Here is a 55,596-nt window from a genome sequence, read left to right as displayed (position 1 = left end):
GCTTTTACGGTTAGAGCTGGCAAAGAATGTTGATTTATCGCATGAATAATCCTCAAACGAACGGTGAACGAAGGGGAGCGGAGGGTTTATGTATATTGCTGTTTAACAGGTAGATAGCTTTGTCTTATGCCTATTTAACTGTATCTTTATAATGTTCCTATTGCGCGGCACCGACGTGTTACTTCGGGCAAAGACAATGCAAGCGTTAGCGAATCTCTCTGTTGTCGGGTCGCCGGTCGGTCCCTTTCAGATTGTAGATACTGAAACGGGTGAAGTTGTAGACAAGTACCTGTACATTCCAGGTAACCCCAAACAGTACCGTTTCGATGCCAAAGAGGGCAAGTTCTCCATTCATTATGATGAGAACAATATTGAAAAGTTGGGTTCATCGCTGTCGTTTCAGCCCATCGCCTGGCGTATCTTTTCGGATGACATTTTGGGTCAGGGGCTGAAAATATGGGCTGAATTATTCTTCATTGACGAGGCCGATTGCGTTTCGGAAATTTTGTTTCACGGTTACAGTGTGGCTAACCTGAAGCGACTTATAACCCCCTTGGTCTATAACCGTATCAAACTCAATGAAGTGGTACTGACGGTGAATGCGGATAAGCGGGAGAATAACAAAATACAGCCCAAAGGCATATACTACATAGCGTCATTTACCTACAAACCCGCTGATAAAGATATTACCCTGGAAATGACCAATTACGTGCAGACAATCAACCTGTACCGTCGTGAGACGCTCACCGAGACGGGGAAAACGCAGGTAGCTAAAAACGTATTCAACCCGTTTGTGGATATGCTTCCCGAACCCGAGCCAGGAGAGTTTCAGGAAGGGGTAAATGAACAGACTATATTGGCCTAATGCGATTTGAGCTGGACAACTGTGTCCAGCTCCTCTTTACTCTGTATTTTTTTGTGCGGCTCCGTCATGTTATTGCGGGCGCTACTAATGGCAACGAAACCTGTTCCCTCTCCTCAGCAATCTGTACCGGTATTTCTGATCGACGCTACAAATAAGCAGGTACGTTCGGTTTTACATGATGGCTCATTGGAGCAGTTGTATGAGTGGATTGATTGTGACACCATAGATTATATGGCCCGCCAACCTGATGGCGACGGAGTTTTCTGCAATGACCTTCTCCCTGATGATCCTTACCTAGTAGCGTTCAGGCTGCGTTCTACTGGGCAGATTATTTACGGTAATGGCGTATGGACGGGTAGTAATGGGGAGGGTGATACAGTAACTCCCGAAGCAACTCTCGTGGAGGTAACTGGCGAAATTGAGTTTCTAGGCCCAATAGCCTATAAGCCTGCGCCAATTTATGTGTTTTCATGGTAAATGAACACGGCCGTCTTTGCAAGAAGACGGCCGCAATTTTAACTCCTTATCAACGATGACTGAGCTGTTGAAAATTGACCCTTATCTAGAAAAGGTATATCCCGTTGACATAAACGATTCACTGGTCGATGTTTGCCGACAAATTGGGGCTCGTCGGCTTACCATTGCCGGACAACAACCAATCAGTATAGACGATTGTCCTGATGCTGCCTATTGCGATGATGAAGCGCTTTACATGGAACCACTACCACCTGCCTTTCGCCTACGGACGACTGGCCACATTATATATGGGTGTGCCCTCTGGCATCGGGTAACGCAGGAGGGGAGGCTGCAGGCACCGGCCTGGACCCAATCGGAATTAACTGACCAGGTGGAATTTATAGGATTTACTTCTCTTGCATCTGCGCAGACTAATCGGTCTATGCTTGATGATGAAAGCTTGCCTTTAGAGGAACCTGATGAGGACTAACCGACAGGTACAGATTTTGGCTTATGTAATATGTATTTTATATTATTGGTGTTAAGTTTAATGTGAAATACATATTTTTGAAAATTAATTAGTCGTTATCCTCAATATGAAAAACATGAAATCAGACGAAAAAACAGTCCAGGCTAACCAAGTTGGTGATATAGTTCGGACAACTGAATCATTCGGCCCTAATCCCGCAGGCAGTATAGGTATTGTTTACGAAACATATCCTGATAACGGGGTGCCTGCGTCTGAAATAGTCAGCATCTTATTGATAAACGGGCATGACATTGGCAGCTTCAATCAAGCAGAGCAGACAGAAAGTCTAACGTGGTTGGCTCATGTGGACATTGCATATGCTTACAGTAGCCCAAGTCGACTCATGAAAGATTTTCGGGACGGCTATTTTAATCAGGCTTTTGCTAAAGCACGAGCCGTTGCCGATCAGGTTGGTGTGAGAAGCTTGGCTTAAACATGAAATGGTGGTTAGTGTACTGCAACCAGTTGAATAAACCCGATGAAGATTATTCTAGCAGAGTTCATTAGTCGTCCTTACTTCTTAATCAATTATCAGCTTGCTGACTTGTATGGCCGGATCATAAAAAGAACTTATTTGCTTGCCTCCAATTATGTTATTGGCGGATTGGTGATCGCATTTTTGCTGCTCATCGGATTACTGCAAATGTGTCAGGAATAAACCGCCGATTGTTTAACTGTCCAGCTCCGGGTCGGATGGCCGATGCCATGTTACACCGGGCACGTAGAATGATTACTAAGTTGCTGGACAAATTAAGTTCGCATGAAACCAACTGCCTGTTTTCTATTTTGGCTTCCCATTTTGACCATGATCGGATACCGATGATTGGTACATCCAAGGGCGGATAAAACAGAAAACGACTATCCCTACTCCGTTCATACGCCCGTTATCCGTCGGTCTCTTTCACCAAATGGCGTATATTTGGCAAGGCCGCTTTAGGCCGAGCCTATATTATGCCTGGCTGGAATCACCGATTTATGGAGCAGGAGACTTCTTTAAACAACTTACAGACTAACCAATCTGCCAATGCCTTTGCGGTGGTAGAGGACTACCGAATTTTGGTGGATAGCGCACAGGCTGTTGTTCATTTTTATGAAGGAAGAGGAGAGTGGGGAAGATTAGTCAGAAGCGTACCGATTGAAAAATGGTCGGGAGACTGGTTAATCAGAACCATCGGTCGATTCTTTCGGCTTAATTACCAATTAACCGACGATAAGGTTATTGCATCCATACAGAGGAATGGGTATCTGACCGTACAGATAAAGCACCGCATCGGAGGAGCCATTCTGTATCAACGTGCGTTAAAAAACGAATTTTGGGATTATTGTGTAAGCTTCCGGGGAGAGCTGGGATTTGGGGTGACGGTTCATGCAGCCATAACTGATTTGCGCGGAAAGCTGGCCGCTCGGACAAACGTCGAACAAGTTGAAATAACGCTCAAACTTGGCTCATCCAGTCGATTTACTCAGCAGCAGTTGGATGCTTTTTGTGAGGCTAATGGTCTGATGCTAGGTAGTCGTTACACACGTCAACATCTTCGTCAAGCTATTCTGCGTCAGCGAAAAATGAACTGTGAACAGTTCCGCACCCAACTCGCTTACTTCGACATTCGTATCAACTGTAAATAGCCATGGAATGAATCGTAAAACCCCAAATAGGCCATTTTCGGCTGATTATACGTATACCGTTGAAGGAAACATGAAACATCATTGCAATCATTAATCTCGATCTTGGTAACAGGAGCGTCACGAACGACATTGATTATGTATTAGCAGAAATTAGTGCTGAGGTAGGTGATCTGTCGGGTTACAGTGTCATTTACTGGGATAGTATGGGACGGTGTTCGAATTGTCAATGATTATGTTCTACTTTTTCATCACCTTATTTTCAATAAATGTAATAAACTCTTTTCGGTATGTATCTCCAATCGGTATCTCCTGAAGCTTCCCCTGCCTAAGAATGCAAATCGAATACTTATTAATCACCTCTGCCTTATTGACAGGAATGATATAGGATTTGTGAATGCGAAAGAATTGATGTTGCGGTAGACGCATCCCAATATCACTAATAGTTAAGGCGGAATGAAAGCGGTTTGTTTCCGTATAGAACCAGATACCATTCCGCTCACTTTCAACCCAGCATAAATCGCTAAAATCAACCCGTTGTAAATTGCCATCTACCCGGACAAATGTGTAGTTGTCTGGAGCTGGAGAATCGTCTCGTTTAATTCCTTCTAGTAGCTGTTTTGCTCGCTGAACAGCTATTGAAAACCGCTCAAATGAAAATGGTTTTTCAAGGAAGTCAATGGCTTTATGTTCATAACTTGGTGACGCATACTTTGGGTGTGCCGTAGTAAATATGTAATTCTGAGAATCGCCTAGAATTCGAACGAAGTCCAGCCCGTCAAGTGATAAGTTGGGCATCTCCATATCTACAAAAACAAGGTCAACCTTTTCCCGCTCAAGGTACACAATAGCATCACTCGGATTTGTAAAACAAGCTTTTAGGTGCAAGGTGGGTACTTTTTCAATGAACTTCCGGAGCTGATTCACGCAAATTTCTTCGTCATCGAGTATTATACAGGTCATAGCCGTTGATTAAGTAAAAGTAGGTTACAGGAAAAGGTATCATCCGTCTCATTAATATCGAATGAGTATTGCTCATAAGCACGCTCGAGCCGTTGCCGGGTGTTGGTGAGACCAATATGGTTGCTCTCAAACCGCTGCTTTTTATTTTTCAGATTTGAGGTAAAGAACTCAATTCGATCATCGGTGGCCTTGATGTCAACCACAAATGGATAGTTAGGGTCAGTCATATTGCCGTGTTTAAACGCATTTTCTACCAGGCCAATGAGCAAAAAAGGAAGTATGTTCTTTGACTCTACATCACCGGTCACGTTAAATCGTATTTGCAGAGGATACCGTACCTGGTGCAGACTAATGAACTGTTGCATGTAGTTTATTTCCTCGGATAGTCTGGCCGTATTAAAGTCTTCGCGCATGCTGTAGCGCATAATTCCAGACAGTTTAATGATTGAGTCAGCTAGTTCAGGGTCCACCTCCTGAGATCTGATATAAAAATAATTTAGCGTGTTGTACAGGAAGTGCGGATTGACTTGCGCCTTAAGTGCTTTCAATTCAGTAGTCAATGTTTCCTGCTGTTGCAATAGACGCCGTTCTTCGGCTACTTTAGTGGCCTCAATGGCATCCTTTATATCTTCGGTTACTTCTGGTATAATTTTAAACAAATCAAGCGCAACACCGGCGAAATAGTAGGCAGTGGCCGTAGCGACGACGATGAAAATCAACCATGTATTAAAGTATCGCGAAGCTTGTGGCGGATTAAGGTGGTTAGCCTTCAGGATGGCCTGACGGTCCAGCGCCCAAGCTTTTCGTTGAGTTAATGCTGTTTGATAACGAACGGATTCATCGGGTGTCAGGTAGTTATAACGATAGGAGTAGCCCTCTAACTTCCCAAACGTTACCCATACCAATAGCCCGATCACAACAGCTGCCCAGGTGAACATCGCCGGTCGTCCTAATATCATGGCCGCTAACACAATGAGTGAGTGAGCAAGGGCAAAATCGGTCAACAACGAATCATTGGATGGATTACCAATGCCAAGCATATTGGCTACACTCATGAACATGACGGATACCACACTGATCCAGCGTAGAGCATTTTCGGTGCGTTTGCTGTGTTTCAGCGTTGATAGATTCAAGGGTCTACCAAAAAAAGTAAGTTGATTTTCAGCCAACGTGAAGAAAGCATAAATCCCCGAAATAAGGTTAGCTAACCAAACAAGCCCGTATATGAACCAAAGCCGATTGTCAGGTACGTAAGTGCCGGTGGCCAGCTTTTCGCTCGCTAAAAAGAGGGGTGTTAAAATCAGGTACGTAATATTAATGACGTACAATAATCGACGTTGAACGTTAGAAAAAGGCCGTGTCAGCTGCTGGCGGGATCGTTCGAGTAACTGTTTTAATTGCGTTTCGGCTTGGTTCATTGGAAACCGGACTACCTATCTTAGAACTTGTTGGATAAAGGAGATGCAGTAGGATATAGCGTCATTTAGGAATAGTCAAAGCAGGATACATAGGCCGGTTCCTTACCTAATTGAATATGGGAAGGTCGGTCAAGATCTTTTACCATGAGGTGCGTCGTAACACCCGGCTGAAACTGGCTAAAGCGACCCATCTTTGGACTATTTAATAAATTGATTAAAGGGTCCTTCTCGTCAATCTGCCACATGGCGGTATAAACATCAAAGTGAGCCAGTACACTTTCCAGCAAAACAGGTAGCAGCTGTGTCTGGCCTTCCGCAATATAAACGCCTTCAAGCGCGACAAACGACTGTCTTGCTGGATTGAAGAAACGACGCAAGCCAGGTAAAAAGGGAGCTACATAGTGAATGAATGAGCCGAACTTCCCTGGGATGTGGACTAACTTCCAGATGATTAGATTGGCCTGAACCCCTACGAGTAGATGACCATCTTCTTCAAGGGCAAAGTAGTTGTTTTTATAATTGATGTTCAAGAAGTTCTGAAAGCCATAGTCGGTATACTGACGTTGAACTAGCTGCAAGTTTCGACTTGAGTCGGTTAATGAGGCCTGGATAAAGCGGGTATCTTTATGGGGCGAAAAGCGTCTGAACATAAAGGTTTTCAGCCTGGCTATCGATGTAAAGTTTTCCTTGATCGACGCGGCCATGGAGCGGGTGTTCCTAGATTCGATGTAGGAATAGAACAGGTGGGGAGTCGACACATGCTGATTAACGTAGTTGACAGCCGTTGTTTTCAATAGTTGGCCGTACCCGCGTCCCTGCACGTTTTGATGAACGGCCAGGTAGCGGCCGTAGTAGCCCGAGATGGAAGCGTCAGGAAAACCAACGGCCCGTTGATCCAGACAATATAATCCAATCAACGTTTGATGTTGGTAAAGGTGAAAAAAGAAGGGATTATTTAGCCGGTTTAGTTTAGCCTCCTGACCCGTTTGCTGATAACGAATACCTTCGGTACCATAAGTTGTTTGCTGGAGCAACGCTATTGCCTGCTCATCGGCATGGGCCGAGACGAGTAGTGTTAAGTCGGCGTTGCGATAAAGCATTGTTGGTTCAGAAGGTGCAAAATAGGTTGACGTCACAATGAATGAAAGATGATTTACTATTAAATATAGTCAAATAGTAGAGTAATGGTTTCACATGGCCGACGATCTTAGATGCCATCTAAATGATCAATTAGGGTTTGTCCTGTAGAATATACTGTTCGTCCTGAATTTAAGCCGAGTTGGCACGATTGCCGATTGATAAATTTATTTGTCTGTAAAATTGCTGTTCGTTTGTAGCCATGTGCTGGCAGGAAAACTTGAAAATGGAGCTACAATCGTAGTGCGAACTATGTTAATTTCTGAATCGACTTATTTATTTACTATAGCCTCTTTACACCAACTATCCCGTGATCTGGCTACGCCTAATTATGTACCTACAGCTACTCAAAGACTAATTCTTGAGCAGGCACTCCGACTCCTTGATCAGGAGCTAGGCTTTCATGCTGCTGAGCATCCTGAGTTTATTTTAACTTTTGATAAGGGGTTGGACTTCTCGGGTTAGCCTAACGACAGTATTGTTTTTAAGGGGGAAACTGTTTTGATCACATTTAAAAAAGGTCTCTTGGTAGCTACCATCGCGCTGGCGACCGCTGGCAGTTCTTACAAATAATTATGGAACTCTGTTACGATCAATGCTGCTTTAAAAATCAAGCCAAAAATTTCCGTAACATAGGGTAGCTCGTTACTAAATGATTTCGCAGAAAGAGATGCTACTTCAACGGCGGATGATTCAGACTGCGGTCATTTGAGAGTAAATCAGTCTCAAAAACTCAGCTAAAATGTGAGATTTTGAATTTGATTCTTGAGATAACAATTTGAGACTGGACATAGCTAGAACTGACCCCATTGGTAGAAGTTCAGCGACGGTCGCTTAAAACGGGCATTTCGAGAGTCACTTTTACTACATAGTTTCACTGATAAGAAAATTAAGTAAGCAATGGTTTAATTGAGCTAATCACGTTCGTAATCAAGAAAATAATCCGCTTAAACGCTTAAGATTAAGGCCTGTAAGTCGATTCTAAATGCCCCCTGATGGCAGTTAATGTAAACTAGGCGGGTTTAAGTTTTTGGGAACTGTATTGGATGACCTGATCGACGTAATGAACCGAAGTAGGATGACGGCTTTGCCCAAAGGCCAGCACCGAATGATTATGCAAACATCGCCGACGGTCGGCCGTTGCCCTGCGATTACTGAATTGCTGCGGTGGCGGACCACCTCTTCTCATTTTCACCGCCCGGTGGCCTGGCCCTTTTATCCACTTTCATTTGGCGACGTCCACGTTTACTTGACGACATACCGTATTAATAAGGCCCTTTTAGAAAACAAAACAACCCATTTCTCTCTTGTTTATTTAATCCTAGCATAAAGAAATTTCAGCGTTTCAACTCATCGTCAGTACGTAACGGAGCCATTTTCATTTTGACTCGGCCACATCGCAGGTCTGTATGAATAACCCCCGTTTTTGGGTGCTCTAATTCACCCGCTGACCAAGCTTGTCCATCATACGTAAGGTTACGAATCAGGGGTTTATCTCTCACCAGCCCATAATTTTTCTCCCCTGCCTGATCGACTTCGGCAACGCGAGCGAAATAGCGAGCCCCTATCCGATAGATTTCGACGCTGGACCCTTTCGAGGGAAATAGCCACCGGCCTAAAATCTGGTCGGCTTGAGGCACGCCACTTATGCCCCCCAGCATAAAGAAAAGCAAAAATGCCAGCCAAAGCGGGTTTCTAGTTCGTACTGTTTTCATAGATTTGCGATAAGTTTGTACGGGTCCGAGGGGCGCAATTTTTGGTTAACTTCAGCTAAATTGTATAATTCACTGCTAACTAATAAAACGTCCGGCTTTAGGCTCATCCGTATGCCAAGGTATTGATGATCAGTTAAAGCAGATCTCACGGTGCCAGGGGCAAACGTTAGGTATAATCTATACCCATCAGCCTGGTCAATAACTGATGTTCGTTGACAGTCTGACGCGTTTTGGTTTTCCGAAGTTGACCTACGTAGTTGCGTTGACCCAGATCCCAAAGGTTGCCTGACGGTGTCAGCTTATCTATGACAGGCTACTCTAAAGGAAATGATGAATACCAGCAACCCAGGTAATCTTTATCAGCTTCAAGACTGATCAACTTCAGCTTATCAGCGCTTAAGATGAGTGAGTTTGTCAATGTCAAGCAACGTAATCTGGCTGGCATTGATTTCAATCAGCCCTTCCTTCCGTAAATCGCCCAAAATACGAATGACCGTTTCGGTTGAGGCTCCTACCAAGTGTGACCAGTTCTCACGCGACAGAGTCATCACTGAGGACGTGTTAGCGTCCGGATGGCCGAAACGGAGGCTTTCTGACCGCACCGTATCGCCGGTGGTGCGGCCTTCCGACTGCGGATAAAATTTTCGCTCAACCATCAACAGAGCTTCGGCCACTCGTTTGCGGACCGATTGATAGGCAAGCTTCAGCAGCCGTTCTTGAAGCTCGGCGACGTCGCCAGCCAGCATCCGAAAAAATTGGTTGGCCACAGCCGACTGGTGATCAAGTAGGGTCTTCAGGTCCGCTTTGGGAATACTACAGACCTGCGCTTCTTCCAGTAGTTCGGCTGTCTCGGTGTAGGGCTCTTCTTCCAGTAGCGCCCGGTATCCCACAAAATCGCCCGGACCAACTAGGCCCGTGATGTATTCATTCCCGGCTGCATCCGCCTGGAAAAGTTTACCCTTTCCCTGCTGGATAAAATACACCACAGTCGGCCTGCTCCCCGCCGTAAACAAACGGTGTTTACGGTTATAGTGTGTCGTTGGGTAATAATCGCACAGAAACTGGCGGATATCGTTTCCCTCCAAGAGAGCTTTCGTCAGGTGGCCTAAGGGGATAGAAACCTCAGCGGGATGGGGCGGTACCGCTGCGTCTTTTTTGAGCCTCAACTCCACTGCATTGAGCAGGGTAAGGTCGTCGAAGGGCTTGGTCAAGTAATCGTCCGCGCCCAGGTTCATGCCCGCCCGAAAATCAGCCGCTTCGACTTTCGCCGTCAGAAAAATGAACGGAATACCAGCTAAGGTGGGGTCCTTTCGCAGGATGTGCAAGACGCCGAAACCATCGAGTTCAGGCATTTTAATGTCGCACAGAATCAGGTCCGGGTGGATTTGGCGGGCCTGTTCGATCCCCTCCCTGCCGTTAGCCGCCTGAACGACCTGATAAGGAGCTAACTGGAGGATTTCGCTGATGTTTTCCCGCATTGCCGGGGTGTCTTCAATCACCAGAATGGTTTTCATGGGAAGGGGGGGTTAGGGGGAGGTGGACGGTGAAGATGGTGCCCGAATCGAGCTGGCTGGTAAAGCTAACGGTTCCCCCCAGCAGATCGACGTAGCGTTTAACCACATACAGGCCCAAACCCGTACCCGAGACGTGATTGACGTTACGGGCCCGGAAAAAATTAATGAACAGTTTATCCTTGTCGGCGTCAGGAATGCCGATGCCCTGGTCGCGGACCGTCAGCTGGAACTGATCGCCCGCCACGGCCGTACTCAGGTCGATCGCTTTGCCATTGGCCGAGTATTTACTGGCGTTAACCAGTAGATTGATAAGAATATTTTTAAGCATTTGTCCGTCGAGCGAAACAGCCGGTTCACCCGATAGATGGGTGTAAACGATGCGCTGACCAGGTTTAATCAAGGCCTGCATATCGTCGATGACTTCCTGGCAGAAGGTAACAATATGCAATGGCTGCGGGCAGCCGTGCAGGGTGGATTGTTCCATCTGACTAAGCGAGAGAAAATCATTCAGCAGTCCGGTTAGCCCATGCACCGCCGATTTGATACGCTGCACGTGCCGCTCCCGTTTATCGTCCTCGTCGGGGCCGTTGTAGCGACCGATCAGCGAGGCCGACGAGAGAATGGTGCCCATCGGGGTGCGAAATTCGTGGGAGGCTAGGGTGACAAAGTTAGACTTCAGCTCGTTGAGCTCGCGCTCCTGCACCAGCAGCCGCTCGGTCTGCTGACGGATCAGCACCTGTTCGGTTACGTCGGTTCCAACCACGACGATGCCGGAGATGGGGCCATCGGGCCGGTCGCGCAGCGGTTCGTAAACGAAGTTAACGTAAACGGGTTGAACCTGCCCGTCGCGCTGAAAGGGTACGGGTAATTCATGGCCCACAAACGGCACCCCGGTATGCAATACGCCGGTTAGCAGTTCCTCAAACCCATGCCCGGCGCTTTCGGTTAGTACCCCGAAAATTGGGTTGCCCAGGAGTTGGGCTTGGGTGCGGTTCCAGAGGGTACAGATAAGCGGATTGGCCAGTTCGACCACGAAGGTGGGACCGCGCATAATAGCGATGGCCACCGGAGCCTGTTGAAACAGACTGCGCAGCCTGGCTTCGCTGACTTCGGTTTGCTGGCGGTCCTGCCGGGCTCGGGTTACCTCGGTGGCGATGACCATGGTTCGCTCGATGCCCCCCTCCACGTTCCGCAGGGCATCGTAGACAAAGTTGAAGTACACCGTCTTCAATTGGCCATTACGCTCCAAGGTGACGGGTAGTTCGTGGCCCTCGAAAGCAAAGCCGGTTTTATAGACACCCTGTAGGAGTTCTTCAAACCCCTGGCCGGTGGCTTCGGGTAAGACGGTAAATAAAGGCTTGTCGATTACTTGTTGATGGGTACGTCCCCAAAGCTGGCAGATGGTCGGGTTGGCCATTTCGACAGTGAATTCGGGGCCGCTAAAGATGCCCACGCCCAAGGGTGTTTGTTGGATGATGGCACTGAGCAGTCGTTCGTTGCTTTCCAAGCGTTGGCGCGCCCGCACCGCCGGGGTAATGTCGGTTACGATGATGATTACCCCCGTAATGGATTTATTGGTTTCGTAGCGGGGTTGGTACACAAAGTCGACGTAGCTTGTTTCGAGCTGGCCACGGCGCATCAGGTGGACAGGCGTTTCTCCACTCTTGTAGGCGACGCCCGTTGTTGTTACCTGCTTCAATCGCCCCTCAAAGCCCTGGCCGGCCAGCTCAGGCAAGGCCTCCAGCAGCGGTTTGCCTACCAGTTGGTTGGCCGGTCGTCCAACAACTTGGTGGTAAAAGGGGGTGGCTAGTTCAACGGTAAAGGCGGGGTCCAACCCCAGAATAGCTACCCCGACGGTTACCTGTTCAAATAGAGTAGCCAGACTTAGTTCTTTTTTCCGCCCGGCTTCTTCAAGCTCCTGCCGTTGCCGCCGGCGTAGCCAGGAGTCGGTCGTTTCGGTAGCCAGGCAGAAGACGCCCCCAATGCCGCCCGATTCGTCGTAAATCGGGCTGTGGGAACAACTAAAGTAAGCCGCCTCGGGTAAACCGCGCCGGTTGACCAGCAGCAATTCATTCTCCGACCAGTCCGCTTCACCCCGTGTGAGTACAGCCTTAAGCCTTGGACCCAAAGTAGCCCATATTTCGGGCCAAACCGCACGCCCTTCACTGCCCAATGCTTTGGGGTGCTTATCGCCTAGAATCAGCCGGTAGGCATCGTTGTAGAGCATCACGTGTCCAGATCCCCACCAGATCAGGGCGGGCGTGTGGGCATTGAGACACACGCCTACAGTAGCCCGCAAGCTCGGAGTCCACTGGTCAGGAGCTCCAATGGAGGTATTTGACCAGTCTTTGTTACGCATAAGGTCGCCTAGCTCCCCCCCCCCGGCCAAGAAAGCCCATGTTGCTGCTTTATTCGGCGTCATCGTACCTTATTTACTAAACTAGGGTTGGGGCCGGTTCACCGGTTTATACCAACTTTTTATTAATTGTCTAATTTTGACCTACTTAGTAACCACAAAAAGTACCGCTTCCTATTTTATAATGAGGAAGCGGTACTTTTTGTGGTTACTAAGATCCTACCGGCTAATTGGCGAGCGTGCCTAAAGAAAACCGCTGACTGATCGGGAAATTTGGTTCAGGTGGGCGTAAGTATGTGGTTTTTCCAGACACATGCTGGCCCCGTTTTGGTAGGCTGTCGCCATTTGAGCCGGTTCGACCGAAGTTGAAAGCATTACGGCCGGAATGTGGCGCAGTAACGGATTTGCTTTGATGGCCCTCAGAGCCTCTAAACCGTTTACTTTGGGCATGTTCACATCGAGCAGGATTAGGTGGACCGGTTGGGGGGCTGGCTGCTGGCTCCAGGTATCGAGCAGCGTTAGCAGTTCGCTCCCATCCTGGGCTTCGACAACTGTCACCCAGGGGTAAACTTCCTGGAGCGACTGGCGCATAAAGTACCGGTCATCGGCATCATCGTCAGCCATGTAAATGACGGTTTTAGCGTAGTCCATTGAGTAAGTTCGCGTTAAACAAGTGACAAGTGATAAGAACGCTCAAAGGTGAGGGGGAGCGGACGGTTTTTCTATGACCATTGATAGTATAGACTATGATTGTTCACCGACTGAACTAAACCAAAGCGTCGGCTCATCATAATCAGAACGGGCCGGGTAACGGTCATGCAGCCGGGTGATGACGGTCATAGAGCATACGGACTAAGGGTCGTACATTTGGTTAGATGGCGTAGTCTACTCGTCTTCCTTGCAGAGTAAATCAACTAAAGGTCAGCATGATGACACAGTTACTAACGGTACGGGGTCTATTTAATAATGCAGCCGAAGCCCAGCAGGCGATTCAAGGCCTGCTGGCTATGGGCTTTAGCCGGGAAACCGTTGAATTATCGACCCATACCGGCTCGCAGACAACTATCGGTGACAGCACCATCGCAGGGGGCCAAGCTGATGCCAGCAGTGGTCGGTTCTTTTCCTCCCTCTTTAGTAGCCCGGATGAGGTCTGGTCCCAGCGGAGACCTGCTGGATGGGTCCGCTTCCAGCTACTCCAGATTCGTACCAAAGAGCCGGACAATAGTGATTCAACCGTGGTCGGATTGTCAAGCGTGTCCCAGCCGGTCCATCGGTGCGATTCCAGGGGAAGTTTGATAACGGTGAAAACCCAAACGGCCGCTGAAGCCAAACAAGTGGCCGATCTACTGGAGACTGCCGGTGCTGAAGACGTAATTGTGGATAAAGGCGTAAACTCCGGGCAGGAGTCGATACGCCCTAGCGCAGCTTAATAAGATTCAGCTAGACTAACTTAGGCAACCGGGCCGATTTTGGTAATTTCAGAGGATAGCTCAGGCATTTTCAAAACTCCGGTGCTTGATCTGTTACCAGTCAAGTATGAAAGAGAGTAAACCCGTGTTCATCTAACTGGCCTTAACAGTTATTAAAATAAGCGTCTCATTAATCGCTCCCAAGTGAGATGAGTACCGGGCGGTTGTTGCAGATCTAAGTCAGTGCCCTAGACTATACCCGTGGATAGAGCGAACGGGCCCGGTGCTGATAACTTATATTTGCTTCATCTCTTCAATCGATCGGCATTCGTGTACATGGAAAACCCAACACCACCCCTAGCTTTTGATCCCCACTCCGAACGAATACTGTTTTACTTGCAGCGCTTTAAAAACCTGACGTATGAGGAGTTAGCCACTCTGTTACAGCTAGCCAAACCCCGGCACCTGGCGGCTTCAGAGGTGTATATGCAGCAAAACAGTACCCATCGCAAAATCGCGCTTATCTTAAAGGGATTGATCCGCGTGTATACGGTCAAGCAGAACGGGGATGAAATCACAACCGAGTTAAACTGGGAAGATCAGCTTGTGGCTTCCCAAGATGCCATTTTCCTCGATAAACCATCCCGGTTTACCTATCAGGCCATGGAGGATACCGACTTACTGGAGATTGAATATGATGCCCTTCAAGCCCTGCTGGAAAGCACGCCTAAGTTAGAAAGCACACGCAAGTACTTTTTGATGACTATGCTCGCTCAATCAATGGATCGGATCGAATCGTTCGTATTGCTTTCACCCGAAGAGCGCTATCGCCAACTGGTTGAGCAAAAACCCAATATTATCAATCGGGTCCCCAATAAATATATTGCCACCTTTCTGGGCATCACGCCCGTGTCATTAAGTCGGCTAAGAAGACGAATGGCTAGCCGGCATGAGCGGTAATTATCTTAAGTTAACGAGCCGGGTAGGCCAGAGGCAGTAGATTTATAGCCTCATTAGAACCCGTCTGTCATGGAGCATTCATTGAAAATCATAGGGGGTACATTTACCCTGTTAACCCTGCGATATTTCGTTTTAGCCGGCATCCCATTTCTTATTTTCTATTTAGTCTTTACCCCCTACTTTGCCAAGTCGAAAATTCAGCCTAAAAATGCCATCAATAAGGACTTTATTCGTGAAATCCTGCATTCCCTGCAATCCACAGCCGTCTTCGCCCTGGTTTCGTATTTAGTCCTGCGTACCCCCTTCAGGAGCTACACGCTGGTCTACGATCATTTAGCCGACTATCCAGGCTGGTGGGTGGTGACGAGTCTGGTGCTCAGTTTAGTTATTCACGATACATATTTTTATTGGCTGCACCGGTTGTTACACCACAAACAGCTCTTTCGGTTGACCCATCTGTTGCATCACCGATCAACTAATCCGTCGCCCTGGACTTCCTATTCATTTAGCTTTCTTGAATCCTTGGCGGAAGGAGCGGTCCTGGTGGTCATTGCTTGCCTGATACCCATGCATGCTCTAACAATCGTGTTGTTTGCGGTCGTTGGATTTGTGATCAACGTGTATGGTCACCTAGGCTATGAGATAGCTCCACGCTGGTTTCGGCATTCATTCCTTTTTGACATTCTCAACACGTCGGTACACCACAATCTGCATCACAGTAAATTCAAGGGTAACTATGGTTTGTATTTTCGTTTTTGGGATCGGCTATTGAAGACGGAGCACCCGGATTATGTGGACGAGTATGATCGAATACAGGCAAAGCGATTTGATACGGCAAAAAGCGCTTCTATTTAGGTCCGTTAAGCAAATTTTCTACCCAATTCCCGAATGGGAAATAATTGAGTTATAAGTAAACTTCTTAACGACTGTCGATTTGGTATCAACTCAATCGTTTCGTGCTGGCAAATCATTAGGTCAGTGGTGTAAAGGAGGCATAGTACCATCGTAGTACGTATGCGACTAACTAGAGTTTACAGTTATTAAAAAAAATCGTCTCCTTAAACGCTCCCCCGTGAGACGAATAAGCTTTAATGGGTCAGCATCATAAATTGGGCGTTTCGTGAAATAGAGACGTGAAACCCAATCATTAATTATGCGTCGTAAACTCCACCAATTTTCGTTTAAGAGCGCTTTCCTCCTTAAGATGGCATTCTCGAATAAGGTCCCGCTTCTGGCTATGCTGTTGTTTTAATTCACCAACTTCTTTTGATTGCTGAGTGATTAAGAGACTACGTTGATGGGTATCCGTGATTTTATCAAAGGCTAACTGATCACGCTCGATTTTGTGTTTACACTGTAATTGGTAGAAAGCTTCCGTTTCGGCAGTGGTCGTGTCGTTCCACTCTTTGAGGTGTTTATTCGACAGGAGCTGCTGTTGAGTTGAGTATCCTTTGCCAGCCATAGCTTAAAATAGTTAAATATTTCCAACGATTCTAACTAATTTAAACCTGTTTAGTATACCACTACGACAGCCGAAATGAGGTAATGGTCTCATAAAGATTAAGTTATATGGTTATAAATTGCAAAGGAACATAGGCTATGAACTAAACCGGGGTGACGACGGTCAGCCGCTGTGGCCACTTCACAGGTATCAAAAAATAATCGTCCTATATAACGCTTACTCAACTGGACGCTGACCTATACTTATCGTTATTACTTGATTCATACCATCTTCTGCCAAAACTGTTCATGGAAAGACCGCTTTTCCTAAATGACTGCCAGGAAAAATACAAAGCTTGAAAAAGACAGGACAGGCTATGCTGACCCCTATTTTAGCGGTAAAATACTATTTATAAGCCCGATTTAGATTGCCTTTAGGATCATCGTTTGTAACTCTGTTTACCAGCTAACGAAACTCTGTTAAAGACCTCATGCACTGTATTGCCTTTGGAGCGTTTAATTGAGATCTTGAAGTAGACGATCAGGTGCTAATAAGTGAGGAATAACGGGTTAAAAAGATGCAACTACGATATCATTGCAAACTAATAAGTCCAGCGGATAGTAGTAAATAGCGGTCAGCTTGTATCTTGGCCAGTACGTTGACCAAATTCGTATTACTATGAAGTTATATGTAGTGGAAGCCGCCGAGACCCTGGAATTGCTCGAGTCGCAAGTGGTTGATCGATTGTCCAGTGGCTACGAGCTAGTCGGAGGTGTCTGCTTTAATTCGATGGATCTCGTTTATATTCAGGCTATGTACTTGCCCAAACTCGATAAGCAAGTTGATGCGTTGATAAAAGAAGAGAATGGCTATAATGAACGGGGCTTATTGGATATTTAGGTATTCAAATTAGTTTTTCTGGCTTTTAGACGATCTCGAATAGGAGCCTTTTCGTGGACGAGATCGCCTAAACTATAAATTGTAATTATTAGAGAAGTAACTAATAATTTGTACTTCAGAATTGAATACCCAAAACTAGTACATTTAGACTATGACTTTAGCTAGTTTATCACCACTAACCTAGAGAAACAGCCCCTAAATCGTAGTAGACATCGTAGATGCCTTCCGGATCAATGTGACCTTATCGTTTCAAGCCAAACGTGAGAAATAGTCCTACCAACAGCACCGCAACACCTACACCAATAAAGACGTTTTCGGTAACTTCAGACTCCTTTGTTTCCGTAGAAACTGGGGTTTGAGGCTCGTAGCGACCCTCCGTAACGGCCAGAATCAGCGCCACGGTTTCAGCCGGCACATCTAGTTGCGGAACATGTCCACAATTCGAAAACCAATGAAGCTGCGCGTCAGGAAACAACGCCAGGGCCCGTTTCGCCTGACTGGGCGGACAAATCCGGTCCTGGCGACCCCAGCCAATGACCAAGTTGGGGATAGAGCCAAGGGGCGCTCCCTGCTGCGGGGGGCCATGGGCCAGACTATCCAGAAGTTTAGTAAAGCTGGGGGTGGGCAAAAACTCCCGAAATTCATTCAGGGCCACTGGAGCCGGGATCGTCCAGGGATGAGCCGAAAATTGCGCGAACAACAGTGTTCGGCTCACCGGATTGCTTACCAGGGGTGGTAAAATCGGTTGAATGAGGCTGGATAATTGAGCTGATAGCCGAACCGAATGATAGAAATAGGCCACCTGCCAGCCTTGCCAGAAACCACCCGGATCCAAGGATACGACCGAACCGACAACCTGGCCCCGCCGGGCTAATTCGAGCACCAATCGGCCCCCCATAGAGTTGCCGACAGCATCAATGCCCAGGAGCTGGTGCTGGCTTAAAAAATCGGTCACCACATCAGCCAGCGTAGAAATAGATACTTCGCCTAGTAGGGCCGGTGATTGACCGAAACCGGGTAAGTCCACGGCAATCACATCCCGCTGAGTAGCCAACTCATCGATAACCAGATCCCAGGCCTTCAGAGAGCTACCTAGGCCATGGAGTAATAACAGTGGTTTACCGGCACCCCGCCGGATATAGTTCAGGGACATACGTAATGGTCAGTCAATCTTAAGTTTGCGCCAATCAACGTACTATGAACCGCAACCGGTGTATATAGTTTAAAGCTGACGGACGGGTTACTACAAACTTAAAGGGCGGCACACGTATTGGTCGACAACGGTCAATTGACGGAGGCCGTGCGGTCTATTTATCCGGAAGGCGTCGATAAAGTGGTGGAATTGGTTGGCAGCTCTACCTTACAGGCCTCGCTACGTTGTCTCAAACTCGGCAGTACCGGGTCTATGAGTGGGATGCTGGCCGAAAGCTGGTCGAGTCCTCAGTTTGTACCAATGGACTTTATTCCGGCTATGGGGCGGCTGACCACTTACAATAGCGGTCAGGTTACGAATCCGGCGATGGCGTTTCAACACTACATCCGGCAAGTTGAAGCGGGTCAAATCTGATTAGGGGCAGCGGAACATTTACCTTAGAGCAGATCGTGGTAGCGCATCACTTTATGGGAAGTGACCAGGGCGCGGGTAAACTGGTTGTACCGTCCTAACCCGGTTTATCACCCTAGTCACTAGATCGGTAGTCTAATCTCACATAAACGCTCCCTCCTGAGACGAATATCGATTTGAGGATTCGACGGAACTAAAGTTAAGTTGTTAGCCAGGATGGGAGTCTGGCGAACCCGACTGCTTGCTCAACAGAAAGATTGTCGAAATAATACAAAAACTGCCAAGCCATTCCGGACCCGTGAAGGAGAGCCCAAGCCACATCACCGCGATCAGAGCCGCGGAGAGGGGCTCGGCCGAGGCCAATAAACTAGCTCTCTGACCACCAATTAGCTTCACGGCTGACATATAGGCGTAAAAAGCTACCAACGTCCCAAAGACCACAATAAAGCCCATACCCAGATAGGTTTGTGTGTCCCAGGTTCCGCTGACCTGCCACGGTGCCCGGACTAGCGAGAAAACCAAACCGCCAAAAAACATGCCCCAGCCAATAACCAGCGAGGAGCTATACCTAGCTAAAAGACGGGCCGGTTGTAAGGTGTAAATGGCCAGCGTAACCGCCGACCCAAGCCCAAACAGCAAGGCTAAGCCCGAAATTGACAGGCTCATCATATCACCCCGGGTGACCAGCAGCACGGTGCCAAAGATCGCCAGCAATATTGCCCCTACTTCGGATCTTGTAGGCATACGTCTGGTTTTGATCGCCAGGTAAACCGCAATGAGAATTGGCCCTGAATATTGGAGCACCGTTGCCGTGGCCGCATTGGAATAGTTGATGGCGGCAAAGTACGTATACTGAACGGCCAGCATGCCGGCCAGACTAAAAACACCCAACTGCAGGGCGTCTTTTTTGTGCTTCCATATCGACAGCAGATTGGCCTTTTCAACCAACCCAGAAAAGCTCAACAGCAGAGCGCCCGATAGCAACATTCGCGTGGTGATTAGCCACTCCACATTGATATGCCGGTGCTCAAAGAGAAATTGTCCCACGGTGCCCGACACCCCCCAAAGTATGGCGGCCCCTATGGCTAAGCTAACCCCTTTTATCGTCTTTGATTCCATCGTATTGCGAAGTCAATGTGAAATAGCGTGCAAAATTCGCTTATAAGGTTTGCATCTTTTCCTCTATTTTTGACCCCTTTACGCAATTCTGACTCGTTGATTGTCTACCCGGCACCTAGATATGGAAGACCTTGATAAATTTGACCTGGCTATCCTGAGCGAATTACAGGCCGACAATATGAGGCCACAACGGGACATCGCCGAAACCATTGGTTTGTCAGCGGCTGCGGTCCAACGGCGGATCAAGCGACTGCGGGAGGAGAAGATCATCACAGCCGATACCTCTATACTTAATCGGGAGAAAGTAGGGGCGCTGGTGACGCTGCTGGTTGAAGTGAGTTTAAGTAGCGAACGAATCGACCATATCGAGGAGGCCAAGGCGCTCTTTGAGGGAACTCCAGAAGTGCAGCAATGCTACTATGTAACGGGGGATTACGATTTTTTATTAATCATTTTGACCCCTTCTATGGAGGCCTATGGGCGTCTGACGCAAAAGATTTTTTTCAGCCATACGAACGTAAAGTCTTTCAAAACCAGCGTTGCCATGTCACTCGTTAAAGTTGGTCTGCAGGTGCCCATTCCGTATTCTTCCCAGAGCCGCCACTAAACTTTCTTAGAAAAAGGCTCCTACCTGAGACGACAGCTGTTTATTTATCTGCTTCTCAAATGGGGCGTTATAAGAGACGATATACTAACAGTTACTCTACGATTAATAGTGGGCGCCCCCAAAAGAATAACTTGTCCTGATATAGGTCACTAATTTTCGCTTAAAATGGATAACTTATATCAGGACAAAATACTACGATTTTTTGGTGGCGGACTCCACTATGGCAGCCTTATGCTCCTCCAAAAATTCCCGAAGTGTTTTAGCCGGTCTTCCCAGCACGTACGGAATATCGTTCTGCACCATCGACATATACGACATTCTGCCATCGAGCATCTGCGTCACAAACTCAATGTTGGCGTTCGCGTACCAGCTCTCCCCGCCGTTGGCCACCACCTGCTCAATTACCCCTTTAAAGCCTTCGAGCCCTTTGTTTTCATACGTGATGTCGAGGCCGGTAACATCGCTCAACAGCTCCGCAATTTCCTGTCCGTTAAAGCTTTCTACGCTCAACCAATAATGTTGACCACCGTGACGCTGAGGCCCTTCGACAAGCGCTTTGGTGGCCATTGCCGCAATGTCGCTAGAGGCAATGTAGCCGATGCGACGGTCGTCCCAATAGCCGGTGTAGGTGAAGTTTTTGGGGATGTACAGGCCCGTAAATACTTCCATAAACATATTCGGGTGGAGGTGAGTCCAGGCAATGCCACTGGCCTCGATGTATTTTTCGATCATCTGGTGCCACGCAAAGTGCGCATCGGTCGTATCCCACTCCGCAAACACGCCTACGTGCACAATATGCTGGACGCCTGCTTTCTTGGCCGCATCTACCAGTGTTTTGCTCTGGGTGAGCATGGCCACCGTGTAGCCGGTTAGCAGAAACACCCGGTCCACCCCGGCCAGCGCCAGGGCGAAGGTTCTAGGGTCGTCCAGGTCCAGGTAGGTGCAGTCTTTGCCTTCGCGGGTAAGCTGGTCTACTACCACCTGTTTGCGCGAGGTGATGCGCACGTTAACCGCTTGACCTTCCAGGTCTTTAATAACTCGACGGCCGATAGTGCCGCTGGCGCCCAAGACTAAGACGGTTGGGTTTTGGTTATTTCCCATGTGAGGTTACTATGAATTTATAACATGTCAGGTCACTATGAATTTATAATAGGTCGGTGGGGCCGTGCGCGGCTACTAAGGCGCTAGGGCCGAGTCGGCCACTGTTTGCTTGGTTTGCGCTCCCGTCATGGCGGCCGGCTCCTGGCCCTAAACGCCCATGCCCAGCGAGCGGTTCAAGACCAGGAGGTCATCGCGCGTGGGGGGCATGTTGCGCTGCGTGAGCTGGGCCATAATCTGATCGCGCACCTGTGGGCCCTTGCCCGGCACGGCGGCGGCCAGCGCCTGGGTCAGCTCCGGGGCCGTGAGCTCGGTGCAGTAGGCCGGCGTACCGGGCTGCTGCCGCCACGAATCGGCCAATGAGCCCGCGTCTACCACGTCAAAGCCTGTAGCGCTGATGAGCTCGGCCACGCGCTGTTTGGCCTGCGCATCGTCGCCAGCTACCGAAATGGCGATGCGGCCGGACGTGCCGGGGGCATCGCTGCCCGCAACCAGCGTCTGGGACAGAATATTGTTGTAAGCTTTGATGATGGGGCGACCCAGCTGCTCGGCCACCCACACGCTTTCGACTTGCCCGTTTTCTAAGGCGTCGATTTTCCCGTCCCGTTGCGGGTAGTAGTTGCTGGTATCCGCCACCACTACCTCCGTGGGCAGGTCGCGCAGCAGGCCAGCGGGCAGCTTTGGAATGACATGCAAGGGGATGCTGACGAACACCAGGTCCACGTCCTGTACTACGTCTTGCAGGGTGGCGGGGCTAGCGCCCAGCTCCTTTGCTTTTTGAGCCAACTCGGCCGGCTGGCGGGTGTTGGTCACTTTCACCTGGTGGCCGGCAGCCATCAGCTTTTGCGCGAGGGTAGCCCCGATTGAACCGGTACCGATAATGCCAATATTCATAAAGAGAATGAGCAAGAGTGAAAAAAATGGGTAACATCAGCTCGCTAAACAGGCGGGCCCAGATGAACTAAGAACCTTACGCCCGGTCTAGGGTCGCTCTCGAGCAGGGCGCAAGGCTCGCTCTGCAAACGTGGCGGCCTAGGCGGCTACTACGGCATCGGTGGTGACGATGAGATTGACGTCGATGTTGCCGCGCGTGGCGCGCGAGTACGGGCACGTCTGGTGAGCCTGGGCCACGATTTCCTGGGCCTGGGCTTGGACTACGTCGGGCAGGTTCACGTGCAGAGCCACGCCAAGCGTTGGCAGATTATCCTCGTTCATGAAGAGTTCTACCCGAGCGTCGACGGAAATGTTGCCCACGCTTACTTTCGCCTGTCGGGCCGTATGAATGACGGCATTGCCGAAACAAGCCGCATAGCCAGCCGCAAACAGTTGCTCGGGATTCGTCGCGCCTTCTCGGGCGCGGCCACCCAGGGCGCGGGGCATGGTCAGCTCCAGGTTGAGTACGTTGTCAGTTGATTCAATACGGCCGTCGCGCCCGCCGATCGATTTGGCCTGCGCCGAGTGCATGATGTTCGTTGCCATTCTATTGGAAATAAGATGTTTTGCGTAAAAGTTGACAATCAGCCTTAATGAGGTACCGGTTCAGCTAAGGCCGGGTAGTCCGTGTAACCTTTAGGGCCGGGCGTGTACAAGGTCTCCTTGTCTGGTTTGGCCAGGGGCGTGTGTTGTGCAAAGCGCGCGACCAGATCGGGGTTAGCGATAAAGGGTTTGCCAAACGCCACCAGGTCAGCCTCCCCATCGGCCAGGATCGTATTGCCTTTCTCCTGGTCAAAGCCGTTGTTAATGATGAGCGTGCCCTGGTAGAGGGGGCGGTAGCGCCGGGCAATGTGGGATTCGGCAAGCGCATTCTGGCTCACGTCGGTGAACGGCTCCAGCAGGTGCAGGTAAGCCAAGCCGTAGTCATTAAGGCGCTGCACGATGTAATCAAACGTGGGCAGGGTTTCAGCGTCAACCGTGATACCGCCCAAGCCGTCGAGCGAGGGGTTGAGTCGCACGCCTACCTTGCTCAGGTCCACGTCCGCTGTCTGCATTGCCTCCAGCACCTCGAAGAGAAACCGGGCCCGGTTTTCCCGCGAACCGCCGTACTCGTCGGCGCGGGTGTTGGCGCATTGCGCAAAAAACTGGTGAAACAGGTAGGCGTTGGCGGCATGCAACTCCACCCCATCGAAGCCGGCGGCCAGCGCGTTTTGCGCGGCCTGCGCGAAGTCGGCCACCGTTTGCTTGATTTGCGCGACCGTCATGGCGGCCGGCGTCACCGTGGGTAGAAAGCCGCTAGGCGTATACACGTTGTCGTGGGCGTTAATGGCCGACGGGGCCAGCGGCAGGTTGCCGTTCAGCATGTCGGGGTGCGACAGCCGACCCACGTGCCAGAGCTGCGCAAAAAACAGATTGCCCTGCGCGTGTACCGCGTCGGTTATTTTTTTCCAGCCCGCCACCTGCGCTTGCGAGTAGATACCCGGCACGTTGATGTAGCCCACGGCCTGGGGGCTCACAAATGCGCCCTCCGAGATGAGCAGGCCCGCCGAGGCCCGCTGTGTGTAGTAGGTCACCATCAGGTCGGTAGGCACGTTGCCTTCGTTGTCGGCGCGGGCGCGGGTCATGGGCGCCAGCACCACGCGGTTTTTCAGGATGAGCTTATCGGAGTGATAAGGGGTCAGCAGCGGTTGCTCGCTCATACGTTTTAATAGGTTGACATGTCAGAATAATAGTCTGATTGTAAAGGCAGTAGCACTGCCCAGCGTGAACACAAAGTAACTACGCGGGGCACTGGGACCACCTACATTTTACCCTGCTGCTTGGCGCGGTTGCCAGCTACCACTTCCTGGCGGGTAGGCCAGGCTTCGCGTTGCATCAGCGCCGAGATAATTTCGTCGCGTATCTGCGGAGCCTTGCCGGGCACGGCGTTGGCCAGGGCCTGGGTTAGCTCCGGGGCCGTGAGCTCGGTGCAGTAGGCCGGGGTGCCGGGCTGCTGCCGCCAGGAGTCGGCCAGGGTGCCCCCGTCTACTACGTCAAAGCCAAGATCGTTGCAGAGGTCGGCCAGGACTTGCTTGGCCTGCTCGTCCTCGCCCGCAATGGAAAGGGCGATGCGGCCGGGCGTGCCGGGGGCGGTACCACCACTGGCAATTGTTTCGGCCAGCAGGTTGTTGAAGGCTTTGATGATGGATCGACCCAATTGCTCGGCCGCCAGTACACTCTCGGGCGTGCCCTGCTCCAGCGCGTCGATCTTCTCGTCCCGGAAGGGGTAGTAGTTGCCGGTGTCTACCACAATTACCTCGGGGGGCAACGACCGGAATAGGTCCTTGGGAAACTCGTCAAGTACCTTGAAGGGCACGGCGATAAAAACCAGGTCCACGTCTCGTACCACGTCTTGCAGGGTGGCAGGGCTAGCGCCCAGCTCCTTTGCTTTTTGAGCCAACTCGGCCGGCTGGCGGGTGTTGGTCACTTTCACCTGGTGGCCGAGAGCAGCCAGGTTTTTGGTGAGAGAGCCACCAACAGGGCCGGTGCCAATGATTCCAATCTTCATAGTCGTTACTTTACTGGTTAATTGATTGTGAAACGTTTCAGTCTTTATCAGGAAAGCCATTCTGGTAGGGCAAGCCTAAATGCTGCCGTAGTGTGGTGCCGCTGTACTCCGTACGCAACAGACCACGCTTTTGCAGAATCGGCACGACCTGCTCCACAAAATCGGTTAGCGATTCCAGACCCGAATCGGGCACTACGCAGAAGCCTTTTCCCACACCAGCCTCAAACCAGAGTTGGAACTTGTCGGCCACCTGCTCAGGCGTGCCTAAAAAAATGGGGTGGTAGTTGATGGGGCCGTGGGCCAACACTTGCCGAATGGTGAAACCCTTCATGGCCAGGTCGTAGGCGTAGGGCGAGCGTTGGTCGCGGGCATTAGGGCGAGCCCGCTGGAGCAAGGCGGCCGGAATGGGCGCGTCCAGGGGCAGCTCGGCTACCGGAATGCCCAACATGTGGCTCAGGTACTGCCGGCGGGAGGCCGGGTCGCCCATCTCGTCGAGTCTGGCCCGGCGTTGAAGCGCTTCCTGTTCCGAGGAAGCAATCGATACCCCGATGCCATTGTAGATGGTAAACTGATTCGGGTTGCGGCCGGCCTGGCGGATGCTGGCTGATAGCTCCCGCCAGAAGGCCTTGGCGTAATCGAGCGTGGGCGGGTTGCTGTACATGGCATCGGCTTTGGTGGCTGCAAACGCATAGCCGTACTGCCCCCCGCCGGCCGTGAATATCACCGGCTGGCCCTGGGGCGAGGGCGGTAGCAGAATCGGGCCTCGCGTGGTAACATACTTGCCTTCGAAGTTGATGGGTTGAATCTGGGCGGCATCGGCAAAAATACCCGCCTTGTCCAGTTTCAGGGCCCCCTCCGGCCAACTGCCCCACAGGCGTAGCACGGCTTCCCACACCTCCAGGGCACGGGCGTGCTTGTGACTATGATCGAGAACACCGGGGAAGTAGTTAAGCAGCACTTCCTGGGTGCCCGTAGTCACCACGTTCCAGCCTACGCGGCCCTTGCTCACCAGATCCAGCGAGCGCATGACCCGGGCAATGGTGTAGGGCTCGCTAAGGGAGGTGGACATGGTGGCTACCAGGCCCAGGCGCTCGGTGGCCTTGGCCATCAGAGCCATCAGCACCACCGGGTCGAGGCTGGCTTGTGGGGGCTGGTTGCGCAGGTCGACGTTGACACTGGGTACATCCGTCATAAATAAACCGTCGAGCTTCGCCTTTTCGGCTAATTGGGCTGCTTTGAGGTAGATGTCCTCGTTGATAAAGGCCCCGGCATCTTCGGTGGGCCACCGCCACCCACCCTGTTCGATGCCCTGGCCACTGGCCAGCTGTGCAATTAGGTGCATCTGCTTAGGTATAGCCATGGTAGTTACTCATTTATCTGGTTGTAGACGTTGTTTGCGCGATGGGGTGCAACGACACGTTTTCATAAACCATTACGTACGTATGTTTCATACTAGTTACTGATTCGGGGTAGTTGGCTGACGTTGAGCAAGTGTGGAAACTCATTCAGTTCTTGTAGCTTGACTGGATTAATGGATAGGTATATATGGCGGCCTTCTCTTTGGGAATCAACAAAGCCCGCATCCACCAGCGCTTTCACATGCTGCGACATAGTAGGCTGGCTGATGGGCACAAACGCGTATAAATCGGCGCATGCCAACCACTGCACCCGAGCCATTTCCTGTAGAATACGCAGGCGGTGCGGGTCACTGAGGGACTTGGCCAGTTTGACGAGTGACTGGGTTTCCATTGTCGTTGGTTTTAAGGTAGGCGCATTTGACTTTTCGGGCAACTACCGATGGCCCTGCTTAGGTCGGCTACGCCATACAACCCATTCGTGTAAGGATATTCCGGTCTGCTTGACGCGAGGCCGTTTAGCTACTGCCAGCCGCCACCCACGGCTCGGTACAGCTCCACGTTCGCTTCCAACTGGGTACGTTTCAGCGAAGCCAGTTCCAGTTCACTTTGCAGCGCATTACTTTGAGCCGTCAAGACTTCCAGGTAGGTAGCCAGGCCACTACGGAATAAGAGATTGGCATTGCTGGTGGCCTGGCGCAGGGCGCGGACACGGTCCGACGCTAAAGCTTGCTGGGTCTGCGTTTTGGTGATTTGACTCAACGCATTGGATACTTCGCCCACGGCAACCAGTACCTGCTGACGAAATTGAATGACCGTCCGCTCCCGGTCAATCCGGCTGAGCTCATACTGGGTGCGCAGCGCCCGGCGCTGGAGCAGCGGTTGGGTGATCCCCCCGGTCGCCAGCCCGAACAGGGAGGCCGGGATGCTGAACCAGTTACTGGCTTGGAAGGCGTTAAGCCCCCCCTGGGTCGTGATGGCCAGCGTCGGGTAAAGCTGCGCTTTGGTATACCCCACAGCTGCATTGGCTCGTTCCAGCGCCAGTTCGGCACTGCGTACATCGGGCCGCTGGCTCAAGAGCGCCGAGGGTACCCCAGCCGCGGCTATCATCGGCACCTCCATCGCCAGCAGGTTACCCGAGCGCCGGACATCGCCCGGCAACCGTCCCACCAGTGTGCTCAGGGCATGTTCCTGCACGGTAATGGCCTGCTCATAAGCCGGAATCAAACCAGCCGCGGTCAGCCGCTGGGCCTCGATCTGCTGGACGGCCAGGGACGTCACCTGGCCGGCGGTAAATTGAAGTTGAGTAATCGCTAATGTACTGTCCGTAAGCGCCGCATTACGCCGGGCTACGGCTAGTTGGGTGTCCAGCATCAGCAGGTTATAATACCCTTCTGCTACCTGGGCCACTACCTGGGTTTGCACCGCTTTGCGGGCCTCCTGGCTTTGCAGGTAAGCCGCCAGGGCCTCTGCCTTGCGGCTGCGTATTTTGCCCCAAATGTCGGCTTCCCAGCTCACGACCGCGGCCAGATTGTAGTCTTCGAGGTGATTGACCCCCAGGAACTGACGGTAAGAAATGCCGTTCAGACTGTTGGCTGAGGGCCGGTTGGTGGTCACGCCAGCCTGCAGGGTCACGGCCGGCACATTGCCCAACCGCGCTTGCCGGAGAGCAACCTGCGCAGACGTAATGTTTTGGATGGCTAGCTGTAGGTCGTTGTTGCGCACCGTAGCGCTATCCAGCAGTTGTTGCAGGGCTGGCTCGGTGAAGAAGCTCCGCCACGGCAAGCCTGCCACGGAACTCGTATCGGCGTTGGGAGCCGTGCGGTAGGTAGCGGGTAGCCCCAGCGTCGGCATCGGCACGTCTTTCGACACTTTGCAGGCCGAAACCAGTAGCAGGCAAGCCAGCCCTAGGAGCCCTAGGGTGGGGCGGTGCCAGCGCGTTTTTTGGGTAGTCGTCATGGATTAGTTAATCGGTTCGGGTTCGGGTACCGGGGTCGGGTGAGCCGTGACCGGGTGAGAAGTACCGCTAATTCGCTCATGCAGGCGTTGAAAAATCACGAATAGCACCGGGATGAGAAACAGGCCAAGCAAAACGCCCGTGACCATGCCCCCGGCCGCGCCGATGCTGATCGAATGGTTGCCCTGCGCCGATGGGCCTTGTACGTTCATCATGGGCAGCATCCCCGCCACGAAGGCCAGCGAGGTCATCAGGATGGGCCGCAGGCGCGAGGCCGAGGCATTGAGCGCGGCCTGCACCAACGGTTCGCCCGCGTGGCGACGCTGCAAGGCAAATTCCACAATCAGGATGGCGTTCTTGGCCAGCAGGCCAATGAGCATAATCAGGGCCACCTGCACGTAGATGTTGTTGGTAATGCCCGCAAGACCAATGGCCGCGAACACCCCCAAAATGCCCGTCGGCAGCGAGAGTAGCACCGCAAAGGGCAGAATGTAGCTCTCGTACTGGGCCGCCAGCAGGAAGTACACAAACACAATACACATCAAAAAGACGACGGTTGACTGGTTGCCCGAGGAGATTTCCTCGTGGGTCAGGCCCGAAAACTCGTAGGTGTAGCCCGCGGGTAAGTACGTCTCGGCCACCCGTTCCACGGCCTTAATGGCATCGCCGGAGCTGTAGCCCGGCTTTGGGGTCGCGTTGATGGTCAGCGCGTTGAAGAGGTTGTAGCGCGAGGCCGTTTCTGGGCCGAACACCCGCTTGAAACGCACCAGCGTAGCCAGGGGCACCATCTCGCCCCGGTTGTTTTTCACGAACGCGCCGTTGAGGGCCGTCAGGTCGGCGCGACTGGCCTTGTCGGCCTGCACCACCACCCGGTAGTACTTGCCAAAGCGGTTGAAGTCGGTGGCCTGGGCGCTGCCGAAGTAAGCCTGCATGGTTTGCAGCGCATCTTTCACGCCTACGCCCAGCTGGGCGGCTTTTACTTCGTCTACTTCTGCTTCCAGTTGCGGGTAGTCAGCCCGGAACGAGGTAAAGGCCACGCCAATAGCCGGCTGCTTCATCAGCTCGCCGATAAAGGCCTGCCCGACCTGGCCCAGCTTGGGCAACTCACCGCCGGTGCGGTCCTGCAACACCACTTCCAGGCCTTCTACGTTGCCGAAGCCCGGCACGGTAGGCGTAGTAAATACAAAGATGTCCGCCCCCTTAATGGTGGTCATTTTCTCGCGTATAATGGCCATGATGCCCTCAATGTCCTTTTCCGCCCCGCGGTCTTTAATGGGCCGCAGGCGCGCAAATAGCGTGATGGACGAGGGGCTGTTGGCCGACGCCAGGATGTTGAAGCCGGCCATCATGTTGATGACCTCAATAGCCGGCAGAGGGATTAACTGCGCTTCGATTTGCTGGGCAATCTGCTCGGTGCGGTGCAGCGATGCACCAGCCGGCAGGGTCACGGCCACGGCCACGAAGCTCTGGTCTTCATTCGGAATAAAGCCGGAAGGCGTGCGCTTGGCCAGCCAGCCGGTGAGGGCTATAACCAGCACCAGGCCGCTGAGGCCCACCCACTTGTGGCGCACCAGAAACTTAATGCTGCCCACGTAGCGGGCAGTCAGCCGCTCGAAGCTACGGTTGAAGCCCGCAAAAAAGCGGGTTTTAACCGTGCTCGGTGCCGCGTGCTCGTGCGGGGTGTGCCTGAGGAACAGGGCTGCCAGCGCGGGGCTCAACGTTAAGGCGTTGACGGCCGAAATAAGGATGGCAATGGCCATTGTGAAGGCAAACTGGCGGTAGAATACCCCCGTCGGGCCATCCAGCAAGCCCACCGGCAGAAACACGGCTGCCATGACCAGGGTAATAGAAATAATGGCCCCGGTAATCTCCTGCATGGCCTTCCTGGTAGCTGTTTTTACCGAGTGGGTGCCTTCCTCCAGCTTACTGTGCACGGCCTCCACCACCACAATGGCGTCATCGACCACGATGCCGATGGCCAGCACCAGGGCAAAGAGCGTCAGCAGGTTGATGGTAAAGCCCACCAGCTGCATGAAGAAGAACGTGCCCACGATGGCCACCGGCACGGCAATGGCGGGAATGAGCGTCGAGCGAAAATCCTGTAAGAAGAGGAACACGACGATAAACACCAGGACAAAGGCCTCCAGGAGCGTGTGCTCAACCTGCTCGATGGACAAGTCCAGCGCTTCCTTGGTACTGAGCAGGGTTAGCTGCCTGACCCCTTTCGGCAGGTCCTTTTCCAGCTTCTTCATGACCTTGCCCGCGGCAATTTGCACCTCGTTGGCGTTGGAGCCCGCCGACTGGAAGATGGCCACGTTCATACCGGGCTTGCCCGAAATCCGCACGGAGGTGTTGTAGGTCGTCGAGCCAAATTCTACCCGCGCCACGTCCTTAAGGCGCAGCATTGAGCCGTCGGCGTTGGCCCGAATAATCATGTTTTCGTAGTCCGTGGGCTTGTTGCGCTTGCCCTTGTATTTGATGACGTACTCAAATGATTCTTGGCTGCTCTCGCCCAGGCGGCCGGGGGCGGCCTCCAGGTTTTTGTCCTGAATGGCGGCCATCACCTCGGCCGGCGTGAGACCGTAGCTAGCCAGCTGGGCCGGGTTCAGCCAGACGCGCATGGCGTAGGCCTTGTTGCCCCCGAATACGGCGGCTGAGCCCACGCCCGGAATGCGTTTGAGCTCTGGTATCAGGTTGATTTGCGCGTAGTTGTCCAGGAAGGTCTGATCGTACTTCTTGGGGTCATCCGAGTAGAGCTCCACAATCATCGCCAGGCTATTCTGCTGCTTGGCCACCGTTACGCCCTGCTGCACCACCTCACTGGGCAGCTGGCTGGTGGCCTGGGCCACCCGGTTCTGCACGTTCACGGCAGCCTGGTCGGGATCGGTACCTAGGGTGAAGCTCACCTGAATGACAAGCGTGCCATCGTTGCTGGCCGTCGACTTCAGGTACATCATGTTCTCGACGCCGTTAATGGCTTCTTCCAGCGAGGGCGCCACCGAGCGCAGCAGCGTTTCGGCGTTGGCGCCGGGGTAGAGCGCCGTGACCTGCACCGTGGGGGGCGCAATGTCGGGGAACTGCTGAATCGGCAGCTTCCACAAGGCCAGCGCTCCCACAATCACCAGCAAGATGGAGATGACGGTGGCCAGCACGGGCCGTTCAATGAATACGGTAAACATGAGGGGAAACGATTAATTCTGAACAGATTGGACGGCTACCCTGCCCGCCACGGCGGCATTGGGTTTAGGCCCCTGAGTCGGTTGGATGAGTTGACCTTCCTGCAAGTGGTCAATGCCTTGCAGCACGATGCGGTCGCCGTCTTTTACGCCCTCGCTCACCAGGTAGTTGGCCCCGCTCTTGCCCTGAATGGTGATGGCTTGGCGGCTGACGCGGTTGCTGTCGCCCACCGCGTACACAAATACGCGGTCCTGCAGCTCTACGGTGGCGGCAGTGGGTACCAGCAGCACGTTGGGGTGCGCCAGGGCCAGCCGAATGGTGCCCGTGTTGCCCGAGCGCAGCAGTCCATTGGCGTTGGGGAAGGTGGCGCGCAGCGTCACGGCCCCCGTCGTCTTATCAAACTGCCCGTCCACCATATCTACTTTCCCCCGTACCGGGAACATACTTTGGTCAGCCAGTACCAGGGCCACCGGGGGCACGTGGGCCAGCTTTTGGGGAAGTGTTTGCCCGGCGTATTGTTTGCGAAAGGAGAGAAAATCATCTTCTCCCAGCGAGAAGTAGGTGTGTATTTGGTGTACGTCAGAGAGCTGGGTTAGGGCTTGGGCATCAGTAGGTCCTATCAGGCTGCCCTGCTTGATTAGCAAGCGCCCCAGGTAGCCGCTAACGGGGGCTTTAATGAGTGTATAACCCAGGTTGATGCGGGCGCTACTGACCTCGGCTTCGGCGCGCTGCAGGTTGGCCTTTGCCACCGTCAGGGCCGCCTGTGCCGTTTTTAGCTGAATATCGGAGACGACTTTATTCTGCACCAGGGGCGCAAATTTATCGACCTCCAATTGGGCACTAACCAGAGCGCCTTCTGCTGCATATTGGGCGGCCAGCGCCGTATTCAACCGCTCTCGGTAGGGGGCATCGTTGATCTTGAACAGGGGCTGTCCCTGCCGCACGGCGGCTCCTTCGTCGACCAGAATACGGTCGAGTATTCCGGCGATCTGAGGCCTGATTTCGACATTAACGATCCCTTCAATGGCCACAGGATAGTCCTGATAGGTAGTTTGGGTGCTGGTTTGCACGGTGGCTACGGGTAAAGCCGGGGGCGCTGCCTGCTCGGAAGTTGGCTGCTCGGCGCAACTGGCTAGCAAACAGCAGCCAGCCAGCAATGTGCCTAGTTTCATAAGCCAGGGCTCACGCAGTTGGCTTGGCAAATGTGGTTGTCCGGATTTGCCGGGGTGAACCGGTGACGGTGTTAGTAAATTAAACACATTAATAGATAATTATACACTTATGTAATTGAACAAAGAAGCTTGGATTGGCTCGCAACGGACTGTATTCGCTAAAAGGCCTTCTTAACGTGTGCTTAATGAATGAGTCAATAAATACATACACATATAATTAAGTGTTTATGTATTTAGTAACAGAAAACCATTATCGTCTTCCGGTCAGCATAGCCTAGGTTATTTTTAAGGACTGTAGGAAACTTTCCAACTCCTGCAGCTTAGCTGGATTAATCGATATAAATTTATTACGGCCTTCCTTATGCGACTCGATCAAACCGGCATCCGAAAGCGCTTTCAAATGTTGGGACATAGACGGTTGGCTGATCGGAACGGCCTCAAACAAATCGGCACACCCCCGGTTTGTCCCTTTGGCAATTTCCTTGAGGAGCTGCAGGCGGTGCGGATCGCTGAGGGATTTAGCCATTTTAACGAGGGATTTGGTATCCATTATCGGTCAAAGATTTAATACATGCGCATTGGCTTATGTATTCTCAACCGGTTCAGCGCTGAGTTGGTTCCCGTTTGTAGCGCTAACTCAGCGTTGAACCGACTAGTTACCCCTGGACGCGTTATAAAATTAATTTACGTCAGGTCCAGGTATAGGTAAACTCATAAATGCCCAGTGAATTATACAAACGAATAATAAACGTGCCTTGGGACACCTTTGGATAAAGCTCAATAAACAAACTATTTGTGCCGCTCTGCTTCTGGCAACTTCTGCTTTGGCATGGTACTTTGGTAACGCCCTGACCGGAAACTATTGGTATCTGGTCTGGCTAGCGCCGACTCCTCTTTTAGGTCTGGCATACTACCGCTCCCCAAGAACCAGTTTTTGGTTGGCTTTCGCAGCCTGTTTACTGGGAAGACTGAGTTGGCTAACTTATTTACAAACCGTCGTTTCGATCATTCCGGCCCTGCTGCTTACTCTGGCACTGGCCTATGTATTTGCCCGCATCATTGTTTGGTCAACTACCATCACCCACCATCTTGATTCCTGGTACACTGTTTTCACCTACCCGGTCTTAATGACTAGCTTCGAATACTTGGTCGGGACGTTTTCACCCGACGGAACGGCGACCAGCATAGCCTATACCCAAGCGGATATGGTACCGCTGATTCAGATTGCATCGGTAACAGGTAGTTTGGGCATTACGTTTTTGGTCAGCTTTTTCCCCGCCCTAATCGCCCTGGGTTGTTGGGCTTATCAACGAAACCGGCACTGGATTTCCTACTTAGTGAGTAGTGCCTTCTTGGTGTATGGCCTGTCGTTTCTCTATAGTTGGTATCGTATCAGTGGCCAAAAGCCTTTATCGGGCTTCAAAGTGGGATTAGTGGCCTTGGAAGAGAGTAGACATCACAAAGCCCAGCAGGCTACTGCTGGCCAACTTAAGCGTCTTCTTGATGATTATTCACAAGCTATTTCGTCAGCTGTCGCACAAGGCGCAACCGTTGTTGTGCTTCCAGAAACGGCTATCCGATTAAGCCTAGACACGTATCAACCAGTCATAGCTTCCCTCAAGCGGACTGCCCACCGTTATGAGGTCGATCTGGTGGATGGACTCGCTGATTTCAGTCAACCCCAGGCCCGCAATTCGGCATTGGTTATTAATGGGAAGGGGGAAATCGTCGCTGACTATACTAAAAACCATCTGGTGAGAGGCTTTGAGGGTCACTTCACCGCCGGTGACCAAGTAGGCCTGTTTAAGCTGGCTGGTCAGAAAGCGGGTGTTGCTATTTGTAAAGACCTTGATTTTCCTGGCACGATGCGCCGGTACGGCAACGAGCCGATTACTAGCTTATTTGTACCCGCCAATGATTTTGTCGTTGACGCTTGGCTGCATTCCCGCATGGCGTTAGTACGGGGAGTTGAAAATGGCTTCTCCCTGGTAAGAACCCCCCGGCAAGGCCGTCTGTTGGTTAGCGATGGGTTAGGTCATGTTTTATACGAAGCCAATACCTCAGCCGGTAACAAAGCGGTTTTGATCGGCAGCATACCCGCTTCTCCAATAAGCAGTTTCTATACCAAGACTGGGAACTGGTTTGGTCTAGTTAATCTATTGTTGGCTGCTTACTGGCTCTGGCGGACAAGGGTTGTCAGGAAATCCATACTGGCTTTGAGCTGATCAGTTATACGGCAGTGGTAAGAAGCGGCTGTCCATTTTCCTTTCAAAGTTCTCAATTCTCATTTAAACGCTCCTGATAGAGGCAACGAAGCGTTCATGTGACTGATCTGGAAATGGGAAAGAAGTGCCTGCAACCTACATTTATTACTGCTTTGCTACGTATCGCAACATCAGCCCGAGTGTAAAGCGCTCATGAAATTAAACAGCGCTACGCCGAACGTTAATCGCTACCAACAATTTTCTCCCGGTGTCTTTCCCCCCACTTACACATGGTTGTAACTACATCCGACAGGGTCTTACTATAGTCAGTAAGCGCATAATCAACCGTAACAGGTTTGGTATGGCAAACCGTGCGGCTGATCAGTCCATTCATTTCTAGTTCTTGTAGCTCTTTCGACAAAATTCGAGGACTAATACCAACCTCTCTCGAGAGTTGATTGAACCTCTTTTTCCCATCGATAAGAACAAATATCAAGACTAATTTCCATTTACCTCCGACTACATCCAAGGTATCCTGTATGGATAATCTTGCCTTTTTGTACGGCGTTTCCGTCTGATTTTCTGAAGCCCCTCTCACCCTAGTATCCTTTATGTAACTACTATCCTTTGTGTAACAGGTTGCAAATGTATAGTATTGGCTCGCTAGTTTTGTCCTATAAGTCAACCTTTACTGTTATGAAAAATAATCCTGCCTCAACTGGTAGCGGAAGTGAAAGAGCCAAAGTATTGATTATTGGTGCTACGGGGCGAGTAGGGTCACAGGTTGTTGAAGAACTCGACAGGAATAGTGATTCGATTACCGTCCGTCTTTCTACAACTGATCAGAAAAAAGCCAATCAATGGCAGCAGCAAGGTTGGGATTCAGTAGTTCTGGACTTGGACAAACCGGAAACTTTTGCCGATGCGCTGGATGGTATTGACAGAATATTTCTGTTGACTGGTTATACCGTAGACATGCTTCGTCAAAGCAAACTGCTAGTCGATGCTGCCTCAAAAGCGGGCGTGAGTCATATCGTTCATCTGGGCGTATTTACTTCCCGTCACGACCTAATCCCTCACTTCATGTGGCACGATATGGTTGAAACATACATCGAAGCCAGTGGAATGGCCTGGACGCATCTTCATCCGAACGTGATTGCAGATACTTCATTAGCGGTAGATCCACCTATCACCGAAATAGGTTCGTTCACAGTCTATTGGGGTGATGCGCCACAAGGATGGGTCTTTGCGTCAGATATTGCCGCTGTAGCCGCTACAGTGTTGCGTGAAGGCCCCAAAAAACGCGGCGGAGCCAACTACTATTTAAGTACTGAAGTATTGACCGGACCTCAAGTAGCGGCTATCCTGTCAAAAGCATCTGGAAAAGAAATTACCTGCAATGTTCTCAATCCAGACGACCAGAAAGCGATAATTGAGCAAATTCCATCTGTATTGGTAAAAGCGTATATGGAAAGCGCTTACATAACGATGCAATTAGCAAAAAGTGGACAAATGGAAGCGCAGACAATTGTCAAAGACGACGTTTTAACGGTCGTAGGTCGCCCTGGTTTGACGATGGAAGAATGGGCACGGCTGAACCTTGTTTAGCGATTCTAAGTCAGATACTATTGTCACCTGATTTATTTTATATAAATCAGGTGACAATTATTTTTAGAGCAGTAATGATTGCATACGGCCAACTGGCGTTGCCAGGTATTCAATAATGACATCTCATAAAATGCTCCGTTATGGGACAATAATTCTTGTCTAGAATCGCTGATCGGCGACTACATTTTTATAAAATGCTAGTGTTTAGAAAAAGTAGGCCAATAGTTTACCTACCTTAGTCTTTTGCCAAAATTGAGCGGTCTACCTCCGAAAACTAGCCCCTGCCAACCCGTGAATCCTAATCGAGAGGTTCCAAGACTTCCTCAGCCACCTTCGATGAGTCAGACCCTGATTGATGAATTAACCAGTCTCTGTTTTTATCGACAAGACCTAGTAGAGCCCGTGGACTTCCTGTTCGTCTTTGGTTCCAACGTCTTCCAGCACCAGTTAGCACAACTCATTAACCAGGCAATTGAGACGACTGGGGTCAAGCTCATTCTGATCACCGGTGGTGTGGCTCGCTACAACGATCTGCGAATTGATTCAGTAGCCGAGTCCGAACGTATCTTAGCCGCCATCAAGTATAGAGATCGGACCGATCTGCGCTTCATCTTAGAAACCATATCGACTAATACCTTAGAAAATGTAGTAGAAGCCCGGAAAGCGTATAATTTTCAAGTATCCAAGCAAATGTTATTCATAGCCCATTCCTACGCTACCATGCGGTCCTATCTGTTTCATGCACAAGGCGAGATCACGGGTTGGCCATTGGTGCTACCATCTGAGGTAGAGGGGTATGGAGTTAGTCAGGCCGACTGGCATAAATCGGCGAAAGGCCGAGCCCTAGTATGGGGTGAGTATTTACGCTTTGAGGCCTACGGTCGCAGGGGTGATTTTCCTATTCAAGCGGTTGAACACACACTCCGTAAAATTCAGTTACTAGTAGCCTAAAAGGGGGCTGCGATTCGCTATTGTTGATGTTCCAGGAGTTTATTATGTATCGTAAAACGCTCTCAGTCTGAGATGAAACAGGTATAAAAATTAGCTGTATGCAACCCCGTTTAGAGGAGCAAAGCTACTGTAGGCACCAGTATAGCCGTTGGCTGCTACCGTAGGGCGATGAGACTAGGCTGAGTTTCTATAAAACAGGCGGGGTCGCCCCTACGATGAAACTGTTTCTGTCAGCATAAGTCATATTTGCCCCTCTTTAGCCTACTTCCTCTTCAACGGTAGCGAACTATATCAATCACTTGGCATAAAGTAATGGGTTGGATCGGCCTATTATACAGGTTCAAATGAGGTCTTTATTATTCTGATCGTTAAGGGATAGTAGTAGGATTTACCCCTGATCACCCTAACTGTATTGATTAAGACGACCAACACAGTAAATAAAGCTACTAGCTGAGGCAATCAGGCTAAAAATAAGCAGGGCAGTAAAAGGGCCAACATGCTTAGCTGAAAATTGATCACATCGGCTCCATGGTACTTAATGTCCCGATCATGCTCTTTTTCGAAAAACCAGGTCAGAAAAGCCGGCAATAAAAATAAGCCACTTAAATGCAGCCATACTAACATAGCCTTACCCTGACGGGGATTTTGCTGATCATTTCCCGATGGGTTCGAATCGATTAGCTCTGACTCCTCAATATGTAATGCTTTTGCAATTATTTTGAGTGTATAGCTACGAGGAATTACCTCTTCATTCTCGATTCGTTGAACAGTTCTCAGGTTAATGTTTGCTTCCAGGGCCAGTTCTTGTTGTGTCATTCCCTGTTTAAGCCTAATTTCTTTAATTTTTTGTCCAGTTGACATAGCGAGTTTTTTCGGCAATGTAGGTCAAATCAAGCGTTTCCTATTAACTGATCGGACGGCATTTATACGGCACTTAAGTGGCGCTTCATCGTCAGCTAGCATCTGGCTCGGTTTGTTCTGGAAATAACTGAAAATCAATAGGTATGCATATTGATTTTTCTTATTGAAATTCGTAACGGTCCCGCTCCGGCACGTTTGCCCGTTGCGATGCCTGCCGTGGTGAGCGTACCCGGATGGGTCGGAGAAGCGCTCGGAAATTTGCCGAGCGTCGGTCCGGCGATAGAGGCCAGCCACCTCTTTGTTTGGTTATGGCTAACAGTCTCACCATTACGCTCCTAGATGAGACGATGGAGTTTTCATATATATGCTTCAACAATTGGGCATTTAAAGAAACTGTGAACTAATCCGTATTTAACAGGTTAATTGTTAGGTAAAGTCGTGACTAAAACAATTTGACCTGAAACAACGAAGCTTTGTATATACTATAGCAAAGTCACTTCAAGGTTGTTTGTGCATCCTCAATAGCTACTACCATAAAGAAGCTCAATGCTACTAAACAATAAGATTTCCATCCGTTTCTACATCCGGCATATACTAAAACAGGCCTTTTTGATTTTTTTGTTTGCCAATCTGGTTGTTATCAGTAAATGGTTTATTCCTTGGTCCTTCCAGATCCCTATCTCCATTGCGGCAATTCTGGGAACCTGTATCGCTCTCTTACTAGCTTTTCGGACCAATCAAGCTTATGATCGTTGGTGGGAGGCAAGAATAGCCTGGGGAGCTATTGTCAATGATAGCCGTAGTTTTATTCGGCAATTGCAAACCTTCCTGCCCGTGGATACTAACCACAAAACCTATCTCCATCCATTTGTTGAGCGTCAATGTGCTTGGTGTTACGTATTAGGGGATACCTTACGCAGACAGCCAGTGTCTCAGCGACTAGAGGAGTTTCTTCCTTCACAAGAAGCTAAGCAGGTTGCTGATGCGCACAACCCACCGAATATGCTGCTGGTAAAGCATGCGTTGGCAATTCGACGGCTGTATGATGAGGCATTAATTACGGATTATCAGCTGGTGCAGCTAAACGCTACGCTCACTAACTTGACAGATTCTATGGGGCGCTGTGAACGGATTAAAAATACAGTTTTCCCTCGGACCTATACCTTCAATATGCAGGTGTTCATCTACCTATTCGCGAGTATACTTCCTTTTTGTTTTGATGATCAATATTATTATTTAGATGTGCCACTAGTGACGCTCATATCAGCTGCGTTTATTTTAATCGAAAAAAGCGCGATTCAATTACAAGACCCCTTTGAGAACCAACCCACTGATACACCGGTCACCACCATCGCGCGCTCGATTGAAATTAGTCTTAAAAGTATGACGGGGTATACAATAATTCCTGAGCTACTAGTTCCTGAACGCTATTACTCCCTATGAAATAATCCCTGATCCAACGTAGACAGTCAGGTCAGGGTAAATGAACAACAGTACTTGAATAGGAAAGGGTAGCTTGTGCGCTATCTGTTGTGCCGCTAATCACAGCGGCACCTACTGGATCAGGCGAACTCGCCAGTGGAATATAGGCTTCGGTAACCACCATTCCCGAAGTGGGGTCAAGCCCTAGCCAACCCGCCCCTGGTAGGTATACCTCTGTCCAGGCGTGTAAGGCCAGCGAATCCCTAGTAGCATCAGTGGAGGTGTCGCTCAATGAATCGGACAACTCCACTAAATAACCTGAGACAAAGCGGGCTGCCAGGCCTAACTTACGGACGAGTTGCACCAATAACCAGGCGCAATCCCGGCAACTACCTGTAGAACGTCGGAGCGTTTCGTCAGCAGCCTGTACCCCAGGTTGTAGCCGTACCTGGTAGATGATGGCCTGACAAACCTGTTGAGTAAGGTTGATGAGAAAGGAAACCGTCTCTTGACGAGATTGATGGCTAATTTGCCCAATCCATTGGGTTAGATAAGCTCCATGTTCAGTAGCCCCTCGGTAGGGCGCTAAATCATGTTGGAGTGAATCAGTGTACTCGAATGGGAAAAACAAAGCATATTCATCAATTAAGAAATCGAAGGAGTTTATCGATTGAAGGTTAGCTGTCAACTGAACCTGAATCGACAGGCGAGTTACTTTTTCCAAAAAATCAACGCGGGCGATAAAATTACCAAATGGGTCTTGCTGCCAGTGCAGCACATGATTAGCTGGTTGAATCGTTAAGGAATAGTCCTCGATAACTGCCTGGCAATAAGCCGTGGGCTTCAAACGAATCAGTTGAGTTGATAGATAGACCATTCGCTCATACTGATAAAGCGTCTGGTGAGTAAGTTGGACCCAAATAGCCATTAAGAAAAGTGGCGAGAAGATGTTAACTGTGTAACTACCATATCAGCTTGGATAGGTCGGCCTTTCAGGAATCGCATGACTAGTAGTCGGCTGAAATATCGCCACTGGCGCTGATGATGAATTCGTCCTCAAAGGAAACACTTACCGCCGTAATGTCTCTGGCTTGTGGATACTGCTGTTTAAATCGTTGATTAGCCTGCTCAACACTCGTATTTAGATAAGCCCGTTTATGAGGCTTTGGTTTGATCGATGCGTAACCAGTAATAATAACTAACCAATTAGTAGCCATAGCTGATAATTTATTTGGGGGTTTAATAGTGAGCAGCAATAGGCAGGTAGGTAGTCTATTTAGGCAACTGCTAAACCTCGAATATTATATTCCTGGACTTCACCGAATTAGCGTAAATCCACCAGCAGATCTTTCCCTTGCCAGCTAACCGGAACTACACCATTAATCGTTAAGCTGTCTTTCGCCAGCCGCATTTCAGGGCCACCCCGGATAACACTCATGATGTTAATCCGTACTTTGGGAATCATGACCTGATCTATAACCCGGAAAAGGGCATCAAAATTAATTCGCATAACTAGTCTGTAAAGGAGCAAGACGATCAGAATTTATGAAAAAGTCAAAAACGGCTGATCTACAAAACGGGACTAAATGTGTAGCAGCCATAAGGCAGGCTGTTGGCTCATGAAGACTACAAAAATCTGGACCAGTAAAACCAATCCTGTTTAGGTTTGAAGTGCTCGAGAGCAGTTAACCCTGATAGGGGAAGTTGGCAGCCGAGCGTCTTTGCGCATCCAGGCATCACTTTCTACAACTGATCTAGACCGAAAAGGATTAATTATTATTTACTTCTTCTCAAAAACTCCAGCTATATAAGGAGCCATACAAGATGTATTCTAACAGATTGCGTCAATCGCAACCTTGCCCAATAAAATAAAGTACTTAGTAACTCTCCGTGATTCGTATAAAAGGCTATCGCTTCGGCGCTCCGATTTAAGTTTGATGTAAACCTTTTCGATTAACTTATGGCAGGCTATTTGACAGTTCGCCGCACCACGATGGCCCACTTTGGTAGGCGCAACCTAGGCTAGGAGAATAGCTGTAGATTAACCCTATACTACACCTAAACGCTGATCGCTTAGTTAGTACTGATAGACCACCGCGTTAATGTTCATGCCAGCTCCCACCGAGGCCAATACAATCGTGTCACCGGCTGCCAGCCGGTGATTTACCAGCTGCCCCCGCTGGAGTAAGTCCAGCAACGTAGGTAGGGTGGCTACCGAACTATTGCCCAGCCAGGAAATGGTCATGGGCATCAGGCTCAGCCGAGGCTCCGCTTGGCCGTATAACTGGAAAAGACGCTCTAAAATAGCTATGTTCATTTTTTCATTGGCTTGATGCATCAGAACCTGCTTCACATCCCCTAGCGTCATCCCGGCTTTATCCAGTGCCTGCTTGATCACCAGGGGTACATGCTGTAAGGCAAATTCATACACTTTACGTCCATTCATTTTCAGAAACAGATCGGCACTATCGGCACCAACAGGCCCATAGGATTTACCCATCTTCAGAAAGTCAACGTGCTGATGGGCATGGGTCTGGGTATGATGGGCTAACAAACCTATTGACCCATTAGATTGAGCTTCTAAGATAACCGCGCCACTCCCATCACTAAACAGTAACGAATCCCGATCCGCTGGATCAATAACCCGCGACAAGGTTTCGGTACCAATGACCAGACAGCGCCTGGCGTCGCCTGAACGAATATAGTAGTTGGCCTGGATAAGCCCTTCCAGCCAACCTGGGCACCCAAAGGCCAAATCATAGGCCACACAATTGGGGGTTTTTATAGCTAAGCGGGCTTTAATTCGAGAGGCTAGGGAAGGAACCAAGTCGACACGGTTACTGCCCTGAGCCACATCGCCAAAATTGTGCGCCACGATCAGGTAATCCAAGGTTTCCGGATCGACGCCTGCGCTGGTTAGGGCCTGGCTGGCGACCAACAAACCCAGATCTGAGGCTAGCTGGTCAGCGTGGGCGTAGCGCCGTTGCTGAATGCCGGTAATGGCTTTAAACTGAGTTAACAGCGCCACTTGCTCTTTAGGTATAGCTACGCTTTCCGGAGTAAAGAATTGGGTGCTTAAAAAAGCCTCATTAGGGATGATAGTATCCGGAATATGACTACCAGTAGCTGTAATAACAGAACGAATCATAGGGGTTGGTATTTGATGGGCAGGTGCGACTCTGGAGCCTGATGATCTATTCCATATAGATCAGGAAAACGGTATTTAAAAATTATTCGGCGCGGCACATCGCTACCAATACTCGATGATTACGGTGATCATTTTTTCCAGTTCTGGGATGGTAGCTGGTTTGATAAAAAAGCTTTGTACTGACAAACTGTAGGCATCAATGACCATTCGTTGATCGACGCCGGTGGAAAAAAACAGATTGGGTATACATTTTAATTTAAGTTGCGCATCGACATAAATTTTCTGCTGTAAGGCAAAGCCATCTACCCTTGCTAAATCGGTAGTTGCCGAAAGTTCTATCACGGCCAACTGGGTCAGCTTATTATAACGCTTGCAGGGCGATGCCAGATTGGTTTGCGAAAAACGGCTTAACCAATAAATAGGTGAGTCATCCTCAAGGTTTTTACTCTGTGATTTCCATATCTGCGCCATCCGCATATTGATAGCGTATTTCTGTTTCCACGTTTTCCATTCGAATGGATTCCCCAGTTCGTATGGTCCTATCAATCACCTTATTTATGCAGCCTACCTCATTTCCGATCTCTGAATAATAGATAAATCGTATGGGTAACTTTGTATAGGTATGCCGCTTGGAGGTGTTAAAAACAGTGAACCAATGATAGGCGACTGTACCCACGTCGTTTTTTTGCCACCTGAATGAATTGATCACTAAATCGCGCTTGGCATTGGGCCTGGCAGCTAGATCCTCGACTGCTTTTTGCTGAGACTGTCGAACTAAATTCTTGTCGAGATCATCGGCCTGGCCGACTCGCCAAATCCAGCCCAACACCGCCAAACTGCCAAGAACATATAGCGTTATCTTAAACCATTTTTTCATACAAGGGAAAACCAGGGAATGTTTTAAACAAGGCTTCTCGCAGGCGTCAGCATGCAGAGGCTGTTTCCTGATTACGTCGATTAGCAAGTAGAATCAATACGGTATCAGCCTGCCACCCCCAAGATGATATGGATACCCGACTGAATGGTCACATGCAGACTCTTTCCAACCCAGTCCTGTAGATCGACTTCCCCAGCTTCAGCCGTAGTTGGACTGGTGCCTTTACCCAGCACTGGCCCCTCTAAAATGCGAAGCGGAACCCGGCAAATAAACCCATTATTGGTCTGCGTAAACAGGTATTGGAAGATAATCGTCATGGCTGATTAGCGTAGTAGAGCCTTAAGTGCTTCTTACAGCAGGAAAGGGATTTCAGTAAATGGTCCAATCAAATTCAGGCTTTTTGTGACAAAAAAAAGCGAACTAGCCCTCAGCTGTCAATACCCCAGTATCTCTCCGTTAGGACGGATGGTAAATTCATCGTCAAAGGAAACGAGCACCACACTAACATAACGAACCCCTGGGTTTTGCTGACTGAATCGGAGCCTAGCCGTTTCCTCACTGATTGTTTAGATACACCTTTGGAACAGGCTTCGGTGAGATCGAGCTATAGCCCATAATAATGACCAGCGTGTTGGTGACCATACAAAAACGATTGGGTAAAGGAGTATACTCTTGATTGCAAAAACCACTCACAAACGCTGTTCAGCATGTATAAGCGAAGACAACAACCTGCGACCTGGATGGAGTTATGAGCAGCCATTCAAACGCGAAGATTGCCAGCAGACCATAGGTAACGTATCAAAGTGGCTTCGTTAACCCTTTTTCACTTTGGGCGATACAGTTGGCGTCGTCATCACCGTTTCGTTACGAGCGTATTTAGGCAGCACAGGCTGACCAGCTACTTTAGCGGGCTTGGTAGCCATTTTTTTAGTGTTTTTGTTCTTCTTGTCCTGATGTGCCATGAGATCGAGTTTAGGGTAGAACACGATTGATAATAAATCGCTTTATTTATTTTCAATCGCTAGTCATCAACGTAGCAGAAGCACTGGCAAACTAATTATTCATAGGCCGCTTGTCTTGACAAATAAGAATAGAGCTACTTCTAAATAACACCCTCGACTTGCAATCATTTGTCGAATCGCGCTGTTGACAACGTAACAGCGTTGCTGCGTGCGTGCTTACCGGCAGTCAAATGTCGTCACTGAATATGATTGACTCCTCAGACAAGGTTTGGCCAAAGCCGCAATTAATGGAGCATCTGGAGCAGGTAGCCTTCCTGTTCTAATCCAAGATTTTCCTGCCTTCCATGCCCTTCACGCTCCAGAGCTAGCTCTGCTGGATCGAGCTCATCAGACGAGTCAGTGATATGGTTCGACAGTCAGCCCTGGCTGGCAAGCGCATTTGTTTCACCGATGAGGTGAGCCATCAGGATCACCACCGGGACATCACCGATCTGCTAGATGCAACGCGGCAGTCTGCCCATGTCGTAGGACCGCTCTCACCGGCTCAACAGCACTTAACGTTCATTACGCCCGCTTTAAATCAGGTCAACGGAATTGGCTGGGGCCATTTTGCCAATGGTTTATTCTTCGCCTGTCCTCATCCAAACGAACGAGCTTTTTTTTGGTCGGGACCGAGTTTACTTCTACCGGCATCCCATGCGCGCTTATCTGGAGGCCGGAAATCACCTGTTTTACTTACGGAGTTAGCCTAAGCCTGCCCATGGATTGATCATCCGTAAAGCGGGAAGGGCTGTAGGCTGATAGAGCTTCGTTATCGAATGGGCATAATGGGACCTTTAGTACATTGAAGGCTGAACATTGCCCGCATATAGGTGTTTAACTGTTGATGGCATTACGGGATTAGTCCAGCCTGCCTTACTGATTCATTCGTCGACGTAGCATAGCAAGCGTCACGAATACGCTACTCCGCTCAGTCACGTTTTGACTCCGTATTTTAATGTACTTCCTGAGCGCATCATGCTCGACTTCCCAATCAGCCAGGATGCTTAGGCAATCAATTCTATCAGTCAGCTCATTCGGCTCATCCAGTGAAGAGCACTAATCGCTCGAGTTGAACTGTCCTATTCAGTCGGTACCATCTCTATTCATGAGAGATTAGGTAGACACCGTAATCTGATGTTCTCACGCTGAATTTACGCTACTGACAAATGCTTTGCCGCTGCCTTCCACGGTCCTATTGCTGATTATCGAATCATGATAAAACCCGCTCTTTCAATTCATCTTTACATTCATAAAATCATGCGAATCAATTTCAATGAACTCTTCACGGTGACCGATGCCGTTGTCATACCAAAAGTCCTGATTAATATCATGAGTATCATCCGGGGTGGTCCGGAATTACGCTTAGAAAGAGGCACCTGGACTATCAATGGTGTTGACCCGGTTAGCTGGCAGGGTAAGGATTTACTGGTAGATATACGGACGGGTAGTCAGGGCAAAGAATATTACATACGAGGCTTGGCCGTGGCCTGATTGAAAACACGTAAACATTTATGAACTTGCTAGCTTTTATCTAGTAATAGATTATTGAACTATTACTAGATAAAAGCTAGCAAGTCCAATCTCATAATTGGCTCATATATCAGAGCCGCTGTCCGTACGATCGGCCCGGTTGTTATCACTCCATTGGCTACGGCTCAAACCGGCAGTCCTGACCGAGTGCGACGAAGTGGTAACCGCTCAGGAAAGTGGCTCCTATAAGCGGCACACCTAAATCCGCCGAAATAGAGCTTGTCTATGGCAGTACATGGACTCAACTGAGATAACGAATAGCTAAATGGGCAAGCCGGGCTGGTCGAACCTAACGGTACGGTTCGACCGCATTGCGGCCTTTCGTAGCGTCAACCCCATCAAACTTGAGTTCATCATTTTACTGAATCGGATCAAGCAAAACGGTTGCATGAACGAAGATGTTGGGTTGGTCAGTCAGAACTGATATACTCAAATGCTTTACGTTCATTAAAAAGTTAACAGTTCCTAGTCGTGTTCTTCTGTTTGTCAACGTTTAATAGGCTTACATTTGGTGAGAACGTTATCTTGTTGATTGTTAATGAGTTTCAATAACCAGTAGTCCTTTTTTTGGTTTGTTGAAATATTATTCAAAATTGTAATCTTTTTAGTTGCTGGCGCGTTTATAGCTTACTACGTTGTTGCGTATGTGCTAACCGGCGGTCAAAGGCCCTGCTCATGATTGACTCCCTGGTTGCCTATTGGTTTAGAAGCTTCTCTTCTGCCCCATATCTGCTTCCCATAAAAACTCTTACCGATAGCCGTTCTCTTTTCTATCCGAATTGTTATCCCTTCCGTTACCTGGACGGGGAGTGTTTCCCGCTCGTGTATCAGTACCTGTGATTTATTAGCTTGGTTAGCTGATGAATTTTGCTGAATTCGCTCAGAAGCCAGTAAAAAATCAAGCATACTTATCCTCCCAAAGTGCATGAAAGATGCCCCAAAATTGACGGCGAAAGAACGGCAGCAAGCCGCCCGTCAAATCCTCGAAGCGAGTAAGAAACCGTATCTGGTACAAGGTCTAGCCCGTACGGTACTGTATTTAACGACTGAGCAGGCGGCCAAGCGGCAAGACCTGATTCCTCAGTTTAGTCTTTAGTCGTTTCTGCTCGCAAAACCCCTCAGGCTGACGGATCTGCAAATTATCCTGTTTGCTTCAACGAAGTAACCTGGTGTGAGCGCAATTGGATCCCATTAAAACAGACAGGTATCTGGTGAGCTTACGGATCAATGCGGTCCCAGAAACCGAGCCAACCTATCGCCAGTTTTACATGACCTTAGACCAGATGCTGACCGATTGCAGCCAGAAAATTCGTTGGTTGCTAAAGACGCTTCGCTTCTCAGACAGTACCTCATCGGTGATGATTTGAGAAATTTTTTCCTATGACCCAGTCTGACCCAATACTAGAATCCAAAAAACGATGCAGGTTACTAATACTGAGTTTAACAAGTACTTAACAGCGGCACACGCCACCCTGGATTCCCCCGCTTTCCGCTTAAACGCATTGGAAGACGCCCCCTGGAAGTCAGAATTTATCCAACTCATCACGTCGGTTCATGGCCTACTGAAGCTAGCTAACCAGGCGGGTAAACGAGTTGATTTTCTGGAAGGCGTGGGCGTAACCGGAAAAATACAGGACATCACTTCCCTGATCACCTGGATGTATGACCGATTACCCGAGTTAGCTACCGATAAGCCCGGTCAGCTTACCACCAATCGCTTAAACCGATACGCCAATCAGGGCTGGGGCTATTTTGCCAATGGCTCATTTTTTACGGCTGAATTCAACAACGAACTGGCTTTTTTTATCGATGACCAGCGGGTTTATCTCAACCGGCAAATTCGACGGGCCGTTTCTGAAGTGGAATACGCTCACGAGCAACGGCTTTAGACGGCTGTGGTATATCACTTATTTACCCATCAATCCGGATCATGAGAAAACAAACGTATATTCAGCAGGCCGCTAACTGGGCCAAAGCACACGGTTTCATTGATATCATGGCTAATGCAGATGGCTACCCAACGCCGGGTGGCTACGGTCGCCAGCAGGATGGACTATCGTTTATTCCGGATGTAACGGGGAAGCAATTTGAGCAGAAGTCTTACTTTGAAGTGATTCTCAAAACCAGTCCTGTGGATGAGTTGCTCTCCAAGCTTAAACTGCTGAGTCAATTGGCTTTACTCAGTGGTGGGGAGCTGTACTTGTTAGCTCCTAAAGGACATTTACCGTTTGCCAAGTCGGTAGCGATTCAAAGCCGTATCACGGCAAATTGGGTCATTTTAGCCTAGATCTTGCAGGAAGCGGTACAACGAATAGTCTGTGACTTATCCTCAGGGGCGTTTACTTCGTGATTTCCATGTCGGCACCATCCGTATGTTGATCGGGTAAGGCTGTTTCTATTTTATCCACTTGCACGGTTTCTCCTATTTTTATGGCTTTGTCAATTACTTTATCTACATAACCTACTTCTTCGCCTGCGTCTGAATAATAGCTAAATCGGACGGGTATCGTTGTATAGCTGTGCCGCTTTGAGGTATTATGAACCGTGAACCAATGATAGCCGGTTGAATCCTGTTCGCTTTTCTGCCATCGAAACGTATTGATCACTAAATCCCGCTGGGTGTTGGGCTCAGCATTTTTCGATACGACTGCTTTTTGTTGTTTCTCTAGAAGGGTCGTTTTAATATAATCATCTGTAGAGTTGATTTGCCCAATCAGAATCACTCCTACCAAACTGCCCAGACTATACAGTGAAACCTTGAGCCATTTTTTCATACACAGTATAATCGGGGAAATGAGTTGAACTGGGCATCTTGTAGCCCTAAGCCAACGTACAGAGCCGGTTTTCTGACTCCATGCGTAGGGCTAAGGGAACCCATGCGGCACTAGCCTGCCAAACCCCTAATCGTGTGGACACCCGACTCTATGGTCACGTGCAGATTTCTTCCAATCCAGTCCTGTAGATTAATACCTCCGGCTTCACCCGTAGTAGGGACGATTCCTTTACCCAGTACGGGTCCGTCTAAAATGCGAAGTGGGACGCGGCAAACAAAGCCATTACTGGTCTGGGTAAACAGATACTGAAAGATAATCGTCATACTGATAAGGAATAAGATCTTGCGAATAATTGAGAAGTGGCCCAATCAGATCAACCGATTTCTCAGTCTGTCGGATTATTTATACCAAAATAGACTGGTATAGCATCGTCATTTCTCTGACATAATGGAGTGCTGGGTATCGTTAGGCGTATCCTTCGCTTATTAAGTTCACTAAAGCTCGTCAGGGATAAAAAGAACGAGCTGACCTTAATGATCAATACGCGACAACGTCGCCATTGGAGCGGATAGTTAATTCGTCCTCAAAGGCTATAAGTGCCACGCTAACATCCCGAACGCCCGGGTGCTGCTGAACGAAGCGCTGTCGGGCCATTTCCTCACTATTGTTTAGATACGCTTTACGAAAAGGCTTGGGAGAAATCGAACTGTAGCCTGTCACAACGATCAACGTGTTTGTAGCCATAAAAAAATCAGTTTAGTAAAGTAATCTTGGGGCGGGACAGCTTTTCGATGGGTTTCAGCAGGAGACTGCCTGTACAAACAACATCACACCGTGTCATCGATATCTCGATTTGGACAGCGGCCAACTACTTAACTGGCTCATTTTAACCCTTCTTGGCTTTGGGCGACACAGTGGGCGCCGTTATCACGGTTTCGTTGCGAGCGTATTTAGGCAACACAACCTGACCAGCTATCTTAGCGGGTTTCGTAGCCGCTTTCTTTACGTTTTTGTTTTTCTTTTCCTGATGAGCCATGCGATTGGGTTTTGAGTAAAACACATCTGATACCAAAACGCTTTATTTATTTTTGATAGCTCCGCGAAGCTAGTAGCTGGCAACTCAGGCGGGTGATGAGTCTATAAGCGGGTCATCTAGTCTTATAGAGAACGTACTCTAGTTACTTCTGGCAGATAACTTTCTTTCCATGTAATCATTTCTAAAATTCCTTTGTTCACCGCCTGACAGCTTTGCTGCGTGCGTGCTTACCGGCAGTTAAATGTCGTTCTCACATGATCAAGTACCCGAGTGCTGTGTGGACGGAGCCGCAATTAATCGCTCATCTGGAAGTTATGGCTCGATTGTTCCAATCCAAGCTGTTTCAACCTTCAGTGCCCTTTACGCACCAGAGCCAGATCGGTTGGATCGAGTTGATCCGGGGGGTAAGCGATTTGGTTCGGCAGGCTGAGTTGAGGGGTAAGCGCATTTGTTTTACCGATGAGGTGGGTACTCCGAATCAACACCAAGACATTACCAGTCTGCTGGATGTCATGCGAAATTCTGCCCACGTCGTAGAACCGCTATCTCCCGACCAGCAGCACTTAACGTTTATCTCTCCTCTTCTCAACTGCGTCAACGGAGTTGGCTCGGGCCACTTTGCCAATGGCTTGTTCTTTATCTGCCCTTACCCGAACGAGCGGGCTTTTTTCATCGGTCAGGACAGAATTTATTTCTACCGGCATTTAATGCGCGCTTACCTGGAAGCCGGACAATACCTGCTTTTTTTACCTGATTCTAATTAAGCGGCTAATAGATTTTCTAACGATAATACATATACGTCCGCTAACCGCGCAGAAGTTGGCGGTGAACATACAACGCTTTTTTACAGGCAGTGCCGACTGGTATTCTTAACAAACCATAGGTATATAATAGCAATCCCTACTTGGCATAACCGATCCAGTTTTTCTATCGGGTATGATCTCGGCAGAATTTCGCTTCATGTATTTGTTATTGTTGATAAATAAGCCGCTGTAATAGATTGCGCATCCCTGGCCGAAATACTTTAGCTAAAGCTCCTACGTCAGCATTTATGCAAATAATCCATAGACAATAGCCAGTGTCCCGTTATAAGATCATCCTCCTGATCAGCTTTTCGTACTATATTATTGATGAAGGACAATTGATGCGAGTTCACCAGTATTTATACTTAGCCGTCCCTCAAGGCATACTTTTGTGTATCGATCGCTTTCAGAAGCTTGTCATACGGTTGATTAAACTTAGCGATCCCTTCCTTTTCCAGTTGCTCAGCAACTGTGTTCAGATCCACACCCGCCCGCTGCACTTGTTCCAGCATTTGAAGGGCTTCTGAATAGTGGCTGGATAAACGAACAGATGGCTTTCCCTGTTCACGGTAGGCCTGCAACGTATCCATCGGCACGGTATTCACTGTTTTAGGGCCGATGAGGGCCTCCACGTATTTGACGGGTGAAAAATCGGGATCTTTCACCCCCCGTACTCTCCCACAGTAACCGCTGAGGTGTAGCCCCTAGGGACGCTAGCTTACGGAAGCGTTCACTCTCAAACAGGCGACCGTAGAGGGCATAGGCCTGTTTGGCCAGGGCAATGGCTGTTTCTCCCTTTAATTCGTTCAAACCCCGTTCGGCGAGTACCGGATCGACGAGGGTGTCAATGCGACTGATGAAAAAGCTGGCCACCGATGCCAATTGATCAATAGGATGACCAGCGGCTAAGCGGTCTTCAAGCCCTGCGATGTAAGCCTCGGCCACAGCTGCGTAGCGATCCAGGCTAAATAGTAAGGTGACGTTAATATTGATGCCTTCGGCAATGGCCTGCCGAATGGCGGGCAAACAAGGCTGAGTGCCCGGTATCTTAATCATCACGTTGGGCCGGTTGACGGCTTGCCATAGCTCGCGGGCCTGCTCCAGGGTCTTGTCGGTATCCAGGGCAAGGCGGGGGGAAACTTCCAGGCTGACGAAGCCGTCGGCTCCGCTCACTTTGTCTTCGTAGACGGGCAAAAATAGATCAGCGGCTTGTTGAATATCGGCTACGGCAACCCGGTAAAATATTGCTTCGTTCGAGAGACCCTCTTTGGTCAGTTCTCGGATGTCTCCATCATAGTCCTGACTACTGCTGATCGCTTTCTCAAAGATGGCCGGATTAGAGATGATACCCCGAATGCCATCCTTCTCGATGAGCCGTTGCAGTTGGCCGGAGTTCATCAGGGGCCGGTCGATAAAGTCCAGCCAGATGCTCTGACCGAGTTCGTGCACTTGTTTGACTGGGTTAATCGACTTGTGTTAAAAGTTGGTGTTGAACGAAAAAAGGAAACCTATAACTCCAGGCAGCCTTCGTAAGCTTCTACACATACATAACAAAAGCGTATTAGCTTGTTGCTTTTCGGAATAGGCCAAAAGTGATGTAGTGGTACAAGTCTGTTATCGGTTTAGGAGAGAATGGTCAACCTACCGAATTGCTGAGTGTACGCAAATGGAATTCACTATCCAGTGAAGGTTTACTGCTCAGTCATTCATTTTGGCTACGCCCGATCCTTGTTGACGCGATCATCAAGTAATAAGTGGCACGAGTCGGGGCTCCGCTATGATTGGTGATGCATCCAACCAAGGAAGCCGTTACCTCATTAAAATAACCAGAATAAAGCGTCTTGTAGTCAAATAGGTTTGTTTTTTGTGAAAATTAGCTTCCGTCTATCGAATTAGCGGTTGCTGACTGTGTTAAGCGTTTACTAATTAAAAGAAAACCAGTAATGCTGATCTGACTCTTATCACACTTGCGATCAATTCATGTTAGGTGGCCGGATTAGATTCCATTTTGAATGATTAGTATCTCCTGTGCCCAGGTCGACCAATCAGCGAATCTTAGGAGCGTACCCAAATCTAGTTCATCAACACGGAATAAGGTCCTTTGAAAAGCCAGTGCCTAGCTTCAAATTGTCATTTGCCAACCCACTCAGGCAACGAACGAATTGGCCAGATATGTAAGGAAGCATAGTACGCGTTGAGAGCACCTGCTTCGTTCGGTCGATACCACACACCATCGCTTAAGCATTCAAAACTATGATTCGCTCAGTCATTGCGGCAACGGGTAGTTGCATTCCGGATACCCTTGTTCGAAATCAGGATTTCTTAGCGACCCAGTTCTTTACCCCCGCAGGAATAGCCATTACCACCGATAAGGCCGTGATTCTAGACCGATTTGAAGCCATTAGCGGTATCCAGAAACGGCGCTACGCCCGCCCGGATCAGAAAGCCTCCGATCTGGGTTTACTGGCCGCTGGGCAGGCCCTGACAAGCGCGGGTTTTGATCCCGAAACGCTGGATTACCTGATCGTAGCCCACAACTTTGGCGATGTCGCGCATCAAACGAACCGGGTCGATCTGGTGCCCTCCCTGGCTTCTCGCATTAAAGCAGGCCTAGCCATAAAAAACTCTCATTGCGTAGCCTATGATCTGGCCTTTGGATGTCCAGGCTGGCTGGAAGGAGTTATTCAAGCGAACTACTACATTCGCTCGGGAGACGCCCAGCGCTGCCTCATCATCGGTACCGAAACGTTGTCACGGGTGATCGATCCTTCGGACCGGGATTCGTTGTTGTTTAGTGATGGCAGCGGGGCCATTATTCTGGAAGCCAGCCCCAAGGGTGTAACGGGTATACTATCCCACCATACTCAGACGCACGCATATGAACACGCTGACCTCCTGAAGATGGGTAACGCCTACGATCCAGACCAAAGCGAGCCTGCTGATCGGTTCATGAAGATGAATGGGCGAAAGCTCTACGAATTTGCTTTACTGCACGTTCCACTCGTCATTAAAACCGCATTGGATAAAGCAGGTATAAGCATTTCAGCAGTCAAAAAGATTCTGATCCATCAGGCGAATCACAAAATGAATGTTGCTATTCTGGAACGGCTCTTCAAGCTATACGGTCAGGAAAGTCCAGACTTAGCGTTGATGCCCATGACGATCTCTTGGCTGGGTAATAGTTCAGTGGCTACTATTCCGACCCTTCTCGATTTGGTTCAACGGGGCCAGCTCGCTAATCAACGGATCGAAGCCGGTGATACCGTGGTGTTAGCCTCGGTGGGAGCGGGCATGAATAGTAACGCCGTCGTTTATCAATTTTAATGCAGCGAGCGGGACGTCTGTTTTCATCAAATAAACCGGCAATGTATGGCCCACTTTGAGACGGTTATCTTTATACTGGCGATTTTAATTGGCCTGTCGGCCATCGCCCATAAAATCATCCTGCCGTATCCGGTTTTGCTGGTGGCCACGGGTGTACTGATTGGTTTCATGCCGTTTCTGCCCAATCTGGCCTTAGACCCCAACGTAGCCTTAGTCATTTTTCTGCCCCCACTGCTCTATGAAGCTGCCTCCAAGACAGCCTGGCAGGAGTTTACCCGCTCCATTCGACCCATTACCACCTTAGCCGTTACACTCGTATTTTTTACCGCCAGTACCGTGGCTGTGGCTGCTCACTACGTTATTCCCCACTTCAGCTGGCCGATGGCCTTCGTGCTGGGCGCCATCGTTTCGCCACCGGATGCGGTAGCGGCTAACAGCATCATCAAAGGCCTGGGCCTCAACAAACGTGTCATTGCCATTCTGGAGGGCGAAAGCTTGCTCAACGATGCCTCTGCTCTGATCGCCTACCGCTACGCCGTGGCCGCCGTAATGACGGGCCATTTTGTGTTGTGGGAAGCGAGTCTGCAATTTTTACTGGTCGCCGGGGGCGGCCTGTTGATCGGCGGTGTGCTGGGCTGGCTGGTGGCGACGGTGCTCCATCGAATTGATAGCTCCACCACGCAAACGGGTCTAATCTTACTGGCCCCCTACGTAGCCTACTTAGCCGCCGAACACGCACACACCTCAGGCATTCTGGCCGTCGTCAGCGCGGGGCTGCTGATTACCCGCCGGGCACCGGAAGTCTTTTCACCCCAGGCTCGCCTGGAATCCCGAGCCGTCTGGGACACCCTTATTTTTCTGCTCGAAGGTATAGTCTTCATCCTGATCGGTCTGCAATTACCGGCCATCGTGGCGGACTTACGCGGGTATACGACAGAAGAATTAGTCCTGTATAGTGTTACAATTAGCGTCGTTACCATCCTCATCCGCATTTTATGGGTGTTTTTCAGCACCTATTATCCCCGGCTGCTGGGCTGGTCAATCACATCGGGTTCGGACACAGACGAACGAGCCAATGACATTGACTGGCGGAACGTACTCATTGTGGCCTGGACCGGAACCCGGGGCGTAATCTCGCTGGCTACCGCCCTGGCCCTGCCCCTCACGCTGCCCTCCGGCCAGTTATTCCCCCAAAGACCTCTGATACTGTTCTTGTCGTTCGTGGTCATTCTGGTCAC

At 49.8% G+C, this 55,596-nt stretch carries 63 protein-coding genes (2 of these 63 only partly in view); 26 read left to right on the top strand and 37 right to left on the bottom strand.

The window, feature by feature from the left end:
• From LQ777_RS28605 to LQ777_RS28580, 6 genes are all read left to right on the top strand, one after another.
• Window positions 1–49: the final stretch of a hypothetical protein gene (locus LQ777_RS28605; RefSeq protein WP_232563722.1), read on the top strand. It extends 137 nt beyond the left edge of the window; only the last 49 of its 186 coding nucleotides appear in the window; its start codon lies off the left edge, out of view; the stop codon is at window positions 47–49.
• 102 nt (window positions 50–151) lie between these two features.
• Window positions 152–865 carry a hypothetical protein gene (locus LQ777_RS28600; protein ID WP_232563721.1) on the top strand — a complete coding sequence of 238 codons (714 nt, stop codon included), beginning with the start codon at window positions 152–154 and terminating at the stop codon, window positions 863–865.
• A gap of 87 nt (window positions 866–952) precedes the next feature.
• Window positions 953–1,342 carry a hypothetical protein gene (locus LQ777_RS28595; protein WP_232563720.1) on the top strand — a complete coding sequence of 130 codons (390 nt, stop codon included), beginning with the start codon at window positions 953–955 and terminating at the stop codon, window positions 1,340–1,342.
• Between the two features lie 55 nt (window positions 1,343–1,397).
• Window positions 1,398–1,811 (top strand): hypothetical protein, encoded by a 414-nt coding sequence (locus LQ777_RS28590; protein ID WP_232563719.1) that lies wholly within the window; start codon window positions 1,398–1,400, stop codon window positions 1,809–1,811.
• Window positions 1,812–1,926: 115 nt separating this feature from the next.
• Entirely contained in the window at window positions 1,927–2,283 is a 357-nt protein-coding gene (locus LQ777_RS28585; protein ID WP_232563718.1) for a hypothetical protein, read from the top strand.
• Between the two features lie 518 nt (window positions 2,284–2,801).
• Entirely contained in the window at window positions 2,802–3,476 is a 675-nt protein-coding gene (locus LQ777_RS28580; protein ID WP_232563717.1) for a hypothetical protein, read from the top strand.
• A 237-nt stretch (window positions 3,477–3,713) separates the two neighbouring features.
• On the opposite strand, the gene LQ777_RS28575 is transcribed toward LQ777_RS28580, so the two are convergent.
• From LQ777_RS28575 to LQ777_RS28545, 7 genes are all read right to left on the bottom strand, one after another.
• On the bottom strand, window positions 3,714–4,436 hold the full coding sequence (locus LQ777_RS28575; protein WP_232563716.1) for a LytR/AlgR family response regulator transcription factor: 723 nt from the start codon (window positions 4,434–4,436) through the stop codon (window positions 3,714–3,716).
• Window positions 4,433–5,854 carry a sensor histidine kinase gene (locus tag LQ777_RS28570; RefSeq protein ID WP_232563715.1) on the bottom strand — a complete coding sequence of 474 codons (1,422 nt, stop codon included), beginning with the start codon at window positions 5,852–5,854 and terminating at the stop codon, window positions 4,433–4,435. The genes LQ777_RS28575 and LQ777_RS28570 overlap by 4 nt, the downstream gene beginning before the upstream one ends.
• 65 nt (window positions 5,855–5,919) lie before the next feature.
• Window positions 5,920–6,954 carry a GNAT family N-acetyltransferase gene (locus tag LQ777_RS28565; RefSeq protein WP_232563714.1) on the bottom strand — a complete coding sequence of 345 codons (1,035 nt, stop codon included), beginning with the start codon at window positions 6,952–6,954 and terminating at the stop codon, window positions 5,920–5,922.
• A gap of 1,374 nt (window positions 6,955–8,328) precedes the next feature.
• Window positions 8,329–8,706 carry a DUF2147 domain-containing protein gene (locus tag LQ777_RS28560; RefSeq protein WP_232563713.1) on the bottom strand — a complete coding sequence of 126 codons (378 nt, stop codon included), beginning with the start codon at window positions 8,704–8,706 and terminating at the stop codon, window positions 8,329–8,331.
• A 389-nt stretch (window positions 8,707–9,095) separates the two neighbouring features.
• Entirely contained in the window at window positions 9,096–10,220 is a 1,125-nt protein-coding gene (locus tag LQ777_RS28555) for a response regulator (protein ID WP_232563712.1), read from the bottom strand.
• Entirely contained in the window at window positions 10,198–12,642 is a 2,445-nt protein-coding gene (locus LQ777_RS28550) for a sensor histidine kinase (RefSeq protein WP_232563711.1), read from the bottom strand. Before LQ777_RS28550 ends, LQ777_RS28555 begins: the two co-directional genes overlap by 23 nt.
• Window positions 12,643–12,819: 177 nt before the next feature.
• A complete protein-coding gene (locus LQ777_RS28545; RefSeq protein ID WP_232563710.1) occupies window positions 12,820–13,227 on the bottom strand; it encodes a response regulator in 408 nt (135 codons plus the stop codon).
• A 275-nt stretch (window positions 13,228–13,502) separates the two neighbouring features.
• Here LQ777_RS28545 and LQ777_RS28540 point away from each other — a divergent pair, with 275 nt between their 5' ends.
• The 3 genes from LQ777_RS28540 (at window position 13,503) to LQ777_RS28530 (ending at window position 15,800) form a co-directional block, all read left to right on the top strand.
• Window positions 13,503–14,006 (top strand): hypothetical protein, encoded by a 504-nt coding sequence (locus LQ777_RS28540; protein ID WP_232563709.1) that lies wholly within the window; start codon window positions 13,503–13,505, stop codon window positions 14,004–14,006.
• 315 nt (window positions 14,007–14,321) lie between these two features.
• A complete protein-coding gene (locus tag LQ777_RS28535) occupies window positions 14,322–14,945 on the top strand; it encodes a Crp/Fnr family transcriptional regulator (RefSeq protein ID WP_232563708.1) in 624 nt (207 codons plus the stop codon).
• Between the two features lie 69 nt (window positions 14,946–15,014).
• Window positions 15,015–15,800, top strand: a complete 786-nt coding sequence (locus tag LQ777_RS28530) for a sterol desaturase family protein (protein ID WP_232563707.1) — start codon at window positions 15,015–15,017, stop codon at window positions 15,798–15,800.
• A 292-nt stretch (window positions 15,801–16,092) separates the two neighbouring features.
• Here the strand turns inward: LQ777_RS28530 and LQ777_RS28525 are convergent, their stop codons facing one another.
• The gene (locus LQ777_RS28525; RefSeq protein ID WP_232563706.1) at window positions 16,093–16,407 is read right to left on the bottom strand and encodes a hypothetical protein; all 315 of its coding nucleotides are present in this window, start codon (window positions 16,405–16,407) and stop codon (window positions 16,093–16,095) included.
• 657 nt (window positions 16,408–17,064) lie between these two features.
• On the opposite strand from LQ777_RS28525, the gene LQ777_RS28520 reads away from it, so the two are divergent.
• Complete coding sequence (locus LQ777_RS28520) at window positions 17,065–17,286, top strand: hypothetical protein (RefSeq protein ID WP_232563705.1); 222 nt, start codon at window positions 17,065–17,067, stop codon at window positions 17,284–17,286.
• A gap of 241 nt (window positions 17,287–17,527) precedes the next feature.
• Here LQ777_RS28520 and LQ777_RS28515 read toward each other — a convergent pair whose 3' ends face one another.
• A complete protein-coding gene (locus tag LQ777_RS28515; RefSeq protein ID WP_232563704.1) occupies window positions 17,528–18,439 on the bottom strand; it encodes an alpha/beta fold hydrolase in 912 nt (303 codons plus the stop codon).
• A 147-nt stretch (window positions 18,440–18,586) separates the two neighbouring features.
• Here LQ777_RS28515 and LQ777_RS28510 point away from each other — a divergent pair, with 147 nt between their 5' ends.
• A complete protein-coding gene (locus LQ777_RS28510; protein WP_232563703.1) occupies window positions 18,587–18,853 on the top strand; it encodes an MDR/zinc-dependent alcohol dehydrogenase-like family protein in 267 nt (88 codons plus the stop codon).
• 204 nt (window positions 18,854–19,057) lie between these two features.
• Here LQ777_RS28510 and LQ777_RS28505 read toward each other — a convergent pair whose 3' ends face one another.
• Window positions 19,058–19,969 carry a DMT family transporter gene (locus LQ777_RS28505; protein WP_232563702.1) on the bottom strand — a complete coding sequence of 304 codons (912 nt, stop codon included), beginning with the start codon at window positions 19,967–19,969 and terminating at the stop codon, window positions 19,058–19,060.
• Window positions 19,970–20,090: 121 nt separating this feature from the next.
• Between LQ777_RS28505 and LQ777_RS28500 the strand changes: the two genes are divergently transcribed.
• Window positions 20,091–20,576: an Lrp/AsnC family transcriptional regulator gene (locus tag LQ777_RS28500; protein WP_232563701.1), complete on the top strand. Its 486-nt coding sequence runs from the start codon at window positions 20,091–20,093 to the stop codon at window positions 20,574–20,576.
• 192 nt (window positions 20,577–20,768) lie between these two features.
• Here the strand turns inward: LQ777_RS28500 and LQ777_RS28495 are convergent, their stop codons facing one another.
• From LQ777_RS28495 to LQ777_RS28445, 11 genes are all read right to left on the bottom strand, one after another.
• Window positions 20,769–21,677 (bottom strand): NmrA family NAD(P)-binding protein, encoded by a 909-nt coding sequence (locus LQ777_RS28495; RefSeq protein ID WP_232563700.1) that lies wholly within the window; start codon window positions 21,675–21,677, stop codon window positions 20,769–20,771.
• A 147-nt stretch (window positions 21,678–21,824) separates the two neighbouring features.
• Window positions 21,825–22,583, bottom strand: a complete 759-nt coding sequence (locus LQ777_RS28490; RefSeq protein WP_232563699.1) for an NADPH-dependent F420 reductase — start codon at window positions 22,581–22,583, stop codon at window positions 21,825–21,827.
• A 123-nt stretch (window positions 22,584–22,706) separates the two neighbouring features.
• The gene (locus LQ777_RS28485) at window positions 22,707–23,153 is read right to left on the bottom strand and encodes an organic hydroperoxide resistance protein (RefSeq protein ID WP_232563698.1); all 447 of its coding nucleotides are present in this window, start codon (window positions 23,151–23,153) and stop codon (window positions 22,707–22,709) included.
• Window positions 23,154–23,197: 44 nt separating this feature from the next.
• Window positions 23,198–24,307 carry an alkene reductase gene (locus LQ777_RS28480; protein WP_232563697.1) on the bottom strand — a complete coding sequence of 370 codons (1,110 nt, stop codon included), beginning with the start codon at window positions 24,305–24,307 and terminating at the stop codon, window positions 23,198–23,200.
• Between the two features lie 101 nt (window positions 24,308–24,408).
• Complete coding sequence (locus LQ777_RS28475) at window positions 24,409–25,215, bottom strand: NADPH-dependent F420 reductase (RefSeq protein WP_232563696.1); 807 nt, start codon at window positions 25,213–25,215, stop codon at window positions 24,409–24,411.
• Window positions 25,193–26,497, bottom strand: coding sequence for an NtaA/DmoA family FMN-dependent monooxygenase (locus LQ777_RS28470; RefSeq protein WP_232563695.1), 1,305 nt, complete (start codon window positions 26,495–26,497; stop codon window positions 25,193–25,195). The genes LQ777_RS28475 and LQ777_RS28470 overlap by 23 nt, the downstream gene beginning before the upstream one ends.
• 110 nt (window positions 26,498–26,607) lie before the next feature.
• Window positions 26,608–26,904, bottom strand: a complete 297-nt coding sequence (locus tag LQ777_RS28465) for an ArsR/SmtB family transcription factor (RefSeq protein ID WP_232563694.1) — start codon at window positions 26,902–26,904, stop codon at window positions 26,608–26,610.
• A 128-nt stretch (window positions 26,905–27,032) separates the two neighbouring features.
• Complete coding sequence (locus LQ777_RS28460) at window positions 27,033–28,469, bottom strand: TolC family protein (RefSeq protein ID WP_232563693.1); 1,437 nt, start codon at window positions 28,467–28,469, stop codon at window positions 27,033–27,035.
• A 3-nt stretch (window positions 28,470–28,472) separates the two neighbouring features.
• Complete coding sequence (locus tag LQ777_RS28455; protein ID WP_232563692.1) at window positions 28,473–31,646, bottom strand: efflux RND transporter permease subunit; 3,174 nt, start codon at window positions 31,644–31,646, stop codon at window positions 28,473–28,475.
• 12 nt (window positions 31,647–31,658) lie between these two features.
• Window positions 31,659–32,816: an efflux RND transporter periplasmic adaptor subunit gene (locus LQ777_RS28450; protein ID WP_232563691.1), complete on the bottom strand. Its 1,158-nt coding sequence runs from the start codon at window positions 32,814–32,816 to the stop codon at window positions 31,659–31,661.
• A 274-nt stretch (window positions 32,817–33,090) separates the two neighbouring features.
• On the bottom strand, window positions 33,091–33,366 hold the full coding sequence (locus tag LQ777_RS28445) for an ArsR/SmtB family transcription factor (RefSeq protein WP_232563690.1): 276 nt from the start codon (window positions 33,364–33,366) through the stop codon (window positions 33,091–33,093).
• Between the two features lie 274 nt (window positions 33,367–33,640).
• Between LQ777_RS28445 and LQ777_RS28440 the strand changes: the two genes are divergently transcribed.
• Window positions 33,641–35,041 carry a nitrilase-related carbon-nitrogen hydrolase gene (locus LQ777_RS28440; protein WP_232563689.1) on the top strand — a complete coding sequence of 467 codons (1,401 nt, stop codon included), beginning with the start codon at window positions 33,641–33,643 and terminating at the stop codon, window positions 35,039–35,041.
• Between the two features lie 220 nt (window positions 35,042–35,261).
• Here the strand turns inward: LQ777_RS28440 and LQ777_RS28435 are convergent, their stop codons facing one another.
• Window positions 35,262–35,618 carry a winged helix-turn-helix transcriptional regulator gene (locus LQ777_RS28435; RefSeq protein WP_232563688.1) on the bottom strand — a complete coding sequence of 119 codons (357 nt, stop codon included), beginning with the start codon at window positions 35,616–35,618 and terminating at the stop codon, window positions 35,262–35,264.
• Between the two features lie 98 nt (window positions 35,619–35,716).
• Here LQ777_RS28435 and LQ777_RS28430 point away from each other — a divergent pair, with 98 nt between their 5' ends.
• Window positions 35,717–36,628 (top strand): NmrA family NAD(P)-binding protein, encoded by a 912-nt coding sequence (locus tag LQ777_RS28430; RefSeq protein ID WP_232563687.1) that lies wholly within the window; start codon window positions 35,717–35,719, stop codon window positions 36,626–36,628.
• Between the two features lie 336 nt (window positions 36,629–36,964).
• Complete coding sequence (locus LQ777_RS28425; protein ID WP_232563686.1) at window positions 36,965–37,579, top strand: ElyC/SanA/YdcF family protein; 615 nt, start codon at window positions 36,965–36,967, stop codon at window positions 37,577–37,579.
• A 459-nt stretch (window positions 37,580–38,038) separates the two neighbouring features.
• Here the strand turns inward: LQ777_RS28425 and LQ777_RS28420 are convergent, their stop codons facing one another.
• Window positions 38,039–38,440: a helix-turn-helix domain-containing protein gene (locus LQ777_RS28420; RefSeq protein WP_232563685.1), complete on the bottom strand. Its 402-nt coding sequence runs from the start codon at window positions 38,438–38,440 to the stop codon at window positions 38,039–38,041.
• Between the two features lie 546 nt (window positions 38,441–38,986).
• Here LQ777_RS28420 and LQ777_RS28415 point away from each other — a divergent pair.
• Window positions 38,987–39,883, top strand: a complete 897-nt coding sequence (locus LQ777_RS28415) for a bestrophin family protein (RefSeq protein ID WP_232563684.1) — start codon at window positions 38,987–38,989, stop codon at window positions 39,881–39,883.
• Window positions 39,884–39,914: 31 nt separating this feature from the next.
• On the opposite strand, the gene LQ777_RS28410 is transcribed toward LQ777_RS28415, so the two are convergent.
• From LQ777_RS28410 to LQ777_RS28375, 8 genes are all read right to left on the bottom strand, one after another.
• On the bottom strand, window positions 39,915–40,790 hold the full coding sequence (locus LQ777_RS28410) for a transglutaminase family protein (RefSeq protein WP_232563683.1): 876 nt from the start codon (window positions 40,788–40,790) through the stop codon (window positions 39,915–39,917).
• 79 nt (window positions 40,791–40,869) lie between these two features.
• Complete coding sequence (locus LQ777_RS28405; RefSeq protein ID WP_232563682.1) at window positions 40,870–41,079, bottom strand: hypothetical protein; 210 nt, start codon at window positions 41,077–41,079, stop codon at window positions 40,870–40,872.
• A 107-nt stretch (window positions 41,080–41,186) separates the two neighbouring features.
• Window positions 41,187–41,372, bottom strand: a complete 186-nt coding sequence (locus LQ777_RS28400; RefSeq protein WP_232563681.1) for a hypothetical protein — start codon at window positions 41,370–41,372, stop codon at window positions 41,187–41,189.
• A gap of 567 nt (window positions 41,373–41,939) precedes the next feature.
• Window positions 41,940–43,010, bottom strand: a complete 1,071-nt coding sequence (locus LQ777_RS28395) for a 3-oxoacyl-ACP synthase III family protein (RefSeq protein WP_232563680.1) — start codon at window positions 43,008–43,010, stop codon at window positions 41,940–41,942.
• Between the two features lie 102 nt (window positions 43,011–43,112).
• Entirely contained in the window at window positions 43,113–43,487 is a 375-nt protein-coding gene (locus LQ777_RS28390; RefSeq protein WP_232563679.1) for a response regulator, read from the bottom strand.
• Window positions 43,453–43,887, bottom strand: coding sequence for a hypothetical protein (locus tag LQ777_RS28385; RefSeq protein ID WP_232563678.1), 435 nt, complete (start codon window positions 43,885–43,887; stop codon window positions 43,453–43,455). Before LQ777_RS28385 ends, LQ777_RS28390 begins: the two co-directional genes overlap by 35 nt.
• A 104-nt stretch (window positions 43,888–43,991) precedes the next feature.
• Window positions 43,992–44,204, bottom strand: a complete 213-nt coding sequence (locus LQ777_RS28380; RefSeq protein WP_232563677.1) for a hypothetical protein — start codon at window positions 44,202–44,204, stop codon at window positions 43,992–43,994.
• A gap of 495 nt (window positions 44,205–44,699) precedes the next feature.
• Window positions 44,700–44,849, bottom strand: a complete 150-nt coding sequence (locus tag LQ777_RS28375; RefSeq protein ID WP_232563676.1) for a hypothetical protein — start codon at window positions 44,847–44,849, stop codon at window positions 44,700–44,702.
• A 404-nt stretch (window positions 44,850–45,253) separates the two neighbouring features.
• Between LQ777_RS28375 and LQ777_RS28370 the strand changes: the two genes are divergently transcribed.
• From LQ777_RS28370 to LQ777_RS28340, 7 genes are all read left to right on the top strand, one after another.
• Window positions 45,254–45,601 (top strand): hypothetical protein, encoded by a 348-nt coding sequence (locus LQ777_RS28370; RefSeq protein ID WP_232563675.1) that lies wholly within the window; start codon window positions 45,254–45,256, stop codon window positions 45,599–45,601.
• 547 nt (window positions 45,602–46,148) lie between these two features.
• Window positions 46,149–46,382 carry a hypothetical protein gene (locus tag LQ777_RS28365; RefSeq protein ID WP_232563674.1) on the top strand — a complete coding sequence of 78 codons (234 nt, stop codon included), beginning with the start codon at window positions 46,149–46,151 and terminating at the stop codon, window positions 46,380–46,382.
• Window positions 46,383–46,686: 304 nt separating this feature from the next.
• A complete protein-coding gene (locus LQ777_RS28360; protein WP_232563673.1) occupies window positions 46,687–46,845 on the top strand; it encodes a hypothetical protein in 159 nt (52 codons plus the stop codon).
• Window positions 46,846–47,346: 501 nt separating this feature from the next.
• Entirely contained in the window at window positions 47,347–47,517 is a 171-nt protein-coding gene (locus LQ777_RS28355) for a hypothetical protein (RefSeq protein ID WP_232563672.1), read from the top strand.
• Between the two features lie 85 nt (window positions 47,518–47,602).
• On the top strand, window positions 47,603–47,788 hold the full coding sequence (locus LQ777_RS28350) for a hypothetical protein (RefSeq protein ID WP_232563671.1): 186 nt from the start codon (window positions 47,603–47,605) through the stop codon (window positions 47,786–47,788).
• Between the two features lie 51 nt (window positions 47,789–47,839).
• Complete coding sequence (locus tag LQ777_RS28345) at window positions 47,840–48,310, top strand: hypothetical protein (RefSeq protein WP_232563670.1); 471 nt, start codon at window positions 47,840–47,842, stop codon at window positions 48,308–48,310.
• A 41-nt stretch (window positions 48,311–48,351) separates the two neighbouring features.
• Window positions 48,352–48,708: a hypothetical protein gene (locus tag LQ777_RS28340; RefSeq protein ID WP_232563669.1), complete on the top strand. Its 357-nt coding sequence runs from the start codon at window positions 48,352–48,354 to the stop codon at window positions 48,706–48,708.
• A 52-nt stretch (window positions 48,709–48,760) separates the two neighbouring features.
• Here LQ777_RS28340 and LQ777_RS28335 read toward each other — a convergent pair whose 3' ends face one another.
• From LQ777_RS28335 to LQ777_RS28320, 4 genes are all read right to left on the bottom strand, one after another.
• Window positions 48,761–49,195 carry a hypothetical protein gene (locus LQ777_RS28335; RefSeq protein WP_232563668.1) on the bottom strand — a complete coding sequence of 145 codons (435 nt, stop codon included), beginning with the start codon at window positions 49,193–49,195 and terminating at the stop codon, window positions 48,761–48,763.
• Window positions 49,196–49,305: 110 nt separating this feature from the next.
• Window positions 49,306–49,518, bottom strand: a complete 213-nt coding sequence (locus tag LQ777_RS28330) for a hypothetical protein (protein WP_232563667.1) — start codon at window positions 49,516–49,518, stop codon at window positions 49,306–49,308.
• A 214-nt stretch (window positions 49,519–49,732) separates the two neighbouring features.
• Window positions 49,733–49,939 carry a hypothetical protein gene (locus LQ777_RS28325; protein WP_232563666.1) on the bottom strand — a complete coding sequence of 69 codons (207 nt, stop codon included), beginning with the start codon at window positions 49,937–49,939 and terminating at the stop codon, window positions 49,733–49,735.
• A gap of 142 nt (window positions 49,940–50,081) precedes the next feature.
• Window positions 50,082–50,231, bottom strand: coding sequence for a hypothetical protein (locus tag LQ777_RS28320; RefSeq protein ID WP_232563665.1), 150 nt, complete (start codon window positions 50,229–50,231; stop codon window positions 50,082–50,084).
• A gap of 254 nt (window positions 50,232–50,485) precedes the next feature.
• On the opposite strand from LQ777_RS28320, the gene LQ777_RS28315 reads away from it, so the two are divergent.
• The gene (locus LQ777_RS28315) at window positions 50,486–50,995 is read left to right on the top strand and encodes a hypothetical protein (protein WP_232563664.1); all 510 of its coding nucleotides are present in this window, start codon (window positions 50,486–50,488) and stop codon (window positions 50,993–50,995) included.
• Between the two features lie 404 nt (window positions 50,996–51,399).
• On the opposite strand, the gene LQ777_RS30625 is transcribed toward LQ777_RS28315, so the two are convergent.
• On the bottom strand, window positions 51,400–51,666 hold the full coding sequence (locus LQ777_RS30625; protein ID WP_341871392.1) for a transaldolase family protein: 267 nt from the start codon (window positions 51,664–51,666) through the stop codon (window positions 51,400–51,402).
• Window positions 51,644–52,483 (bottom strand): transaldolase, encoded by an 840-nt coding sequence (tal, locus tag LQ777_RS28310; RefSeq protein WP_341871391.1) that lies wholly within the window; start codon window positions 52,481–52,483, stop codon window positions 51,644–51,646. Before tal ends, LQ777_RS30625 begins: the two co-directional genes overlap by 23 nt.
• 804 nt (window positions 52,484–53,287) lie before the next feature.
• On the opposite strand from tal, the gene LQ777_RS28305 reads away from it, so the two are divergent.
• Window positions 53,288–54,358 (top strand): 3-oxoacyl-ACP synthase III family protein, encoded by a 1,071-nt coding sequence (locus tag LQ777_RS28305; RefSeq protein WP_232563663.1) that lies wholly within the window; start codon window positions 53,288–53,290, stop codon window positions 54,356–54,358.
• 45 nt (window positions 54,359–54,403) lie between these two features.
• Window positions 54,404–55,596, top strand: the 5' portion of a protein-coding gene (locus tag LQ777_RS28300) for a Na+/H+ antiporter (protein WP_232563662.1). It continues 436 nt past the right edge of the window; 1,193 of the gene's 1,629 nt are visible here — the first part of the coding sequence; it begins with the start codon at window positions 54,404–54,406; its stop codon lies off the right edge, out of view.

It is taken from the genome of Spirosoma oryzicola, from assembly GCF_021233055.1.
GTDB classification, from domain to species: domain Bacteria; phylum Bacteroidota; class Bacteroidia; order Cytophagales; family Spirosomataceae; genus Spirosoma; species Spirosoma oryzicola.
This window is presented reverse-complemented; position numbering and strand designations above follow the sequence as displayed.

Bases quoted from the DNA above. Each gene is read 5' to 3' on its own strand.
- LQ777_RS28385 (WP_232563678.1), bottom strand. From the start codon at position 43,887: ATGAAAAAATGGTTTAAGATAACGCTATATGTTCTTGGCAGTTTGGCG.
- LQ777_RS28320 (WP_232563665.1), bottom strand. From the start codon at position 50,231: ATGGCTCATCAGGAAAAGAAAAACAAAAACGTAAAGAAAGCGGCTACG.
- LQ777_RS28400 (WP_232563681.1), bottom strand. From the start codon at position 41,372: ATGCGAATTAATTTTGATGCCCTTTTCCGGGTTATAGATCAGGTCATG.
- LQ777_RS28360 (WP_232563673.1), top strand. From the start codon at position 46,687: ATGGGCAAGCCGGGCTGGTCGAACCTAACGGTACGGTTCGACCGCATT.
- LQ777_RS28540 (WP_232563709.1), top strand. From the start codon at position 13,503: ATGATGACACAGTTACTAACGGTACGGGGTCTATTTAATAATGCAGCC.
- LQ777_RS28565 (WP_232563714.1), bottom strand. From the start codon at position 6,954: ATGCTTTATCGCAACGCCGACTTAACACTACTCGTCTCGGCCCATGCC.
- LQ777_RS28555 (WP_232563712.1), bottom strand. From the start codon at position 10,220: ATGAAAACCATTCTGGTGATTGAAGACACCCCGGCAATGCGGGAAAAC.
- LQ777_RS28335 (WP_232563668.1), bottom strand. From the start codon at position 49,195: ATGAAAAAATGGCTCAAGGTTTCACTGTATAGTCTGGGCAGTTTGGTA.
- LQ777_RS28580 (WP_232563717.1), top strand. From the start codon at position 2,802: ATGCCTGGCTGGAATCACCGATTTATGGAGCAGGAGACTTCTTTAAAC.
- LQ777_RS28525 (WP_232563706.1), bottom strand. From the start codon at position 16,407: ATGGCTGGCAAAGGATACTCAACTCAACAGCAGCTCCTGTCGAATAAA.
- LQ777_RS28595 (WP_232563720.1), top strand. From the start codon at position 953: ATGGCAACGAAACCTGTTCCCTCTCCTCAGCAATCTGTACCGGTATTT.
- LQ777_RS28355 (WP_232563672.1), top strand. From the start codon at position 47,347: ATGAAAGATGCCCCAAAATTGACGGCGAAAGAACGGCAGCAAGCCGCC.
- LQ777_RS28500 (WP_232563701.1), top strand. From the start codon at position 20,091: ATGGAAGACCTTGATAAATTTGACCTGGCTATCCTGAGCGAATTACAG.
- LQ777_RS28415 (WP_232563684.1), top strand. From the start codon at position 38,987: ATGCTACTAAACAATAAGATTTCCATCCGTTTCTACATCCGGCATATA.
- LQ777_RS28600 (WP_232563721.1), top strand. From the start codon at position 152: ATGTTCCTATTGCGCGGCACCGACGTGTTACTTCGGGCAAAGACAATG.
- LQ777_RS28405 (WP_232563682.1), bottom strand. From the start codon at position 41,079: ATGGCTACTAATTGGTTAGTTATTATTACTGGTTACGCATCGATCAAA.
- LQ777_RS28535 (WP_232563708.1), top strand. From the start codon at position 14,322: ATGGAAAACCCAACACCACCCCTAGCTTTTGATCCCCACTCCGAACGA.
- LQ777_RS28305 (WP_232563663.1), top strand. From the start codon at position 53,288: ATGATTCGCTCAGTCATTGCGGCAACGGGTAGTTGCATTCCGGATACC.
- LQ777_RS28370 (WP_232563675.1), top strand. From the start codon at position 45,254: ATGGTTCGACAGTCAGCCCTGGCTGGCAAGCGCATTTGTTTCACCGAT.
- LQ777_RS28585 (WP_232563718.1), top strand. From the start codon at position 1,927: ATGAAATCAGACGAAAAAACAGTCCAGGCTAACCAAGTTGGTGATATA.
- LQ777_RS28365 (WP_232563674.1), top strand. From the start codon at position 46,149: ATGCGAATCAATTTCAATGAACTCTTCACGGTGACCGATGCCGTTGTC.
- LQ777_RS28550 (WP_232563711.1), bottom strand. From the start codon at position 12,642: ATGACGCCGAATAAAGCAGCAACATGGGCTTTCTTGGCCGGGGGGGGG.
- LQ777_RS28590 (WP_232563719.1), top strand. From the start codon at position 1,398: ATGACTGAGCTGTTGAAAATTGACCCTTATCTAGAAAAGGTATATCCC.
- LQ777_RS28425 (WP_232563686.1), top strand. From the start codon at position 36,965: ATGAGTCAGACCCTGATTGATGAATTAACCAGTCTCTGTTTTTATCGA.
- LQ777_RS28445 (WP_232563690.1), bottom strand. From the start codon at position 33,366: ATGGATACCAAATCCCTCGTTAAAATGGCTAAATCCCTCAGCGATCCG.
- LQ777_RS28470 (WP_232563695.1), bottom strand. From the start codon at position 26,497: ATGCACCTAATTGCACAGCTGGCCAGTGGCCAGGGCATCGAACAGGGT.
- LQ777_RS28505 (WP_232563702.1), bottom strand. From the start codon at position 19,969: ATGGAATCAAAGACGATAAAAGGGGTTAGCTTAGCCATAGGGGCCGCC.
- LQ777_RS28380 (WP_232563677.1), bottom strand. From the start codon at position 44,204: ATGACGATTATCTTCCAATACCTGTTTACGCAGACCAATAATGGGTTT.
- LQ777_RS28475 (WP_232563696.1), bottom strand. From the start codon at position 25,215: ATGGCTTTCCTGATAAAGACTGAAACGTTTCACAATCAATTAACCAGT.
- LQ777_RS28420 (WP_232563685.1), bottom strand. From the start codon at position 38,440: ATGTCAACTGGACAAAAAATTAAAGAAATTAGGCTTAAACAGGGAATG.
- LQ777_RS28410 (WP_232563683.1), bottom strand. From the start codon at position 40,790: ATGGCTATTTGGGTCCAACTTACTCACCAGACGCTTTATCAGTATGAG.
- LQ777_RS28340 (WP_232563669.1), top strand. From the start codon at position 48,352: ATGAGAAAACAAACGTATATTCAGCAGGCCGCTAACTGGGCCAAAGCA.
- LQ777_RS28495 (WP_232563700.1), bottom strand. From the start codon at position 21,677: ATGGGAAATAACCAAAACCCAACCGTCTTAGTCTTGGGCGCCAGCGGC.
- LQ777_RS28375 (WP_232563676.1), bottom strand. From the start codon at position 44,849: ATGGCACATCAGGACAAGAAGAACAAAAACACTAAAAAAATGGCTACC.
- LQ777_RS28530 (WP_232563707.1), top strand. From the start codon at position 15,015: ATGGAGCATTCATTGAAAATCATAGGGGGTACATTTACCCTGTTAACC.
- LQ777_RS28315 (WP_232563664.1), top strand. From the start codon at position 50,486: ATGATCAAGTACCCGAGTGCTGTGTGGACGGAGCCGCAATTAATCGCT.
- LQ777_RS28395 (WP_232563680.1), bottom strand. From the start codon at position 43,010: ATGATTCGTTCTGTTATTACAGCTACTGGTAGTCATATTCCGGATACT.
- LQ777_RS28575 (WP_232563716.1), bottom strand. From the start codon at position 4,436: ATGACCTGTATAATACTCGATGACGAAGAAATTTGCGTGAATCAGCTC.
- LQ777_RS28450 (WP_232563691.1), bottom strand. From the start codon at position 32,816: ATGAAACTAGGCACATTGCTGGCTGGCTGCTGTTTGCTAGCCAGTTGC.
- LQ777_RS28545 (WP_232563710.1), bottom strand. From the start codon at position 13,227: ATGGACTACGCTAAAACCGTCATTTACATGGCTGACGATGATGCCGAT.
- LQ777_RS28430 (WP_232563687.1), top strand. From the start codon at position 35,717: ATGAAAAATAATCCTGCCTCAACTGGTAGCGGAAGTGAAAGAGCCAAA.
- LQ777_RS28455 (WP_232563692.1), bottom strand. From the start codon at position 31,646: ATGTTTACCGTATTCATTGAACGGCCCGTGCTGGCCACCGTCATCTCC.
- LQ777_RS28465 (WP_232563694.1), bottom strand. From the start codon at position 26,904: ATGGAAACCCAGTCACTCGTCAAACTGGCCAAGTCCCTCAGTGACCCG.
- LQ777_RS28520 (WP_232563705.1), top strand. From the start codon at position 17,065: ATGAAGTTATATGTAGTGGAAGCCGCCGAGACCCTGGAATTGCTCGAG.
- LQ777_RS28480 (WP_232563697.1), bottom strand. From the start codon at position 24,307: ATGAGCGAGCAACCGCTGCTGACCCCTTATCACTCCGATAAGCTCATC.
- LQ777_RS28570 (WP_232563715.1), bottom strand. From the start codon at position 5,854: ATGAACCAAGCCGAAACGCAATTAAAACAGTTACTCGAACGATCCCGC.
- LQ777_RS28330 (WP_232563667.1), bottom strand. From the start codon at position 49,518: ATGACGATTATCTTTCAGTATCTGTTTACCCAGACCAGTAATGGCTTT.
- LQ777_RS28560 (WP_232563713.1), bottom strand. From the start codon at position 8,706: ATGAAAACAGTACGAACTAGAAACCCGCTTTGGCTGGCATTTTTGCTT.
- LQ777_RS28515 (WP_232563704.1), bottom strand. From the start codon at position 18,439: ATGTCCCTGAACTATATCCGGCGGGGTGCCGGTAAACCACTGTTATTA.
- LQ777_RS28345 (WP_232563670.1), top strand. From the start codon at position 47,840: ATGCAGGTTACTAATACTGAGTTTAACAAGTACTTAACAGCGGCACAC.
- LQ777_RS28485 (WP_232563698.1), bottom strand. From the start codon at position 23,153: ATGGCAACGAACATCATGCACTCGGCGCAGGCCAAATCGATCGGCGGG.
- LQ777_RS28325 (WP_232563666.1), bottom strand. From the start codon at position 49,939: ATGGCTACAAACACGTTGATCGTTGTGACAGGCTACAGTTCGATTTCT.
- LQ777_RS28390 (WP_232563679.1), bottom strand. From the start codon at position 43,487: ATGCGGATGGCGCAGATATGGAAATCACAGAGTAAAAACCTTGAGGAT.
- LQ777_RS28460 (WP_232563693.1), bottom strand. From the start codon at position 28,469: ATGACGACTACCCAAAAAACGCGCTGGCACCGCCCCACCCTAGGGCTC.